The organism is Streptomyces sp. UF-297 (assembly GCF_058245575.1).
On sequence record NZ_JBSIBZ010000021.1, the window covers coordinates 55,826 to 113,496 of the forward strand.

At 73.4% G+C, this 57,671-nt stretch carries 36 protein-coding genes and 1 pseudogene (2 of these 37 running past the window's edge); 25 read left to right on the plus strand and 12 right to left on the minus strand.

Annotated features, from left to right (window positions below; translation table 11 throughout):
- From trpB to AC4IJH_RS15115, 5 genes are all read left to right on the plus strand, one after another.
- Positions 1 to 646: the 3' portion of a tryptophan synthase subunit beta gene (gene trpB, locus AC4IJH_RS15095; protein ID WP_490852182.1), read on the plus strand. It extends 593 nt beyond the left edge of the window; 646 of the gene's 1,239 nt are visible here — the last part of the coding sequence; the start codon falls outside the window, past its left edge; the stop codon is at positions 644 to 646.
- Entirely contained in the window at positions 646 to 1,464 is an 819-nt protein-coding gene (trpA, locus tag AC4IJH_RS15100) for a tryptophan synthase subunit alpha (protein WP_490852183.1), read from the plus strand. The genes trpB and trpA overlap by 1 nt, the downstream gene beginning before the upstream one ends.
- A gap of 131 nt (positions 1,465 to 1,595) precedes the next feature.
- Positions 1,596 to 2,396, plus strand: a complete 801-nt coding sequence (locus tag AC4IJH_RS15105) for a DsbA family protein (protein WP_490852184.1) — start codon at positions 1,596 to 1,598, stop codon at positions 2,394 to 2,396.
- A 108-nt stretch (positions 2,397 to 2,504) separates the two neighbouring features.
- Positions 2,505 to 3,473, plus strand: coding sequence for a prolipoprotein diacylglyceryl transferase (lgt, locus tag AC4IJH_RS15110; protein ID WP_490852185.1), 969 nt, complete (start codon positions 2,505 to 2,507; stop codon positions 3,471 to 3,473).
- Positions 3,474 to 3,707: 234 nt separating this feature from the next.
- Positions 3,708 to 4,361: a class I SAM-dependent methyltransferase gene (locus AC4IJH_RS15115; protein ID WP_490852186.1), complete on the plus strand. Its 654-nt coding sequence runs from the start codon at positions 3,708 to 3,710 to the stop codon at positions 4,359 to 4,361.
- A 71-nt stretch (positions 4,362 to 4,432) separates the two neighbouring features.
- On the opposite strand, the gene AC4IJH_RS15120 is transcribed toward AC4IJH_RS15115, so the two are convergent.
- From AC4IJH_RS15120 to AC4IJH_RS15150, 7 genes are all read right to left on the minus strand, one after another.
- Positions 4,433 to 5,416, minus strand: coding sequence for an HpcH/HpaI aldolase/citrate lyase family protein (locus AC4IJH_RS15120; protein ID WP_490852187.1), 984 nt, complete (start codon positions 5,414 to 5,416; stop codon positions 4,433 to 4,435).
- On the minus strand, positions 5,413 to 6,687 hold the full coding sequence (locus tag AC4IJH_RS15125) for a CaiB/BaiF CoA transferase family protein (protein ID WP_490852188.1): 1,275 nt from the start codon (positions 6,685 to 6,687) through the stop codon (positions 5,413 to 5,415). The genes AC4IJH_RS15120 and AC4IJH_RS15125 overlap by 4 nt, the downstream gene beginning before the upstream one ends.
- Before the next feature lie 51 nt (positions 6,688 to 6,738).
- Positions 6,739 to 8,208 (minus strand): ADP-ribosylglycohydrolase family protein, encoded by a 1,470-nt coding sequence (locus AC4IJH_RS15130; RefSeq protein WP_490852189.1) that lies wholly within the window; start codon positions 8,206 to 8,208, stop codon positions 6,739 to 6,741.
- Positions 8,205 to 9,464 (minus strand): ADP-ribosylglycohydrolase family protein, encoded by a 1,260-nt coding sequence (locus AC4IJH_RS15135; protein ID WP_490852190.1) that lies wholly within the window; start codon positions 9,462 to 9,464, stop codon positions 8,205 to 8,207. The genes AC4IJH_RS15130 and AC4IJH_RS15135 overlap by 4 nt, the downstream gene beginning before the upstream one ends.
- Entirely contained in the window at positions 9,461 to 10,951 is a 1,491-nt protein-coding gene (locus AC4IJH_RS15140; RefSeq protein ID WP_490852191.1) for an ADP-ribosylglycohydrolase family protein, read from the minus strand. Before AC4IJH_RS15140 ends, AC4IJH_RS15135 begins: the two co-directional genes overlap by 4 nt.
- Positions 10,948 to 12,033 carry an ADP-ribosylglycohydrolase family protein gene (locus AC4IJH_RS15145; RefSeq protein ID WP_490852192.1) on the minus strand — a complete coding sequence of 362 codons (1,086 nt, stop codon included), beginning with the start codon at positions 12,031 to 12,033 and terminating at the stop codon, positions 10,948 to 10,950. The genes AC4IJH_RS15140 and AC4IJH_RS15145 overlap by 4 nt, the downstream gene beginning before the upstream one ends.
- Before the next feature lie 173 nt (positions 12,034 to 12,206).
- Positions 12,207 to 13,307, minus strand: a complete 1,101-nt coding sequence (locus AC4IJH_RS15150) for a LacI family DNA-binding transcriptional regulator (protein WP_490852193.1) — start codon at positions 13,305 to 13,307, stop codon at positions 12,207 to 12,209.
- 329 nt (positions 13,308 to 13,636) lie between these two features.
- On the opposite strand from AC4IJH_RS15150, the gene AC4IJH_RS15155 reads away from it, so the two are divergent.
- The 4 genes from AC4IJH_RS15155 (at position 13,637) to AC4IJH_RS15170 (ending at position 22,136) form a co-directional block, all read left to right on the plus strand.
- The gene (locus AC4IJH_RS15155; RefSeq protein ID WP_490852226.1) at positions 13,637 to 14,368 is read left to right on the plus strand and encodes a VIT1/CCC1 transporter family protein; all 732 of its coding nucleotides are present in this window, start codon (positions 13,637 to 13,639) and stop codon (positions 14,366 to 14,368) included.
- A gap of 345 nt (positions 14,369 to 14,713) precedes the next feature.
- Positions 14,714 to 19,339 (plus strand): glutamate synthase large subunit, encoded by a 4,626-nt coding sequence (gene gltB, locus AC4IJH_RS15160; RefSeq protein WP_490852194.1) that lies wholly within the window; start codon positions 14,714 to 14,716, stop codon positions 19,337 to 19,339.
- On the plus strand, positions 19,332 to 20,792 hold the full coding sequence (locus tag AC4IJH_RS15165; RefSeq protein WP_490852195.1) for a glutamate synthase subunit beta: 1,461 nt from the start codon (positions 19,332 to 19,334) through the stop codon (positions 20,790 to 20,792). Before gltB ends, AC4IJH_RS15165 begins: the two co-directional genes overlap by 8 nt.
- A 549-nt stretch (positions 20,793 to 21,341) precedes the next feature.
- Positions 21,342 to 22,136 (plus strand): ArsR/SmtB family transcription factor, encoded by a 795-nt coding sequence (locus AC4IJH_RS15170; RefSeq protein WP_490852196.1) that lies wholly within the window; start codon positions 21,342 to 21,344, stop codon positions 22,134 to 22,136.
- 168 nt (positions 22,137 to 22,304) lie between these two features.
- Here AC4IJH_RS15170 and AC4IJH_RS15175 read toward each other — a convergent pair.
- Positions 22,305 to 22,867 (minus strand): annotated as a pseudogene (locus tag AC4IJH_RS15175) (MarR family winged helix-turn-helix transcriptional regulator).
- Positions 22,868 to 22,948: 81 nt separating this feature from the next.
- Between AC4IJH_RS15175 and AC4IJH_RS15180 the strand changes: the two are divergent.
- Positions 22,949 to 23,668 carry an SDR family NAD(P)-dependent oxidoreductase gene (locus AC4IJH_RS15180; protein ID WP_490852197.1) on the plus strand — a complete coding sequence of 240 codons (720 nt, stop codon included), beginning with the start codon at positions 22,949 to 22,951 and terminating at the stop codon, positions 23,666 to 23,668.
- A gap of 54 nt (positions 23,669 to 23,722) precedes the next feature.
- On the opposite strand, the gene AC4IJH_RS15185 is transcribed toward AC4IJH_RS15180, so the two are convergent.
- A complete protein-coding gene (locus tag AC4IJH_RS15185) occupies positions 23,723 to 24,259 on the minus strand; it encodes a hypothetical protein (RefSeq protein WP_490852198.1) in 537 nt (178 codons plus the stop codon).
- Between the two features lie 158 nt (positions 24,260 to 24,417).
- Here AC4IJH_RS15185 and AC4IJH_RS15190 point away from each other — a divergent pair, with 158 nt between their 5' ends.
- The 9 genes from AC4IJH_RS15190 to AC4IJH_RS15230 all read left to right on the plus strand — a co-directional run bounded on the left by AC4IJH_RS15190 (position 24,418) and on the right by AC4IJH_RS15230 (position 36,317).
- Positions 24,418 to 24,660, plus strand: a complete 243-nt coding sequence (locus AC4IJH_RS15190) for a hypothetical protein (protein WP_490852199.1) — start codon at positions 24,418 to 24,420, stop codon at positions 24,658 to 24,660.
- A gap of 26 nt (positions 24,661 to 24,686) precedes the next feature.
- Complete coding sequence (locus AC4IJH_RS15195; protein ID WP_490852200.1) at positions 24,687 to 25,787, plus strand: hypothetical protein; 1,101 nt, start codon at positions 24,687 to 24,689, stop codon at positions 25,785 to 25,787.
- Between the two features lie 131 nt (positions 25,788 to 25,918).
- Positions 25,919 to 26,650: an MBL fold metallo-hydrolase gene (locus AC4IJH_RS15200; RefSeq protein ID WP_490852201.1), complete on the plus strand. Its 732-nt coding sequence runs from the start codon at positions 25,919 to 25,921 to the stop codon at positions 26,648 to 26,650.
- 147 nt (positions 26,651 to 26,797) lie between these two features.
- On the plus strand, positions 26,798 to 27,550 hold the full coding sequence (locus tag AC4IJH_RS15205) for a pyridoxamine 5'-phosphate oxidase family protein (protein WP_490852202.1): 753 nt from the start codon (positions 26,798 to 26,800) through the stop codon (positions 27,548 to 27,550).
- The gene (locus AC4IJH_RS15210) at positions 27,547 to 28,047 is read left to right on the plus strand and encodes a GNAT family N-acetyltransferase (protein WP_490852203.1); all 501 of its coding nucleotides are present in this window, start codon (positions 27,547 to 27,549) and stop codon (positions 28,045 to 28,047) included. Before AC4IJH_RS15205 ends, AC4IJH_RS15210 begins: the two co-directional genes overlap by 4 nt.
- A gap of 252 nt (positions 28,048 to 28,299) precedes the next feature.
- Entirely contained in the window at positions 28,300 to 28,995 is a 696-nt protein-coding gene (locus AC4IJH_RS15215; RefSeq protein WP_490852204.1) for an alpha/beta fold hydrolase, read from the plus strand.
- A gap of 292 nt (positions 28,996 to 29,287) precedes the next feature.
- Positions 29,288 to 29,935, plus strand: coding sequence for a sigma-70 family RNA polymerase sigma factor (locus AC4IJH_RS15220; protein ID WP_490852205.1), 648 nt, complete (start codon positions 29,288 to 29,290; stop codon positions 29,933 to 29,935).
- On the plus strand, positions 29,932 to 31,677 hold the full coding sequence (locus AC4IJH_RS15225) for a hypothetical protein (protein ID WP_490852206.1): 1,746 nt from the start codon (positions 29,932 to 29,934) through the stop codon (positions 31,675 to 31,677). The genes AC4IJH_RS15220 and AC4IJH_RS15225 overlap by 4 nt, the downstream gene beginning before the upstream one ends.
- On the plus strand, positions 31,674 to 36,317 hold the full coding sequence (locus AC4IJH_RS15230; RefSeq protein WP_490852207.1) for an FtsK/SpoIIIE domain-containing protein: 4,644 nt from the start codon (positions 31,674 to 31,676) through the stop codon (positions 36,315 to 36,317). The genes AC4IJH_RS15225 and AC4IJH_RS15230 overlap by 4 nt, the downstream gene beginning before the upstream one ends.
- An 87-nt stretch (positions 36,318 to 36,404) precedes the next feature.
- Here the strand turns inward: AC4IJH_RS15230 and AC4IJH_RS15235 are convergent, their stop codons facing one another.
- Positions 36,405 to 36,710 (minus strand): hypothetical protein, encoded by a 306-nt coding sequence (locus tag AC4IJH_RS15235; RefSeq protein WP_490852208.1) that lies wholly within the window; start codon positions 36,708 to 36,710, stop codon positions 36,405 to 36,407.
- A gap of 51 nt (positions 36,711 to 36,761) precedes the next feature.
- Positions 36,762 to 37,769 (minus strand): hypothetical protein, encoded by a 1,008-nt coding sequence (locus AC4IJH_RS15240; protein ID WP_490852209.1) that lies wholly within the window; start codon positions 37,767 to 37,769, stop codon positions 36,762 to 36,764.
- A 239-nt stretch (positions 37,770 to 38,008) separates the two neighbouring features.
- Between AC4IJH_RS15240 and AC4IJH_RS15245 the strand changes: the two genes are divergently transcribed.
- The 3 genes from AC4IJH_RS15245 to AC4IJH_RS15255 are packed head-to-tail and all read left to right on the plus strand — an operon-like array spanning position 38,009 to position 54,094.
- Positions 38,009 to 50,155 (plus strand): TcdA/TcdB catalytic glycosyltransferase domain-containing protein, encoded by a 12,147-nt coding sequence (locus AC4IJH_RS15245; RefSeq protein WP_490852210.1) that lies wholly within the window; start codon positions 38,009 to 38,011, stop codon positions 50,153 to 50,155.
- On the plus strand, positions 50,155 to 52,884 hold the full coding sequence (locus AC4IJH_RS15250) for a right-handed parallel beta-helix repeat-containing protein (RefSeq protein ID WP_490852211.1): 2,730 nt from the start codon (positions 50,155 to 50,157) through the stop codon (positions 52,882 to 52,884). The genes AC4IJH_RS15245 and AC4IJH_RS15250 overlap by 1 nt, the downstream gene beginning before the upstream one ends.
- 46 nt (positions 52,885 to 52,930) lie before the next feature.
- Positions 52,931 to 54,094: a hypothetical protein gene (locus AC4IJH_RS15255; RefSeq protein WP_490852212.1), complete on the plus strand. Its 1,164-nt coding sequence runs from the start codon at positions 52,931 to 52,933 to the stop codon at positions 54,092 to 54,094.
- 69 nt (positions 54,095 to 54,163) lie between these two features.
- On the opposite strand, the gene AC4IJH_RS15260 is transcribed toward AC4IJH_RS15255, so the two are convergent.
- Complete coding sequence (locus AC4IJH_RS15260) at positions 54,164 to 55,057, minus strand: hypothetical protein (protein ID WP_490852213.1); 894 nt, start codon at positions 55,055 to 55,057, stop codon at positions 54,164 to 54,166.
- Between the two features lie 264 nt (positions 55,058 to 55,321).
- Here AC4IJH_RS15260 and AC4IJH_RS15265 point away from each other — a divergent pair, with 264 nt between their 5' ends.
- The 3 genes from AC4IJH_RS15265 to AC4IJH_RS15275 all read left to right on the plus strand — a co-directional run.
- Entirely contained in the window at positions 55,322 to 56,122 is an 801-nt protein-coding gene (locus AC4IJH_RS15265) for a S1 family peptidase (RefSeq protein ID WP_490852214.1), read from the plus strand.
- Positions 56,123 to 56,592: 470 nt separating this feature from the next.
- On the plus strand, positions 56,593 to 57,258 hold the full coding sequence (locus AC4IJH_RS15270; RefSeq protein WP_490852215.1) for a class F sortase: 666 nt from the start codon (positions 56,593 to 56,595) through the stop codon (positions 57,256 to 57,258).
- A gap of 110 nt (positions 57,259 to 57,368) precedes the next feature.
- Positions 57,369 to 57,671 carry the start of a response regulator gene (locus AC4IJH_RS15275; protein ID WP_490852216.1) on the plus strand. 378 nt of this gene lie beyond the right edge of the window, so 303 of the gene's 681 nt are visible here — the first part of the coding sequence; it begins with the start codon at positions 57,369 to 57,371; the stop codon falls past the right edge of the window.

Consider the following 57,671-nt stretch of genomic DNA (forward strand, 5'->3'; position numbering starts at 1 on the left):
CTACCTCTTCGGTACGGTCGCGGGCCCGCACCCCTTCCCCGCTCTGGTGCGCGACTTCCACCGCGTGATCGGCGTGGAGGCGCGCCGCCAGATCCTGGAGCGCGCGGGGCGGCTGCCGGACGCCGCCGTGGCGTGCGTGGGCGGCGGGTCCAACGCGATCGGCCTCTTCCACGCCTTCCTGCCCGATGAGGGCGTACGGCTGGTCGGCTGTGAGCCGGGCGGGCACGGCGTGGACAGCGGCGAGCACGCGGCCACCCTCACCCAGGGCACCCCGGGCATCCTGCACGGCTCGCGCAGCTACGTCCTGCAGGACGAGGACGGCCAGATCACCGAGCCGTACTCGATCTCGGCGGGGCTGGACTACCCGGGCATCGGCCCGGAGCACTCCTACCTCAAGGACGTGGGCCGGGCCGAGTACCGGGCGGTCACCGACGACGAGGCGATGCAGGCGCTGCGCCTGCTCTCGCGCACCGAGGGCATCATCCCGGCGATCGAGAGCGCGCACGCGCTGGCCGGTGCGCTGCAGATCGGCCGCGAGCTGGGCGAGGACGGCCTGGTGCTGGTCAACCTCTCCGGGCGCGGCGACAAGGACATGGACACCGCGGCCCGTTACTTCGGGCTGTACGACGGCGAGGGGGCCAAGTGATGGCGGGGAACGTGGAGTTGCTCGGCTCCGTACTGGCGGCGGCCAAGGCCGAGAACCGTGCCGCGCTGGTCGGCTATCTGCCCGCGGGCTTCCCGACGGTGGACGAGGGGGTACGGGCCGTCACCGCCATGGTCGAGGGCGGCTGCGACATCGTCGAGGTCGGGCTGCCGCACAGCGACCCGGTCCTGGACGGCCCGGTCATCCAGACCGCCGACGACATCGCGCTGCGCGGCGGTGTCAGGATCGTCGATGTGATCCGTACGGTGCGCGAGGTGTACGAGGCCACGGGCGCGCCGGTGCTGTGCATGACGTACTGGAACCCCGTGGACCGCTACGGCGTGGAGCGCTTCGCGGCCGATCTGGCAGCGGCGGGCGGCGCCGGCTGCATCCTGCCGGACCTGCCGGTGGAGGAGTCCGAGGTGTGGCGCAAGGCCGCCGAGCAGCAGGGCCTGGCCACGGTCTTCGTGGTCGCGCCCAGCAGCCGGGACGCGCGCCTGGCGAAGATCACGGCGGCGGGTTCGGGCTTCGTGTACGCGGCGTCGCTGATGGGCGTCACCGGAACGCGGGAGTCGGTCGGGCGCGAGGCGCAGGACCTGGTGGAGCGCACCCGCGCCACCACCGACCTGCCGGTGTGCGTGGGCCTGGGCGTCTCCCACGCCGAACAGGCCGCCGAGGTCGCGCAGTTCGCCGACGGGGTCATCGTCGGCTCGGCCTTCGTCAAGCGGCTGCTGGCGGCCGAGGGCGACCTGGAGGCGGGGCTCGCGGGCGTACGGGAGCTGGCGGGCGAGCTGGCGGCGGGAGTGCGCAGGCGGGACTGAACCGCTGAGCTGCGCGGTGCCGCCGCTGTCCGAGGCGGGCAGCGGCGGCACCGCGGGCGGCCCGTCCGCCGTTAGGGCGAACTCCCGCGGCACAGGGTGATCGGGCGCCCGCCGGCTCGTTGTGCAGGGTTGTGAGCCAGAAGAACAGGGACGCGAAGAGCAGCGCTCGCGAGCGGCTGCAGGCACAGCGGGAAAAAGAGAAGGCGCGCGCCAAGCGGGGCAGACAGCTCAAGGTCGCCGCCGCGGTGGTGGCGGTGCTGGCGGTCGCCGGGGGCATCGCCGTATGGGCGGCCTCCTCGGGCAAGGACGACAGTGCGCCGGTGGCGGTGCCCAAGGGGGCGACCGGCGGTGAGCGGCCGACCGTGCCGGTGGGTGCGGCGGACGCCCCCGCCACGCTCACGGTGTGGGAGGACTTCCGCTGCCCGGCCTGCGCGCAGTTCGAGAACGGCTACCGCAAGGTCGTCCACGAGCTGGAGGGCGCGGGCCGGCTCAAGAGCGAGTACCACCTCGCGACGATCATCGACGGAAACATGGGCGGCAAGGGCTCGCTGAACGCGGGCAACGCGGCGCTGTGCGCGCAGCAGGCGGGCAAGTTCCGCGACTACCACGACGTGCTCTTCCAGAACCAGCCAGAGGAGCCAAACGACAAGTTCGCCGACAAGAAGTACCTCATCCAGCTGGCCGGGAAGGTGAACGGCCTGGTGGACGACGCCTTCACCGCGTGCGTGAACGACGGCACGTACAACGGCTTCGTGCAGAAGTCCAACAAGGCCTTCGCCGGCTCGGGATACCGCGGGACGCCGACGATCCTGCTGAACGGCAAGAACATCTTCGAGGACCCCAAGACCCAGGTGACGCCGGAGAAGTTCAAGCAGCTGGTCGAGGAGGCCACCAAGGGGAAGAAGGCGGGGAGCGCGGCGTCACCGTCCTGAGCCCGTGGTGATCCACTACCGCGGGAGCCGGAATGTGATGGTCGTTACGCAGCCGTTGCCGGGTGGGTTGTCCCAGCGCCTGCCCGGCGCGGTAGCGTCGTCCCTGCCATGGACCTCGCATTCATTCCCAGCCCCTCGACCGGTGTCGTGCATCTCGGCCCGATCCCGCTGCGCGGCTACGCATTCTGCATCATCATCGGCGTCTTCATTGCCGTCTGGCTCGGCAACCGGCGCTGGATCCAGCGCGGTGGCCGCTCCGGGACCGTCGCCGACATCGCCGTGTGGGCGGTGCCCTTCGGCCTCGTCGGCGGTCGCCTCTACCACGTCATCACGACGTACGAGCCGTACTTCGGCAAGGGCGGCGACCCGATCAAGGCCCTCTACATCTGGGAGGGCGGCCTCGGTATCTGGGGCGCGATCGCGCTCGGCGCGCTGGGTGCCTGGATCGGCTGCCGGCGGCGCGGCATCCCGCTGCCGGCCTATGCGGACGCGGTGGCGCCCGGCATCGCGCTGGCGCAGGCCGCGGGCCGCTGGGGCAACTGGTTCAACCAGGAGCTGTACGGCCGTCCCACCGATGTGCCGTGGGCGCTGAAGATCACCTCCGATCCGGCGATCGGCCGCATCGGCGGCACGTACCACCCGACCTTTCTGTACGAGTCGCTGTGGTGCATCGGCGTCGCGGTGCTGGTGATCTGGGCGGACAGGCGCTTCAAGCTCGGGCACGGCCGGGCCTTCGCGCTGTACGTCGCGTCCTACTGCGCGGGCCGCGGCTGGATCGAGTACATGCGGGTGGACGAGGCGCACCACATCCTGGGCCTGCGGCTGAACGTCTGGACCTCGATCCTGGTCTTCGTGCTGGCCGTGGTCTACATGGTGGTCTCCGCGCGGGTCTCGCCGGGGCGCGAGGAGACGATCGAGCCGAAGGCGGCCGCCGCCGACGCCGAGAAGGGCGACGGGGACGACGCTCCCGAGGACGCCGACGGCGGCGACGGCAAGGGGGCGGCGAAGGCGAAGGCCGCAGGGGCCGCGAAATCGGCCAAGGGCAGCGGCGGTTCGGCCGCTGCCAAGAAGCCCTGACGCACGGCGGCAGGCGGTAAGAGCGAACGGCGAGGGCGGTGCGGACCTGTGGGGTCCGTGCCGCCCTCGCCGCTTTGTGCGGTGATCGTCTGCGGCGGGGCGGGTCCCTGCGGCACCGTATATCTTGACGTCGAGATATATGCGGGAGGGTGATCTCATGGCCATCGACTTCCACAGCGCGGCCAACCGGCTCACGTACACCGGGCGCGCGCGGGCCGGGACTGGGCGCGGGCGATGCGGTCGGTGGCGCCCGCGCAGGGCCGGCGGGTGGCGGACGTGGGCTGCGGGGGAGGGGCGTACTGCGCGGCCTGGCTGGAGCTGGGCGCGGCGTCGGTGGTCGGCGTCGACTTCTCCGCCGCCATGCTCTCCGGCGCACGGGAGCGGCTCGGCCGGCGGCCCGGGCTCACCTTCCTGCAGGGCGAGGCACTGGCCACCGGCCTGCCGGACGGCAGCGCCGACATCGTCTTCCAGCGGGCGCTGATCCATCACCTGGACGATCTGCGGGCGTGCTTCGCCGAGGCGCGCAGGGTGCTGGCGCCCGGCGGCCGGATCGTCGTGCAGGACCGCGCCTTCGAGGACGTCGCGCACCCGGGGTCCGCCTCGCATCTGCGCGGCTACTTCTTCGAGGCGTTCCCCTGGCTGCTGGAGGTCGAGCGGGGGCGGCGGCCGTCCGCGGCGGCGGTGGACGAGGCGCTGCGCGGGGCCGGGTCCGCCGCCGTGCGCAGCCTGCCGCTGCCGGAGGTACGCAGGGAGTACGGGTCGGCGGCGGAGGTCAGGGACGATCTGCTGGCCCGTACCGGGCGGTCCATCCTGCACGAGCTGAGCGACGGCCAACTCCTGGAACTGGCCGACCACATCGACGGCCGGCTCCAGGGCGCCGCCGCTTAGCTGCGCGAGGTGGACCACTGGACGGTGTGGACCGCGGAGCGCTGAGCGCGCCCGCCGGGAGGGGGCGGGCTCTACGGCGCGGCGGGCGAGGCCGCCGGTGGGGCGGGGCGTTCGCGGCGGCGGGCCAGCGACAGGACGCGGCGGGCCCCGACGACGACGGCGGCGTCCGCGAAGCGGCCGTCGGGCAGGGCCAGGGCGCCCTGGCCGGCCGCCGCCTTCACGATCTCCTCGGCCGCCTCGGCCTCCGCCGCGGTGGGCAGATAGGCGCGTTCGATCACCGGGAGCTGGCGGGGGTGGATCGCGGCCCGGCCCACGAAGCCCAGCGCGCGGCCGTGCGCGCAGGACCGGGCCAGCGCCTCGGTGTCCCCCACGTCGGGGAAGACCGACTGGGGCGGCGGGGCCAGCCCGGCGGCGCGAGCGGCGACCACGGCGCGGCCGCGCGGCCAGGCGAGCCCCCGCTCCTCGTGTATGCCCAGCTCGGCGCTGAGATCGGCCTCGCCCAGCGCGATACCGCGCACGGCGGGGTGGGCGGTGGCGATGGCGTAGGCGTTCTCGACGCCGAGGGCCGACTCCAGCAGGGGGTACAGGGGCAAGGCGGCCGGGACGGAGGTGGTCCGGCTGGGCAGGGGGCGGCACCGGGCACAGAGGCCGGCGGCCCGTACGACGTCGGCGGGGGCGTTGACCTTGGGCAGGCGCAGGCCCGCGAGGCCGGGCAGGGGGGCGAGGGCGCGGATCTCGGCCGCGGCGCGCGGGCCGCGCAGGTCGTTGACGCGGACATGGACGGGGGCCGGGCCGGGGGCGGGGTCGGTGAGGAGTTCGGCGGTGGCGTGCAGGGCGTAGTCCTTGCGGTCGGGGGCGACCGCGTCCTCCAGGTCGATCAGGACGACATCGGCGCCGGAGGCCAGGGCCTTGGCGACCACGTCGGGGCGGTCGCCGGGGGCGTACAGCCAGGTCAGGGGGAGTGAGTCGAGGGCATCGGCGACGGCGGCAGGGTGCGCCGGTGCGGAGGGTGCGGAGGGTGCGGGCGGGGTGGGCGGGGTGTTGGCGTGGGTCACAGCGCACCTGCCTCGCGCAGGGCGGCGATCTCCTGCTCGCTCAGGCCGAGGGCGGCCAGGACCTCGTCGGTGTCGGCGCCGTGCGGGCGGCCCGCCCAGCGGATGGCGCCGGGGGTCTCGGAGAGCCGGAAGAGGACGTTCTGCATGCGTACCGTGCCCAGTTCGTCGTCCTGGATCTCGGTGATCGAGCCCAGGGCTCTGTACTGCTCGTCCTCCATCACCGCGCGGATGTCGTGGACCGGCGCGACGGCGGCCTCGGCCTTCTCGAAGGCGGCCAGCACCTCGGCGCGGTCGTGCCGGGCGATCCAGGAGCCGACCGCCTCGTCCAGCGCGTCGGCGTGCCGGGCGCGGCCCGCGCCGCTGGCGAACCACGGCTCGGCGACGAGGTCGGGGCGGCCCACCAGGCGCAGCACGCGCTCGGCGACGGACTGCGCGGAGGCGGAGACGGCCAGCCAACTGCCGTCGGCGGTGCGGTAGGTGTTGCGGGGGGCGTTGTTGGCGGAGCGGTTGCCGGTACGCGGCTGGACGTAGCCGAGCTGATCGTACCAGATGGGCTGGGGGCCCAGGACCGTCAGCATCGGCTCGATGATCGCCATGTCGACGACCTGGCCGCGGCCGGTGGCCTCGCGCCCGCGCAGCGCGGCCATGACGGCGAAGGCACAGGTCAGCGCGGTGATGGAGTCGGCGAGGCCGAAGGGCGGGAGGGTGGGCGGCCCGTCCGGCTCGCCGGTGACGGCCGCGAAGCCGCTCATGGCCTCGGCGAGGGTGCCGAATCCGGGGCGCCGGGCGTAGGGGCCGAACTGCCCGAAGGCGGTGACCCGGGCCAGGACCAGGCGGGGGTTGGCGGCGCTGAGGTCCTCCCAGCCCAGGCCCCACTTCTCCAGGGTGCCGGGGCGGAAGTTCTCGATGACCACGTCGCAGTCGGCGGCGAGGCGGAGCAGGACGTCCCGGCCGCCGGGGGTGGACAGGTCGGCGGTGATGGTCTTCTTGTTGCGGCCGAGCAGCTTCCACCACAGGCCGATGCCGTCCTTGGCGGGGCCGTGGCCGCGCGCGGGGTCGGGTTTACGGGGGTGTTCGACCTTGATGACCTGCGCGCCGAAGTCGCCGAGCAGGGTCGCGGCCAGCGGCCCCGCGAAGAGCGTGGCCAGGTCCAGGACGCGCAGCCCGGACAGCGGGCCGGGGGGACGGGCGGCGGGGCCGGGGCCGGGTGCGCCGGGGGAGCGAAGGGGGTCGGCGGGGGTGCTGGCGGGGGCGGGCGCGCGGTCGGTCATGGGTGGGTGCCTCCTGTGGTCCGGGGCGGTGGTCGCCGGGGTCTGGATGCGTCAGTCCGCGGTCCCCTCCGGCTCACGCGCAGGGGGCCGTGGCGCGGGGGTGCCGGTCCGGGCGGCCAGGGCGGCGGTCCGCGCGGCCAGGGCGTCGAAGCCGATGCCGTCCAGGCCGCCGACGGTCGTGGCCAGGCGGTTGTGCAGCGGGGCCGTCCAGCGGGTGGGCAGCGCGGCGGGCGATCCGGCCAGCAGCCCGGCCAGTGAACCGGCGGTGGCGCCGTTGGAGTCGGTGTCCCAACCCCCGGACACCACACGGCAGATGGAGCCGGTGAAGTCGCCCTGGGCGTGGGTGAGGGCGGCGGCCAGCAGGGCGGCGTTGGGCAGGACGTGCACCCAGTGGTGGTGGCCGTACTCCTGGTGCAGCCGGTCGACGACGGGCTCGAACGAGGCGCGGGCGCCGGAGGGTTCGGCCCGCGCGGCCGCGATGCCGAAGCGTACGGCCCCGGCGAGGCGGGAGCGCTCGGGGACGACGCTGAGGCCGGTGTGCAGACAGGTGTGGACATCCGAACTGCCGCCCGCCGCCTCGGCGATGGCCGCCGCCGCGAACATCGCGCCGTACACGCCGTTGGCGGTGTGCGAGAGCACGGCGTCCCGCCAGGCCGAAGCGGCGGCGCCCGCCGGGTCGCCGGGGTGGGTCCAGCCGTGCACATCGGCGCGGATCAGGGCGCCGATCCACTCGCGGAAGGGGTTGCGGTGGCGCGCGGTGAGCGGGGGTTCGAGACCGGCGAGCAGGTTGCGGTACGCGATGCGCTCGGCGGTGAACATCCGGCCCGCCGGCAGCTCCTCCAGCCACAGCCGGGCGAGGTCGGCGGTGGTGAAGCCGTGGCCGTGGCGCTGGAGGAGGAGCAGGGTCAGCAGAGGGTGGTCCAGGTCGTCGTCCTCCGGCATCCCGTCGATGTTCTCGGCGAGACAGGACAGGCGGCTGCGGCGGTTCCAGGGGTAGCGGGCGGCGAGCTCGGCGGGCAGGCCGACCCCGGTGAACCAGTGGTCCAGGGGCCAGTTGCCGGTGGCGCGGGCGATGGCGCGCAGCCCCTCCAGGGGGAGCTTCTCCACGGGCTTGCCGAGCAGACAGCCGGCCGCCCGGCCCAGCCAGGCGGCCTCCAGCCGGGGGAGCAGCGGCACGGTCCGGGCGGCGGGCCGGGAGGCCGGCCAGGCGGGGCAGGCCGCGCGGATCGCGTCCAGGTCCGTGGGCTCCAGGTCGTCCAAGGGGCAGGGCAGCAGGGCGAGTTCGTCCAGCAGCCGCACGGCCAGTGCGCGCAGGGCGGGGGTCGCGGGGCGCGAGGAGGTGCCCGACCGCTCGGGGGCGGGGGCGCCGCCCGCGGCCAGCCAGCGGCGCCGCAGCGGGGCGGCGTCCCGACCGTCCTCGGCGGCCTGCCGCAGCTCGTGTCCGATGAGGTCCTCGGGCTGCACCCAGGTCAGCCGGAGCGGCGGGTCGTTCACGGGCGCGGGGTGCGGGTGGCCGTTCATCGGTGCTCCACGAGGGCGCCGAAGGCGGCCGCATGGGCGCGGTGGCGCTCCTGGTCGAGCGCGAAGATCTCCCGGGTGACCTCGGTGAGCGCCGCGGCCGGGGCGTGCAGATCGAGTCTGCTGGCGCGGGAGACCTCCTGGCTCCACTCGGCGGGCACGGCCGCGGCGCCGTGCAGCGCGCCGGCGATCGCGCCGCTCATCGTGGCGATGGAGTCGCAGTCGCGGCCGTAGTTGACCGAGCCCAGGACCGTACGGCGCAAGTCCCCGCCGGCCACGGTCAACATGCCCAGGGCGATGGGGAGTTCCTCGATGGAGTGCAGGCGGGAGGGGCGGCGGGCGCCGAGCGAGGGCTTGCGGTACTCGGGGCCGACCGTGTCGAAGGGGGCGACGGCCGCCCGCAGCACCTCGATGGCGGCCTCGGTGTCATCGAGTTTCGCCGCGGCCTCGCAGACCGCTTCGACGGCGGCGCGGGTGCCGTCCTTGGCGAGGCCGAGCACCTCGTCGACGACGGTGGCGGGGGTCGCGCCCGGGGTGCACGCGGCGGCGACGGCGGCCGCGAACACGCCCGCGGCCTCGCGCCCGTAGGAGGACTGGTGGGCGCCCGCGATGTCCAGCGCCTCGGCGTAAGCGCGCCGTGGATTACCGGCGTTGACCAGGCCGGCCGGCGCCATGTACATCGCCGCGCCGCAGTTGACGATATTGCCGACGCCCGCCTCGCGCGGGTCCACATGGCCGTAGTGGAGCCGGGCCACGATCCACTTCTCGGCGAGGAAGACGCGCTGGAGGGGCAGCGCGTGGGCCTCCAGCTCCGGGATCCAGCGCGGGTTCTCGATCAGGTCGGGGACCAGGTGCTCGGCGATGGCGTAGGCGTCCAGATGGTCGCGGACCCGCTCGTAGACGCGCACCAGCGCATGGGTCATCAAGGTGTCGTCGGTGACGTGTCCGTCGCCCTTGTGGTACGGGGCGATGGGGCGGGCGGTGCGCCAGTCGGCGTGGAAGGGGCCGACGATGCCCGTCACCCGGCCGCCGTGCCGGGCGAGGATCTGCTCGGGGGAGCAGCCCTCGACCGGCCCGCCGAGGGCGTCGCCGACGGCCGCGCCCAGCAGAGCGCCGGTCGTACGGTCCGCGAGGGTGGGCGTGGTGGGGGACGCGGTGGTGGGCGGCCGGTCCGGGGGCTGGTCGGCGGCGGGGTGTGCGGGAGTGAGTGCGCTCGTGTCTCTGGCCGTGCCGGTGTGCGTGCTCGCGTCTGTGGTCATGCCGGGGTCGGTCCTTTCCGGGGCGGCTCGCCGGGGGCGGCGGTCTGCGGGGCGGTGCCTGCGGGGCGGGTGTCGGGGGCGGGGTCGTGGTCAGTGGTGGGGTGGTGGGCTGTGGCGGGGTCGTGGCCCGTGGCGGGGTGGTCGTCCGTGGCGGGCGGGTGGTCCAACGGGCTTTCCGGTGAGGTGAGTTCCGTACGGGAGAGCAGGCCGGCGAGTTCGACGAGGTCGGTGCCGGCCAGCCGGGGGAGGGCGCAGCCGGAGAGGGTGCGGCAGGCGTCGCGCCAGGTGTCGGGCAGGCCCGCGGCGCCGCCCAGCGCTCCGGTCAGCGCGCCCGCCAGCGCGGGGGCCGAGTCGGCGACGCGGGAGAGGCAGGCGGCGGCGGGCACCGCCTCGGCGACCCGGCCGCCGCCCGCCAGAGCCAGCGCGAGGGCGACGGGCACGGTCTCGGCCGCGGCGATGCCGTAGCTGTAGACGTGGTCCACGATCTCGTGCTCCAGCACCGGCACGAGCACGAAGGCGCCGCCCGCGCGCCCGTGGCCGCCGCCGGTCTCGCGGGCGAGGCGGACGGCGTGCAGGGCGTTGCGCCGGATCTCGGTCCCCTCGGGGAGCTGCTCCAGCGCGGCGTCCACGCAGGCGTCCACCGGCGCCCCGCTCAGCGCGGCGGCCACCGCGGCGGCCATCGCGCGGGCGCCGTGCACACCGTCGCCGTCCTGGGTGTAGCGGGCGTCGTACTCCGCCAACTGCGCGGCGGCAGAGGGGTTTCCGGGGTGGACCACGGCCAGCGCACAGGCCCGTACGCAGGCCGCGTCGTCGAAGAAGTGCGGGTTGTCGTGGCCGGTGGCGGGCGGGCGCAGACCGGCTGCGAGGTTGCCGAGCCCGGCGCGTACCGAGATCCGGGCGCGCAGTGGCAGCACCGCCGACTCGACCTCGGGCGCCCGCTCGGCGGCCGCGGCGACCTCGCAGGCCAGGGCGTTCCAGGCCAGGTCGATGGCGGTCCGCATCCGGCGGTCCCGGCTCAGGTCGCTCAGCAGCGCGCCCGCGGCGGTCAGGACGGACTCGGCGGTGAACGCCGCCCATTCGGCGTCGTCGGACGGGCCCAGGCGCAGCGGCTCGGGGGGCTGGTTGAGGGCGATGGGCACGGGGAGGGTGGTGGTGGCGTTCTGTTCGGCGAAGGTGTCCAGTTCGCGGGTCAGGCGCCGGGTCCACTCGGGCATCCGCGCCGCCCGGTGGCGGGCGGCCGGCCACCCGGCGGCGTCGCCCGCCGCCAGCCCGAGCAGCAGGCCTTCGATCCGGCGGGGGCCGTCGGGGGTGACGGGTGGAAGGTGTGCGGCGACCGGGGAGAGGCCGCTGGGCAGGAGGTCAAGTGCGGTGTGGCGATGGCGGGTTGGTGACGGCGCCGATACGGCCACCGGTGTGGCGGGCTGGTGGGTGAGGGGCGGTGCGGCGGAGGCGCGGGCCGGGCGGGCCCCGGCGGGGGTGGTGGTCATGAGGCGGCCCGGCCGGTGGCGCAGGCGGCGAGCAGGTCCGCGACTTTCAGGACGTGGTAGCCCGCCATGGAGGGGAGGCAGCTGCCGCGCGCCGGGCCGATGGCGGCGGACCAGTCGGCGGGGATGGCGCCGGTGCCGCCGAGCGCGCCCGCCAGCGCGCCGGCCAGGGCCGCCGTGGTGTCGGCGTCGCGGCCCATGTTGACGGCGGTCAGCACCGAGGAGCTGAAGTCGCCCCGGGCGGCGGCGAACGCGCCGAAGGCCAGGCCGACGGCCTCGGGGGCCAGGTCCGTCCAGGGATAGCCGCCGATGACGACGGCGGAGCGGACGGCACGCTCGGTGCCCAGCTGGGTGATGCCGGGATCCAGCCGGGAGCGCTGGGCGGCGGCCACCGCCCGGCGCAGCGAACGGGCGGTCCAGGAGTCCTCGGGGACGACGGAGAGGGCGGCGGCGATCACCGCGTCGGTGGACCCGGCGACCATGGCCGCCGCGACCCCGGCGGCCACCGCGCGGCCGCCGTAGATGCCCTCGCCGTCGTGGCTGACCGTGCCGTCGATGGAGACGAGGCGGGCGGCCTCGGCCGGGCGCCCGGCGGCGAACACCCCGAAGGGCGCGGCGCGCATCGCCAGGCCGTCGCTCCAGGCGTGCCGGTGCTGGGCGGAGATGGGGGCGGCCAGCCCCCGGCGGAGGTTCTCCAGGGTGCCGCGCTCGCTGAAACCCGCGCCGCGGAACGGGCCTTCGTCGAGGTCGGCGATCCACTGGTGCCAGGCGGCCTCGACATGCGCGACGGTCAGTGCGGAGCCGTGCTCGGCCAGCAGCAGCCCGGAGAAGATGGCGTACTCGGTGTCGTCGGTGCCCGCCGGGTCGTCCCGTACGAAGCCCTCGATACGGCCCCAACGCTGGCGGATCTGCGAGGGTTTCATGTTCTCCGCGGGGGCGCCGAGGGCGTCGCCGACGGCCAGTCCGAGCATCGCCCCGCGGGCGCGGTCGCGCAGGGTGGAGCTCTCCCGCGCGGCCGGGTGCGGTGCGGCGGGCCGGGGGGCGGGGGCCGCCGGGTCGGGGTGCGGTGCGTGCGGTGCGCTCATGGGTGCGTGCCGTTCTGTCGTGCGGGGCGCCGGTGCCGACGCAGGACGTCGCTGCCTTCTCCTGCGGGCCGGTGCTCTGTATCTGTCCCCCGCCCCGCTGCGGGCGGGCGCGGCCACGAGGGTGTCGTGGGGCGGTCCGGACGCAGGGCCCGAGGGCGGGCGGACGGGGGCGTTCATGGGGTGCCTTGGGGCGGGGCGGAGGAGGCGCGGACGACCAGGCGGGGGGCGACGGTCTCGCGGCGGGCGGGGGCAGGGGCGGTGGCGGCCGGTTCGCGCAGGCGGGCCAGCAGCATCCGCACCGCCCTGCGCCCGCGCTCGGCCGAGCCCAGGTCGACGCTGGTCAGCGGCGGCCAGCAGGCCCGCGCCAGGACGGTGTCGTCCATGCCGACCACGGCGACCTCGCCGGGAACGGACCGCCCCCGGGAGTGCAGGGCCTGGCAACTGCCCAGCGCCAGAAGGTCGTTGGCGCACAGCACGGCGTCGATGTCCGGGTGGGCGTCCAGCAGCCGGCCCAGCGCAGCGGCCCCCGCCTCGATGGTGAACTCCGTGGTCTCCACCAGGGCCGGGTCCAGGCCGGGGCCCGTGCCGCGCTCCCCGGCAAGGCCGCCGCCCGTACCGGGGCCGCGGCCCGGCGATCCCAGCGCGCTGCGATAGCCGCGGTAGCGGTTGCGGCCCGGGACGGTGTCGGCGGGGCCGTTGATGAACGCTATCCGCCGCCGCCCGGTCGCCAGGAGATGGCGTACGGCCAGCTCGGCACCGGTGACGGAGTCGGCGCGCACGCTGTCCACGGGATCGCCGCCCGCGATGTCCTCGGGCAGCGAGCCGATGACCACGACCGGCCGGGCGGCATCCGCCAGCGCCCGCAGATGCTCGGGGGTGACCCGGATCGGGCACAGGATCAGACCGTCGCTCGTGCGGTCGGCCAGGCTGCGCAGCACGGCGAGTTCGTCGCCGAGGACGGCGTCGGTGGAGTGCAGCAGGAGGCGGTAGCCCTCGGCTCTGGCGGCGGACTGTATCTCGCGGACCATCGCCACATAGACGGGGTTGCCGATGTCCTGCATGGCGAAGGTCAGTTGCATCGAGCGGCCGTCCTTGAGGGAGCGGGCCACCGCGTTGGCGACATAGCCCAGCTCGGCCGCCGCCCGCTCCACGCGCGTGACGGTGTCGGGGCGCGCCCCGCGGCCGTTGAGCACCCGCGAGACCGAGGCGATGGACACCCCGGCCCGCTCGGCGATGGTCTCCACGGTGACCGCCGACCCTGCGTCCGTCCTCATCGTCATCCCCTCCGCACCACCCACGGTGATCACCAAACGTCATCACCCGATTACTGAAAACGTTTACAGGATCGGGCAGTTGAGTCCTGAGCGCACTGCGGTTTTCCGCAAAGTTGGGTGAGGCTTTCCTCAGTGCGACCGCCCCGCGACGCCGTGTGACGGAGATCTCGTACCCGAGGCTTCGTCAAAACCGCAGGTCACGGCGGTAAGTACGGCCTTCCTTGCTAGCGCGGAGCGGTAAATGGCGCATAGCTTCGAGGCGTTGAAGGGGGAAGTGCCGCAATCGGCCCACACCTCGTGAGAAGGGAGCGGGTCCCACTATGTCCGTCATGGAAGTCATGGACGTTTCGGCGCCGACGCATGTCGCCCACCGCGACAACCACACCCACCGCGACGTCAACGGCGGCTGGCTGCGCCCCGCCGTCTTCGGCGCGATGGACGGCCTGGTCTCCAACCTCGCCCTGATGACCGGTGTCGCCGGCGGCGCGGTCTCCCCGCAGACCATCGTCATCACCGGCCTCGCGGGCCTGGCCGCCGGCGCCTTCTCGATGGCCGCGGGCGAGTACACCTCGGTCGCCTCGCAGCGCGAGCTGGTCCTGGCCGAGCTGGACATCGAGCGGCGCGAGCTGCGCAAGCACCCCCAGGACGAGATCGAGGAGCTGGCCGCGCTGTATGTGTCGCGCGGTGTGGAGCTGGCGCTCGCCCGCCAGGTGGCCGAGCAGCTCTCGAAGGACCCTGAGCAGGCGCTCGAGATCCATGCGCGCGAGGAGCTGGGCATCGACCCCTCCGACCTCCCCTCGCCCGTGGTCGCCGCCGTCTCCTCCTTCGGCTCCTTCGCGCTGGGCGCGCTGCTGCCCGTACTGCCCTATCTGCTGGGCGCCTCCGCGCTGTGGCCCGCGCTGCTGTGCGCGCTGGTCGGGCTGTTCCTGTGCGGGGCTGTCGTGGCCCGCGTGACGGCCCGCTCCTGGTGGTACAGCGGCCTGCGCCAGCTGCTCCTGGGCGGCGCGGCGGCCGGTGTGACGTACGTCCTGGGCACGCTGATCGGAACCGCCGTAGGGTGACCCCCCTATGCAGAGCTATGCGCAGCCACGCATAATCTCCGCCTGGGGCCGCGGATCGCCGCGTTACCCCTCGGTTTCGTTTCGCTGACCACCGGGCATAAGGCCCAGGCGCACGGGGCAATGTCGCCTGCCGGGCGCCGCACGTTCACCGCACGCGTCGGATACCGATCTGTCCGCCCGTGCCCTTGATCCGGCATCGATCCGCCGCCACCGCGGCGTCCGCATAGTGGAAGGCCCTATCCCGCTTTTCGAGATCCGGGTCATGCTGTAACCTGCACGAAATTTCGCGGAGGGCCAACGTCGTCCCTCGGCACAGCACATGCCACGACGACGTTGGGAGAGCCGATGCGTTCCGCGTCCACGCACTCCGCGACCACCGGCAGCGCCAGCGCCGCCTGGTCGCCCATGGACGGGCGCCCCGCCCAGCAGGGGATGTACGACCCGCGAAACGAGCACGACGCCTGCGGCGTCGGCTTCGTGGCGACCCTCACCGGCGAGGCGAGCCACGCGCTGGTCGAGCAGGCCCTCACCGTCCTGCGGAACCTCGAGCACCGCGGCGCCACCGGCTCCGAACCCGACTCCGGCGACGGCGCCGGCATCCTCCTGCAGGTGCCGGACGCGTTCCTGCGCGAGAGCGTCACCTTCGCGCTCCCCGAGGCCGGCGCGTACGCCGTCGGCATCGCCTTCCTCCCGTACGAGGCCGAGGAAGCCGCGGCCGCCGTCTCACACATCGAGACGATCGCGTCCGAAGAAGGACTGGACGTCCTGGGCTGGCGCGTGGTCCCCGTTGCCCCGCAGCTGCTGGGCAACGGCGCCCGCGCCACCATGCCCGCCTTCTCCCAGATCTTCGTCGCGGACGGCGAGAACACCGGCCTGGCCCTGGACCGCAAGGCCTTCGCGCTGCGCAAGCGCGCCGAGCGCGAGGCCGGCGTCTACTTCCCCTCGCTGTCCGCGCGCACCATCGTCTACAAGGGCATGCTGACCACGGGACAGCTGGAGCCCTTCTTCCCCGACCTGTCCGACCGCCGGTTCGCCACCGCGATCGCGCTGGTCCACTCCCGCTTCTCCACCAACACCTTCCCGAGCTGGCCGCTGGCCCACCCGTACCGCTTCGTCGCCCACAACGGTGAGATCAACACCGTCAAGGGCAACCGCAACTGGATGCGGGCGCGCGAATCCCAGCTGGCCAGCGCGCTGTTCGGCGCTGCCGGCCCTGGGCGCAGCGGCGACGGGGACCTGCAGCGCCTCTTCCCGGTCTGCACCCCCGACGCCTCCGACTCCGCCTCCTTCGACGAGGTCCTGGAGCTGCTGCACCTGGGCGGCCGTTCGCTGCCGCACTCCGTGCTGATGATGGTCCCCGAGGCCTGGGAGAACCACGCCTCCATGGACCCGGCCCGGCGCGCCTTCTACCAGTACCACTCCACGATGATGGAGCCCTGGGACGGCCCCGCCTGCGTCACCTTCACCGACGGCACCCAGGTCGGCGCGGTCCTGGACCGCAACGGCCTGCGCCCCGGCCGCTACTGGGTCACCGACGACGGCCTGGTCGTGCTCTCCTCCGAGGTCGGCGTGCTGGACATCGACCCCGCCAAGGTCGTCCGCAAGGGCCGCCTCCAGCCCGGCCGGATGTTCCTGGTGGACACCGCCGAGCACCGCATCATCGAGGACGACGAGATCAAGGCGTCCCTCGCCGCCGAGCAGCCCTACCAGGAGTGGCTGGAGGCCGGGCTCATCGAGCTGGCCGACCTCCCCGAGCGCGAGCACATCGTGCACACCCACGCCTCGGTCACCCGCCGCCAGCAGACCTTCGGCTACACCGAGGAGGAGCTGCGGGTCATCCTCGCGCCGATGGCCAAGGCCGGTGCCGAGCCGATCGGTTCGATGGGCACGGACTCGCCCATCGCCGCCCTCTCCGAGCGCCCCCGCCTGCTCTTCGACTACTTCACGCAGCTGTTCGCGCAGGTCACCAACCCGCCGCTGGACGCCATCCGCGAGGAGCTGGTCACCTCCCTGCACTCCTCGCTGGGACCCCAGGGCAACCTGCTCGACCCCACCGCGGCCTCCTGCCGCAGCGTGAACCTGCCCTTCCCGGTCATCGACAACGACGAGCTGGCCAAGCTCATCCACATCAACGCCGACGGCGACATGCCCGGCATGAAGGCCGTCACCCTCTCGGGCCTGTACCGCGTCTCCGGCGGCGGCGAGGCCCTGGCGGCCCGTATCGCCGAGATCTGCACCGAGGCCGAATCCGCCATCGAAGACGGCGCCCGCCTGATAGTGCTGTCCGACCGGCACTCCGACGCCGAGCACGCGCCGATCCCCTCGCTGCTGCTCACCTCCGCCGTCCACCACCACCTCATCCGTACGAAGCAGCGCACCCAGGTCGGGCTGCTCGTCGAGGCGGGCGATGTGCGCGAGGTGCACCACGTCGCGCTGCTCATCGGGTACGGCGCAGCCGCGGTCAACCCCTACCTGGCGATGGAGTCGGTGGAGGACCTCGTACGGGCAGGGACGTTCCTGCCGGGCGTCGAGGCCGAGACCGCCATCAAGAACCTCATCAAGGCACTCGGCAAGGGCGTGCTGAAGGTGATGTCCAAGATGGGCATCTCCACCGTCGCCTCCTACCGCGGCGCGCAGGTCTTCGAAGCGGTCGGCCTGGACGAGCAGTTCGTGGACACCTACTTCCACGGCACCACCACCAAGATCGGCGGCGCCGGTCTCGACGTGGTCGCCAAGGAGGTCGCCCAGCGGCACGCCAAGGCCTACCCCGCCTCCGGCATCGCCGCCACCCACCGCGCGCTGGAGATCGGCGGCGAGTACCAGTGGCGCCGCGAGGGCGAGCCGCACCTCTTCGACCCGGACACCGTCTTCCGCCTCCAGCACTCCACCCGCTCGCGCCGCTACGACATCTTCAAGCAGTACACGGAGCGGGTGAACGAGCAGTCCGAGCGCCTGATGACGCTGCGCGGCCTGTTCTCCTTCAAAAGCGAGCGGCCCTCGGTCCCGCTGGAGGAGGTCGAGCCGGCGAGCGAGATCGTCAAGCGCTTCTCCACCGGCGCGATGTCGTACGGCTCGATCTCCCGCGAGGCGCACGAGACCCTCGCCATCGCCATGAACCAGCTGGGCGGCAAGTCCAACACCGGCGAGGGCGGCGAGGACCCGGAGCGCCTGTACGACCCGGCGCGCCGCTCCTCCATCAAGCAGGTCGCCTCCGGCCGCTTCGGCGTGACCAGCGAATACCTGGTCAACTCCGATGACATCCAGATCAAGATGGCCCAGGGCGCCAAGCCCGGCGAGGGCGGCCAGCTGCCAGGCCACAAGGTCTACCCCTGGGTCGCGAAGACCCGGCACTCCACCCCCGGCGTGGGCCTGATCTCCCCGCCGCCGCACCACGACATCTACTCCATCGAGGATCTCGCCCAGCTGATCCACGACCTGAAGAACGCCAACCCGGCCGCCCGCATCCACGTGAAGCTGGTCTCCGAGGTCGGCGTGGGCACGGTCGCCGCGGGTGTCTCCAAGGCGCACGCGGACGTCGTCCTCATCTCGGGCCACGACGGCGGCACCGGCGCCTCCCCGCTGACCTCCCTCAAGCACGCGGGCGGCCCCTGGGAGCTGGGTCTGGCCGAGACGCAGCAGACCCTGCTGCTCAACGGCCTGCGCGACCGCATCGTGGTGCAGACCGACGGCCAGCTCAAGACCGGCCGCGACGTCGTCATCGCCGCGCTGCTGGGCGCCGAGGAGTACGGCTTCGCCACCGCGCCGCTGGTGGTCTCCGGCTGCGTCATGATGCGGGTGTGCCACCTGGACACCTGCCCGGTCGGCATCGCCACCCAGAACCCCACGCTGCGCGAGCGCTTCAGCGGCAAGGCCGAATACGTCGTCAACTTCTTCGAGTTCATCGCCGAGGAGGTCCGCGAGCTGCTGGCCGAGCTGGGCTTCCGTACGCTTGAAGAGGCCGTGGGCCACGCCGAACTGCTCAACACCGAGCGGGCCGTGGGCCACTGGAAGGCGCAGGGGCTGGACCTCGCCCCGCTGCTGCACGTCCCCGAGCTGGCCGAGGGCGCCGTACGCCACCAGGTCACCGTGCAGGACCACGGCCTGGCCAAGGCCCTGGACAACGAGCTGATCAAGCTTGCCGCCGACGCGCTGGCGGCCGACACCGCCGAGGCCGCGCAGCCCGTACGCGCCCAGGTCGCCATCCGGAACATCAACCGGACCGTGGGCACCATGCTCGGCCACGAGGTGACCAAGAAGTTCGGCGGCGCGGGGCTGCCCGACGACACCGTCGACATCACCTTCACCGGCTCGGCGGGCCAGTCCTTCGGCGCGTTCCTGCCGCGCGGCGTCACGCTGCGCCTGGAGGGCGACGCCAACGACTACGTGGGCAAGGGGCTTTCGGGCGGCCGGGTGATCGTGCGCCCGGACCGCGGCGCCGACCACCTGGCGGAGTACTCCACCATCGCGGGCAACACCCTGGCCTACGGGGCCACCGGCGGCGAGATGTTCCTGCGCGGCCGGGTCGGCGAGCGCTTCTGCGTGCGCAACTCCGGTGCGACGGTGGTCTCCGAGGGCGTGGGCGACCACGGCTGCGAGTACATGACCGGTGGCCACGCGGTCGTCCTGGGCGAGACGGGCCGCAACTTCGCGGCCGGTATGTCCGGCGGCGTCGCGTACGTCATCGACCTCGACCGGGACAACGTCAACCGCGAACTGGCCGATGCCGTCAGCGCGCTGGACGAGAACGACAAGGGGTGGCTGCACGATGTCGTGCGCCGCCACCAGGAGGAGACCGGCTCCACCGTGGCCGCCAAGCTCCTGGCCGACTGGGATGTGGCAGTGACCCGCTTCAGCAAGGTCCTGCCCGCCACGTACAAGGCAGTGCTCGCCGCCAAGGACGCCGCCGAGCGGGCCGGACTGACCGAGTCCGAGACTCACGAGAAGATGATGGAGGCGGCGATCAATGGCTGACCCCAAGGGCTTCCTGACCACCGGGCGCGAGGTCGCCAAGACCCGCCCCGTCGGCGAACGCGTCAAGGACTGGAACGAGGTCTACGTCCCCGGTTCGCTGCTGCCGATCATCTCCAAGCAGGCCGGGCGCTGCATGGACTGCGGCATCCCCTTCTGCCACAACGGCTGTCCGCTGGGGAATCTCATCCCCGAGTGGAACGACTACGCCTACCGGGAGGACTGGCAGGCGGCCAGCGAGCGGCTGCACGCGACCAACAACTTCCCGGAGTTCACCGGGCGGCTGTGCCCGGCGCCCTGTGAGGCCGCGTGCGTGCTGGGCATCAACCAGCCGCCGGTGACCATCAAGAACGTCGAGGTCACCATCATCGACAAGGCCTGGGACAACGGCACGGTCACCCCGCAGCCGCCGGAGCGCCTGTCCGGCAAGACCGTCGCCGTCATCGGCTCGGGCCCGGCGGGTCTGGCCGCCGCCCAGCAGCTGACCCGGGCCGGGCACACGGTCGCCGTGTACGAACGGGCCGACCGCATCGGCGGGCTGCTGCGCTACGGCATCCCCGAGTTCAAGATGGAGAAGCGGCACATCAACCGCCGTATCGAGCAGATGCGGGCGGAGGGCACCAAGTTCCGCACCGGCATCGAGATCGGCCGCGACCTGAGCGCGACGGATCTGCGCAAGCGCTACGACGCGGTGGTCGTCGCCGCCGGCGCCACCACGGCCCGCGATCTGCCCGTCCCCGGGCGGGAGCTGAGCGGGGTGTACCAGGCGATGGAGTACCTGCCGCTGGCCAACAAGGTCCAGGAGGGCGACTTCGTGGCGCCGCCCGTCACGGCCGAGGGCAAGCACGTCGTGGTCATCGGCGGCGGCGACACCGGCGCGGACTGCGTGGGCACCGCCCACCGTCAGGGCGCGGCCTCCGTCACCCAGCTGGAGATCATGCCGCGGCCCGGCGAGGAGCGGGCGCCCGGACAGCCCTGGCCGACCTTCCCGATGCTCTACAAGGTCACCTCCGCGCACGAGGAGGGCGGCGAGCGGGTCTACTCGGTCTCCACCACCCACTTCGAGGGCGATGAGGACGGCAACGTCCAGTGGCTGCACCTGATCGAGGTGGAGTTCGTGGACGGCAAGCTCACCCAGAAGCCCGGCACCGAGCGGAGGATCCCCGCGCAGCTGGTCACCCTGGCCATGGGCTTCACCGGCACCGACCAGGACAACGGGCTGGTCCAGCAGTTCGGCCTGGAGCTGGACGCGCGCGGCAACATCGCCCGCGACGCGGACTTCGCCACCAATGTGGACGGCGTGTACGTCGCCGGTGACGCGGGCCGCGGCCAGTCGTTGATCGTGTGGGCGATCGCCGAGGGCCGCTCCGCGGCGCGCGGAGTGGACCGCTACCTCACCGGTGTCAGCGCGCTGCCGTCCCCGATCAAGCCGACGGACCGCGCTCTGACGGTCTGATCCCCCGCCCCCGGCCCGCCCGGGGGCACCAGGATGTCCCGTACAACGGCGTACGGCACAAAAGGCGGCGCCTGCCCAGTCCCCGACCGGACCGAGGGCGGGCGCCGCCGCTGTCGCGCCAACGGCTGTGTCCGCACCCGCTGTTGTGCCCGGTGCCACCGTTACCAGGTCGTCATTTCGCCGGATACCGGCGCGGTACGCCGCAGCAGGAGCGTGCGAAGAATGTGGCAGGGGCGGAGGGGCGCTCTGGTGGTGACCGCGGCGCCTGTCCACTCCCCCCGGTCGGAGGGCAGGCGCCGCGGTGGCCTTCCCGGCGCCGGCTCGATGCGGTCCCTTGCGCGGTACGAGCCGTTCTGCTGCGGGGAAAGCGGCGCATCGGCCTCCCGCGCGCCCCCCGGCCGCGGCGTGCTGCGGATCGCGCCCGGCCGGTCGGCGAACCCCGCGCACCGGGCCCCAACTCCCGTTATGCGCCGAGGGGTTCACTGGGGAAAGGATAGGAGCGGGTTGGTTCGGCGCTCACCGAAGTCGGTGCGTGACTACCCTCTGCGGATGAACCGACAGGACAGTGATCACGAATCGTCCGGCGCCGGTCGCGCGGGCAGTACGGAGCTGCCCGACCTGGCCGCCCTCGCGGGGCTGCTGGCGGACCGTACGCGCGCGGCGATGTGCATGGCCCTGCTCGACGGCGGGGCCTGGACGGCGGGCGACCTGGCGGCGTACGCCTCGGTCGCGCCCTCCACCGCCACCGAGCACCTCAACCTCCTGGTCGCCGGCGGGCTGCTGGCCGAGGAGCGGCAGGGGCGGCGGCGCTACGTACGCCTCGCGGGCCCGGACACCGCCGAGACCCTGGAGAACCTGGCCGCCCTCGCCCCCTACCGCCCGGTCCCCGTCCGCTCGCTGGCCGAGGCCAACCACCGCCGCGCGCTGCACCGCGCCCGCGTCTGCTACGACCACATCGCGGGCCGCCTCGGCGTCGCCATCGCCGACGCCATGGCCGAACGGGCCCTGCTGGCCCGTGAGTTAGCGCAAGGCGATGCCCCGTGCGAGGTGGCGCTCACCCGGGACGGCGCGTCCTGGCTCGCCGCCCTGGGTGTCGTGTACGCCGTACCGCCGGTGGCGCACCGCGCGCATGTGCGGCTGTGCCCGGACTGGACGGCGCGCCGCCACCATCTCGCCGGCGCCGTCGGGGCGGCGCTGTACCGCCACGCGCTGGAGCGGGACTGGGTGCGCCGCTGCGGCGGCACCCGGCTGCTGGCGGTGACGGAGGCCGGGCGGGCGGCGTTCGGGAGTCAATTGGGACTGGGGGAGGGGGAGTTGGGTGCGCAGGAGGCGCCGCGTGCGTGACTGTGCCGTGAGCCTCTCGACGCGCCCGTACGGTGTGCGCCGTCCGCCTGCCCGCCGTGCCGGAGCGTGCTCAGGGGCGGGTACCCGCCGCCCCGCCCTGCCCGGGACCCGCTGTCGGACCAGTCGCCGGAGGAGTCGTGGGAGGCCTCATCGCTCATCATGCCCATGCTAACCGCCCCCGTGTGCACCCCTGCGGCGGGCGGTCCCTCGGCCCGGCTCTCCCGCGTGGGTGATCCGGTCGTCGCCGAGCCGGGCCTGCCGCTCGGCGTCCAGTGAGCAGATCAACTCCGCCTCGCGGTGCGGCACTTGGCCGACGGTCGCCTCGGCCAGGTCGTGACCCGCCGCGGTCAGCTCCACCAGGACCGTGTGCGGGCGCCCTTCTCCGGGGCGGCGGGTGACCAGGCCCTCGCGCTCGGCGCGGGCCATGCGCTGGGAGGCGGCGCCGGCGGTCACCAGGGAGCGGCGGCTCAGCTCGCGGGTGCTGAGGGTGTACGGGGCGCCGCTGCGGCGCAGCACGCTGAGCAGGTCCAGGGTGGCGGCGTCCACGCCCGCCCCGGCGAGCACCGGCGGCGGTCGTCGCCGAGCGGCTTGGCCGGCCGCCGGATCGGGGTGAGGATCCCGATCGAGGAGACCGGGGTGCCGGGGCGCTCGCGCTCCCAGGCCGCGGCGATGTCCCGGACCGGGTAGCCGGAGGCGTCGTCCGTGAAGTTCTCGTTCCCGCCTCTTGCCAGGGGCCCTCCCTCGAGTGTTACGTTAATGTCTAAATATAGCTCTGGATTTAGATCTCAACGAAAGTGGTGGGTGCTCAGCGCATGTCACGCAACATCCTGGTCACCGGCGGCGGTACGGGCATCGGCCGGGCGGTCGCCCGGCACTTCGTGCGGCAGGGCGACGCCGTCGTCGTCACGGGGCGCCGCCGCGAGCCGCTGGAGCGGGCCGCGAAGGAACTCGGCGCCACGGCGGTGGTCTGCGACCACACCGACCCCGACGCGCTCACCCGGCTCCTGGCCGAACTGCCCGGCGCCGTCGACGTACTGGTCAACAACGCCGGGGGAAACACGGACTTCGACGCCGACGGGGACACGGGGCTGGCCGCCTATGCCCGCGACTTCCGGGCCAACCTCGATGCGAACCTGCTCACCGCGGCGCTCACCGCCAAGGCCCTGGAGGACCGGCTCGCGCCGGGCGGCGCGGTCGTCCACATCGGGTCGGTAGCGGCCGACCAGGGCGCCGGATCCTACGGCGCCGCCAAGGCCGGACTGGCGGCCTGGAACGTCGACCTGGCGGGCGCCCTGGGCCCCCGCGACATCACCGCCAACGTCGTCTCGCCCGGCTACATCGCCGACACCGAGTTCTTCCGGGATCACCTCGCCGACGAGCGGCGCGATGAGCTGGTGGCCTCCACCGCGGTGCGGCGCGCCGGGGTGCCGGAGGACATCGCGGGTGCGGTGGCCTTCCTCGCGTCCCCGGCGGCGCGGCACGTGACGGGGCAGGTCCTGAACGTCAATGGTGGTGCGTACACGACGCGTTGAGGCCGACGGAGTCGGACGTGGGGGTGCGGCGATGCGCGGGGCGCGGCCGCGCCCTCACTTCGCCAGCAGCGGCTTCGCGCTGACCGCGTCCACCACCCGGCGCCCGCCGAGCTCCGTTTCCAGGGGCACCTTCACCTTGTCCAGCAGGAGCTGATCGGTGCACGCGCCGTTGGGGTCGCGCTCCACGGACCAGCCCGCGACGACCACGGTCCGGCCGCTCTCGTACACCCGGGCGCCATAGCGCGCGTCGCACGCCCCGTGCCCGACCGTCACCGTCAACTCCCGTGCGCTAGAAGGGTCCTTGGGGCGGTCGGCGCCCTGCAGGGGCAGCATCTCGCCGCGTACCCCGGAGACCGGGGCGACCTCGGGCCAGGCCCGTACGATCTCCCGCGCCCGCCGGTCGAAGGAGGTGCTGGGCGGCGGGGCCCCGCCCACCACGGTCTGCTCGCTCTCCTCCTGGCCGCAGCCGGCCAGGGTCAGGCCCGCGGTGAGCGCGAGGGGGAGCAGCAGGGCGAGGTGCCGGGCGCGTCGCGTACGGATGCCATCGACTCCCTTCTGGTGACGCCGAGTTGATGCATCAGGTCCACGCATCGGATGCCTCCCAATGTCGCGGGGGTCACGGATGTGACGGCCGGCAGGGGCGTACGGTTCCGCCGCGCGGCATCGGGCCGCGCCCGCGCTATTGACTAAAAGTCAAACCGGAACCACGCTGCTGCACAGCCGCCGTCACCGCGCCCCTGGGAGGACTCGTGGGTACAGGCAATGCAGGCAACTCCGGCAGCGAGGCGTTCGCGCGACTGGGCGAGCAGCTGGGCGGGCCCCCGCCCGCCGGCTTCGCCGCGGTCGGCCCCGACGACCTCGCCTTCCTGGCCGACGCCCTGATCGCCGAGCACGAGAGCCGGGCCGCCGGGCTGACCGACGCCGCCGAAGAAGCGCTGAAGCTGGTGCCCGCCCTCGCCCGCGGGCCCGTCCGCCGCATCCTCTTTCGCTGACCGAAGCCGACTGAACGGTGATCGCCATGGACACCCTTCGCAACCGCGCCGAGAGCCACAAGATCGCCCGTCTGCTCGGTGTCGCGCCGGAGCGGCTGGAGTTCCTGCATGCCCTGCCCGCCGACGACGTACGGGAGCTGCGGGTACATACCGTCGCCGCGCTCTTCGACGGCGCGCCCGAGATGCTGGACCGCATCGCCGCCGCCACCAAGCTCGTACCGGCCGGGGTCGCCGCCGCCATCTCGCAGAAGGCGCTGGGCCCCAAGCTCGCCGCCTCCGTCGCCGGGCGGCTGGACCCCGCGCGCGCCGCCGACATCATCGAGAAGCTCCCCGTCTCCTTCACCGCCGAGTCCTGCGGGCACCTGGACCCGCGCAGGATCGCGGGCATCGTCGACCGGCTGGACGAGGGCCTGGTGGTCCGTATCGCCGTCGCCCTGGCCGAGCGCGGCGACCACCTGACCATGGGCCGCTTCGTCGGCCATCTGCGCGACCACGCCCTGGAACGCATCCTGGGTTTGATCGAGGACTCCGTCGTGCTGCGCGTCGGCTTCTTCATCGACCAGCCCGAGCGCCTGGACCCCATCTTGGAGCTGATGGACGCCGAGCGGCTGGCGGGGGTCATCGGGGCGGCGGGCGACGGGCTGTGGCCCGAAGCGCTGGCCGTCGCCGCGCTCGTCGGGCCCGGGCGGCGCGCCGAGATCGCCGCCCTCGCCGCCCGCCAGGAGCCCGCGCGCCTGGACGCGCTCGTACGGGTCGCGCACGAGCAGGACCTGTGGGAGGCGCTGCTGCCGCTGGTGGCCCTGCTGGGCGAGGAGGACCGCCGCGCGGTCGCCGCACTGCCCTCGCTGCGGGACGCGCAGGTGCTGGGCGAGGTCGTACGGGCCGTCGTCGCGACCCGCCTGTGGGCCGAATTCCTGCCGCTGGTGCGGGAGTTGCCCGAGCCGTCGCGCAAGGTGGTGGCCGACGCTGCGGGGGCGCTGCCGGACGAGGACCTGGACGTCCTGGTGCTGGAGGTGGAGAAGCGGGACCTGTGGGAGGAGGTGCTGCCGCTCGTGGAGATCATGGAGGACGGGGCGAAGGAGCGGATCTTCGCTCTGCCCGCGTTCCAGGCGCAGGGCTCGGAGTGACGGGAGGGCGGGGGCGGCACGCGGAATGCCGGTTTCCGCGCCCGCTCCCCGCCCCGCGTCCGCTCTCCGCTCAATTCGCCCCCGGCGCAATGCCATTGGGCCCGGCCACGGCGGCCGGTTAGCGTCGCCGCATGACGAACTCGCAGCTCACCCGCGTCGGCTCCGACATCTGGTTCCTCCCTCTCAAGGTGAGCCATGTGCACATCGTGCGCCTGCCCGCCGGCGGATACGGCCTGGTCGACACCAGCCTCCCCGGCTCCGCGCCCGCCATCCTCGACGCGCTGGCGAGCCTCGGCGCCCGCCCCCAGGACCTGCGGCAGATAGTCATCACCCACAGCCACATCGACCACCGGGGGTCCGCCGCCGACCTGGTGGCGGCCACCGGCGCCCGGGTTCTGGCGGGTGCCGCCGACGCACCGGTCATCCGCGGCGACGTCCCCGAGGCCCCGCCGGTCATCGCGGGGGACCGGGACCTCTACGAGCAGGTCATCGGCATCGTCACGGCGCCGGACGAGCCGCCGCTGAGGCCTGTGGGCGTGGACACCGAACTCCACGACGGCGACATCCTGGAGGACTGGCCCGGCGCAGCCCGCGCGGTGCACGCGCCGGGACACACTCCGGGCGCCACGGCGCTGCACCTTCCCGGCAGCGGCGTGCTGTTCCCCGGCGACACCATCGCCGTCCTCGAAGGCCGCGCCCTCCTGCACCCCTTCAACATCGACCGGGCCGGGGCCATCGCGTCCTTCCGCCGCCTCGCCTCCCTCGACGACGTGGACACGCTGTGCCAGCCGCACGGCGAGCCGGTGGTCAAGGGCCTGGCGGAGCTGCTGCGGGCGGCCACCCCCGAGGACGACTGGGCCTGAGAAAGGCGATCTTGTAGGCTCCGGCGATACGCGGCGGACGGGTGTTCGGGGTCCGGTGCGCGGGGCCCCTCGCAGGAGGCCGGGCGTACGGGCCGCGGGGCGTACGGGAACGGGGAGAGGGCGGACGCGATGACGGACGAGGTGCCCATGAGCGCTTCACCGGCCGAAGGCCGGCTGGCCGTCACCGAGCGGACCCGCCACCGCCGCCTGCGGGAACAGGGCAGCACCGCGCGCGCCGACCTGGACGCCGTGCTGTGCGCGGGCTTCGTCTGCCACCTCGGCGTACTGGTCGACGGCGCCCCGATGGTCGTGCCCACCGTGTACGGCGTCCGGGGCGACACCCTCTACGTCCACGGCTCGGTCGCCTCGCGCAGCCTGGTGCACTCCCCGGGCGGCACGGTCTGTGTGACCGTCACCCATGTCGACGGCCTGGTCCTGGCCCGCTCGCTGTTCGAGCACGGCGTCAACTACCGCAGTGCCATGGTGTACGGGGTCCCCCGCCTGATCACCGAGGGCGACGAACTCCTGGAGGGGCTGCGGGTGTTGAGCGAGCACAGCGCACCCGGCCAGTGGGACTACGCGCGCCGCCCCAACCGCAAGGAACTCGCCGCCACCTGCCTGCTCGCCCTCGGTCTCGACGAGGCCTCGGTCAAGACGGCATCAGGTCCGCCGCAGGACGGGGACGGCCCGGACGGCGAACTCGGCCTGTGGGCGGGCGTACTGCCGCTGCACATGGTCTGGGGCGCCCCTCGGCCGGACCCGTCCCTCCCTGGCGGCATCCTGCCGCCCGCCCACATCGCCCGCCGCGCCGGACAGCCCGCCAACATCCCCGACACCCCCAACACCCCTGATACCCCCGATACCCCTGACACCCCCGACACCCCCGTGACGCACCCATGACCGCACCCGCCGCGCAGCTCACCCTCCCCCTCACCGTCCGCGACATGACCCACGCCGACCTGCCCGCCTGCGCGTGGTCGGGCACCGATCTCCATCTGGGCAATGTGGCACGGCAGTTGGACCGCGCGGCCCGCGGCCAGGTGGACTACCTCGCCCTCTGCCCGCCCTCCGGGATGCCGGTCGCCCTGGGTGGCGTCGACTACTTCGCCACCCAGGGCGTGGGCACCCTGTGGCAGCTCGCCGTCCACCCCGCCCTGCGGTCCTGCGGCATCGGCACCGTCCTGATCCGCGCCGCCGAGGACCGCGTCCTCGCCCGCGGCCTGGACCGCGCCGAACTCACCGTCGAACTCTCCAACCCACGGGCCCGCGCCCTGTACGAACGCCTCGGCTACCGCTCCTTCGGCCAGGCCCCCACCGCCTGGGACGAACAGGCCCCGGACGGCTCGGTCCGCCGCTACGACACGGTGGTCACCCTGATGTACCGGCAACTGGGCTGAGGGCTGTCCGGCCCTTGCCGAGCGCTCCCGGGGAGCGCGGCGGCACCGCCGCACCCGGCGGCCTGCGGGGGCGGCGGGCCACTGCGGGCCGGGCGGGCTCCGGGGCGGTGGCGGGCGGTCGGCTATCGTCGGGGATTTCGGCTATCAGTTCTGCTGTTTCCGGGTGCGTGCGCAGGGGCCGTGCGATGTTGTGTCGCGGGGCGTCGCGGCCCGGGGCGGTGTGGACGCGGGTTCGTGGCAGAAAGGCGCCCAATGCAGCTTCATACCCATGAGTGGGGGACCGGCGACCGGATCGCGGTGCTGATCCACGGGATCATGTCGGACCACCGCACCTGGCGGCGGGTCGGCCCGGCGCTCGCCGAGCGGGGATACCGCGTCATCGCCGTGGACCTGCGCGGCCACGGGGCCAGCGGGCGCGGGCCGTACGGTGCGGAGATCTTCGCCGACGACCTCGTCGACACCCTTCCGCAGGGGGCGGAGCTGGCGATGGGGCACTCGCTGGGCGGCATGGCGCTGTCGCTCGCGGTGGAGCGGCTGCGGCCGCGGCGGGCCGTCTACTCCGACCCGGCCTGGCGGCTGGGGGCCGTGGACCGGCCCGTGGACCCCGCGGTGTTCGCCGAGTTCAAGCGCGCCTCGGCCGGGATGATCAGGAGCTTCAACCCGCGCTGGGAGGAGGCCGACGTCGAGCTGGAGGCGGCCACGCTCCAGGTGTGGGACGCCGATACGGCCCTGGCGCTCTCCGGCGAGACGGCCCGGGACCGGGTGCCGGAGCGGCCGGTCGTACCGTCCCTGGTGCAAGTGGCGGGCGAGGGATTCCTGTTCACCGAGGAGAGCAAGAAGCTGCTGGCGGAGCGCGGCTTCGAGGTCCGTACGGTCGAGGGGGCCAAGCACACCATCCACCGCGACGACTTCGACGGATTCATGAAGTCGCTGGAGGGCTGGATCTAGAGGTGGCCGGTGGATCCGGCCGGTAATCCGGAGGGTTTGGGTCCGCAGGTTTCTCCGGCGGGCGGACGACGGCCGTCCGCCGGAGAGGGGGGATGGGGGTAATTCGGGGCGTATATACCGAGTTGGCCAAGGGGTGGAATGCCGGGATGTGTTGCGGAATCGCCAGGATTTATCACGGTGTTTTGCCCGTCTTCAGGGCTGCTGTTTAGTCTGTGGCCAGTGGTACGACCAACCACTGTCCGGTCGGCTCCTGGGTTACCGGAGCACTGAATCCCCCTGAGGCAGCGCTGCGATGACCGAACCGGCTATATCGGCCAAACCGGCTATATCTGCTATATCGGCTGCAACTGCCGCATCGGACCGGCGTTTCCCCGCCGTCCCGACGGGCTCCCGCCCGCCCGCCGAGGAGCGCATCACCGCCCTTGTCCTGACGCACCGTCAGTCCCTGTTGCGCTATGTGACCCGCATGCTCCCCGGCGACCCCCAGCGCGCCGAGGACGTCGTCCAGGAGACGCTGCTGCGCGCCTGGCTGGAGAGCGGCGCGGGCGGTACGGACGGCCCCGTGCGCCTGGGGGAGCAAGGGGGCGGCACGGGCCGCGAGCCCGGGCTGCCGTGGCTGTTCAGGGTCGCCCACAACGTCGTCATCGACTGGAGCCGGCGCGACCGCTCCCGGCCGATGGTTCCCACCGGGCTGCCGCCGGAGACCGCGGGCCCCACCGACGAGCACGCGCTCGTCGTGGAGCGGGCCCATGTCGTCGAGCTGCTCGCCCAACTGTCCCGCCCCCATCGAGAGGTTCTGGTGTACACATACCTGCTCGGCTGTTCCGGACCCGATACCGCGCATGCGCTGGGCATACCGGCCGGCACGGTGAAGTCCCGGCTGCATCACGCGATGCGCCAGCTGCGGAACGCCGCCGACCGCGCGCGGGAGTGCGCGTGAACCACGGCTCCCTCGGCACCGCCCCCGGGACCACCGGCCCCCTCCCGACGCTCGCACTGGGCATGCCGGACCGCACCTCCTGGCTGATCCTGAGCGGATTCCTCGTCGCCCTCGTGGCGCTGATCTGGCTGCTGGCGCGGGTGGTGCGCAAACAGGGCGGCTTCCGCAAGGCCTGCCGCCGCCTGGCGTGGGAACTGCGCATGACCGCCCGGGCGTTCACCGCACCGCTGCGCGCCTACCGGCGGCACCGGCGCAGCGCCCGGACGCTGGCGGCCTTCTTCGCCGACCCGTCCGCGTACGACATGGCACGGGCGGCGCTGGACGCGGCGGACGCCGAATCGGGCGCGGGCTGCTACGCGCCCGCCGTCCGCCTGGACCCCGCCAGGGACCGCGCCCGGGTCGTGGTGGCGGGCCGCGACCCGGTCGGGTCCGGCGGCCCCGCCCGGCCCTGGGCCGACGCGGCCGCGGAGCCGGGGGAGTGGACCTGGTCCGCGCCGGCCGCCGCGCTCGCGAGCACCGCATCGAGCGGGCGGGCACGGCTGCTGCTCGTGCTCGGCGTGGACCGGGCCGAGCCGGGAACGGTGCTGGTGGACTGGCTCCGCGGCCCCGCGGCCCTGACCGTGGAGGGCGACGCGCGGGTCTCGCGCAGCGTGCTCCAGTCACTGGCCGCACAGCTGGACCGGATGCCGGACGGGCCTGCGGTACGGGTGGCCTCGGGCGTGCACCCGCGCTTCCCCGGGGCGGCGCTGGAGGACCTGCTGGCCGAGCTGACGGACGCCACGGCCGATGCCGCTGCGGACGCCACGGCCCACGCCGGTTCCGTACCGGCCTCCCCGGACCTGCGCAAACGGTCAACCGACGCTGGGGGAAGCGCCGACGCCGATGCGGCCGCGGCCGACGCGGCACCGGTCGTGGTCTGCTGGGCACCGACCCCGCAGCAGGCCGCCCGCCTGGCCGAACTGTGCGCTGCGGGCCGAATCCGCGCCCTGGTCGGCGGCCGCTTCCCGGGCAACTGCTGGACCCTGCACGCCGAGCCGGACGGCCGCCTCCTGGGCCCCGGCCCCCGCGTGGACGTCGAGTCCCCCGCTCTGAGCCGCGCGGTGGCCCGCACCGTACGCCGAGCCGGCCCGGCCCCGCGCCGCCTCGCCCCCGTACCCCCTGGGACGCCACCGCCCGGTTCGGCCCACCCCGGCGCCCCGGCCCCGGAAGCGAGTACGGACACGGAGGCGTCACCCGCCGCGACCACCGCTTCCGCGCGATCCGCCGCGGCCCGTGACACCGTCAACGCCACCGGCCCCACCCGACAGCACCGGACACCGCACGACGCGTCCGCAGCCGCAGACTTCACCGAGCCCGGCGGCGCCGCGTCCGACGGCGCCGGACCGGGCCCCGGCGGGGGTGACGATGCCGAGCGCGGCAGCGCGTCCCCCGTCGCGTCCAGCCGCACCACCACGGGCCTCGCCGGGACCGACGGCTGCGAAGCCGACGGTGTGCACCGCGCTGCGCCGGACCGCTCTGCGCCGGGCCCCGACGAGTTCGCCGAGGGGCGCGGAGCCGGTGCCGGTACCGGCAGCCGTGCCACCCCCGCCGCCGCCACTCGGGCCGAGGCCGAGCCCGACCTGTCCGAGCCCATTGCCGGGCCCGGGCGGACGGGGCCCGTGGGGGTTTCGGCGGCCGGTGGTGCTTCATTCGAGCCGGGTGCGACCGGCGACTCCAAGGAACGGACCCCTCGTAACCCGTGAGACTCTTCGTCAGTATTGCTTCGGCGCAGGCGCCCGGACGGCGCCGCGATGTGGTGGTGCACACCGCCGCCGGTACGACCGTGAGCGCGCTCGCCGCCCGGCTGCACGAGGGGGAGGGGGTGCCCGCCCTCTTCCTCGGTGCGCGCGAGCTGCCGCACGACCTGCCGCTGTCCGCCGCCGGAATCCGGGACGGGGTCACCCTCGGCCTCGGCGGTCCGGTGCCGGACGGGCCCGACGGCGGCTACGGCCCCGAGCGGGACGAACTGCCGCCGCCGTCCCGGTCGGCGGACGGCGAGCCGCTGCCGCGCGGCCCCCGGGCCGAGCTGCAGCTCGTCGGCGGTCCGGGCGCGGGCAAGGTGTGGCCGCTGGAGCCCGGCACGCACACCGTCGGCCCGGCGCAGGGGAGTTCGGTACGGCTGGAGGGGCGGGGCGTGCCCGCGGAAGGGGTGCGCCTCACCGTCCGTGCGGATGGCGGCGTCCTGCTGGAGCAGGGGAAGGGTGCTGATGGCGTGGCGCTGTCGGTGCCGCAGCCGCCGCCCGAGCGGCCGCGCGCGGACGCGCCCCCGCTGCCGCCCGCGCCGCCGCCCGAGCTGCCCGATCCCTGCGCCGACACCCGCACCCCCGTCCCGGACGGCTGGGTGCAGTGGCCGCTGGGCGGTGAACTGCGGCTCGGCGAGCTGTTGTTGCGGATCGCCGAGCCCACCGAGGCGGACGCCGCCGTCACGGCCTCCGAGGACGGCGCGTACCTGGACTTCAACCGGCCGCCGCGGATCGTTCCGCCGCTGGTGCCCGAGCGGTTCACGCTGCCCTCGCCGCCCACGCCGCCGACCCGGCGCACCATCCCGCTGCTGGTGGTCGTCGCGCCGATGTTCATGGGCCTGGCGATGGTGTTCTTCCTCCACTCCTACTTCTACTTGATGTTCGCGTTCTTCAGCCCGGTGCTCGCCATCGCGAACAGCATCAGTGCGCGGCGCAGCGGCTACCGCGAGTTCCTGGGAGCGGTCGCCAACTACCGCACCCGGCGCGCCTCTTTGGAGAGGGACGTCGAAGGGATGGTGGAGCGGGAGCGGGCGCTGCGGGTGGCCGCCGGGCCCGACCCGGCCGCGGCCGGACTGTGGGCCGTGGGCCCCGGTGCCCGGCTGTGGGAGCGCCGCCGCGGCCACCCCGACCACCTGCTGCTGCGGGTGGGCACCGTGGGCCAGTCCTCGCTGCTGACCATCGACGACAGCGCCCGCGAGGAGAACCACCGCACCGCCAACTGGCAGATACCGGACATGCCGATCGGTGTGGACCTGTGCGGCGACGGCGTGGTCGGCATCGCGGGGGAGCGGGACGCCACGCGGGCGCTGGCCCGGTGGGCGATCGCGCAGGCAGCGATTCTGCACAGCCCGCGGGACGTGCGCATCACCGTGCTCACCGACGCGGCGGGCGCGCCCGCCTGGGAGTGGGTGCGCTGGCTGCCGCACGCCCGCCCCGGCGAGGGCGGGGTGGCCGCGCCGCCCGCGGGCGGCCCGAGCGTGACCCTGGGCAACGACCCGGAGACGGTGGCCAACCGCGTCTCCGAACTGGTCTCCGCGATCCGCTCCCGGTCCCGCTCGCGGGAGTCCGCGATGGGCGGCGCGCTGCTGGCCGAGCCGGATCTGGTCGTGGTGCTGGACGGCGCGCGCCGGCTGCGTGACGTCCCCGGCGTGGTGCAGGTCCTCAAGGAGGGCCCGGCCGTACGGGTCTTCCTGATCTGCCTGGACCAGGAGGAGCGGATGCTCCCCGAGGAGTGCGTGACCGTCTGCGCGGTCGGCGCCCGCGAGGTGACGCTGCGCCGCACCGGCGCCGCCGACCTCACCGGCATCCGCCCCGACCTGGTCGACACCGGCTGGTGCGAGCGCGTCGCCCGCGCCCTGGCCCCCGTACGGGACGTCACCCCCGACGGCGCCGACGGGCTGCCCGGCAAGGTCGACCTGCTCTCGCTGCTGGATCTGGAGCCGCCGCGGGCGGCGGAGCTGGCCGCGCGCTGGACCAAGCGCCCGGCCTCCACCGGCGTGCTGCTGGGCGTCGGCTACACCGGGCCGGTCACCTTCGACCTGGTCAAGGACGGGCCGCACGGGCTGATCGCGGGCACGACGGGAGCCGGTAAGTCCGAGCTCCTCCAGACGCTGGTGGCCTCGCTGGCGGCCGTCAACCGCCCGGACGAGATGACGTTCGTGCTCGTCGACTACAAGGGCGGCAGCGCCTTCCAGGGCTGCGAGCAACTGCCGCACGTCCTGGGCATGGTCACCGACCTGGACAGCCATCTCGTCGAGCGGGCGCTGACCTCGCTGAGCGCCGAACTGACCCGCCGCGAGCGGGTCCTGGCGGACGCGGGCGCCAAGGACCACACCGAGTACCGGGCGATGCGCCGCCGCGATCCCGCGCTGGCGCCGCTGCCCCGACTGCTGCTGATCATCGACGAGTTCGCGACCCTGGCCCGCGATGTGCCCGACTTCGTACCGGGCCTGGTCGGTATCGCCCAGCGCGGCCGGTCGCTGGGCCTGCACCTGCTGCTGGCCACCCAGCGCCCGGCCGGTGTGGTCACCGCCGACATCCGCGCCAACACCAACCTGCGCATCTCGCTGCGCGTCACCGACGCCATGGACAGCCAGGACGTCCTGGAGGTCAACGACGCGGTGACCATCTCCAGCGAGACGCCGGGCCGCGCACTGGCCCGTATCGGGCACCGTTCGGTGCTGCCCTTCCAGACGGCCTTCGTGGGAGCCGTACGCAAGGACGCGCAGCCGGACAAGAGGGCGACAGGCCGGGGCACCGGCGTCCCGGACCTGCAAACGCCCATCTGGACCAGCGAGTTGGACTGGTCCCTGCTGGGCCGTACCGCCGCCGAACCGGACGCGGAGCAGGCGGTGGACGCGCACGACCCCCTGGAGCAGCTGGAGGACCAGGACGCGCCCACCGATCTGACGGCGCTGGTCGAGGCGGTCCAGGAGGCCGCGGCCGAACTGGACATCCCGCAACAGCCCAGCCCCTGGCTGCCTGCGCTGCCGCACGCGGTGGGGCTGGCCGAACTCCCCGAGTACGCCGACCCGGCGGACGGCCGTCTCGCGCCCGTCGCCTGGGGCCTGACGGACCTGCCGGGCGCCCAGCGCCAGGAGCCCCTGGAGCTGGACCTGTCCCGCTTCGGGCACCTGTTCATCCTCGGCACCCCGCGCTCGGGCCGCTCCCAGGCGCTGCGCACCATCGGCGGCGCGCTGGCCCACCGCCACTCCAGCGCCGATGTGCACCTGTACGGCATCGACGCGGGCGGCGGCGCGCTGGCGGCCGTGTCCGCGCTGCCGCACTGCGGCGCGGTCGTGCCGAGGTCCGACCTGGAGCGGCTGAACCGTCTGCTGGCCCGGCTCCTCGCCATGATGGCCGAGCGCCAGGAGCTGCTGACCGCACACGGCGCGGCCAACCTCGCCGAGCTGCGGGCCCTGCTGCCCCGCGCCGAACGCCCCGCGCACATCGTGGTGTTCATCGACGGCTGGGACTCCCTGGCCGCGCTGCTGGGCGACCACGACGGCGGCCGCCCCGTGAACGAGCTGACCGCGCTGATCCGCGAGGGCGCGCCCCTGGGCATCCATGTCATCGCCACCTCCGAGCGCGCCCTGATGACCGGCAAGGTCGCCTCGCTCAACGACGAGCGGCTGCTGCTGCGGCTGACCGACCGCAACGAGTACAGCCTGGCGGGCATCTCGCCCAAGCAGGTCCCCTCCCACGTGCCGCAGGGCCGCGGCTGGCGCGGCGGCAGCGCCGCCGAGGTGCAGATCGCGCTGCTCGGCGAGAAGCCGGCCGGTCCGGTCACCGGCCGCGACCAGGCCGAGGCGCTGCGGCTGATCGGCGAGCGCGCCGACCACCGCGACCGGGACGTGCCCGCGGCCCGGCGCCCGGCCCGGGTGCTGAGCCTGCCCCGGCAGGTCTCCTTCACCGACGCCTACGAGAAGGTCGCGGCCGAGCAGCGGCGCCCGCTGTGGGGCCTGCTGGGCGTGGGCGGCGACGAACTGGCCGCGGTGGGCGTGGACTTCGCGGCCGACGCGCCGTCCTTCCTCGTCAGCGGCCCGCCCGGCAGCGGCCGCTCCACCGCGCTGGCCACCCTGGCCGTCTCGCTGCTGGCGGGCGGCACCCGCATCGTGGTGCTCACCCCGCGCGAGTCGCCGCTGCGGGCCCTGACCCGGCACCCGCGGGCCACCGTCCTGCAGGAGCCCGACCCGTCGGCCGACGACGTCCGCGCGGCGCTGGAGGCCGAGCCGGGCCCTGTCGTGGTGCTGCTGGACGACGCGGATCTGCTGGCCCAGATGCCCGCCGCCGACCCGGTGCTGCGCGAGATCGCCACCACCGGGCGGGACCGCGGCATCGGACTGGTCGCCGCTGCCACCCCGGAGACGCTGACCTCGATGAGCATGGGCTGGCTGGGCCAGGTGAGGCGGGTGCGCAAGGGCGTCCTGCTGTCCCCGCAGTCGCCCACCGAGGGCGATCTGCTGGGCGTACGGGTGCCGTACGACCTGCTGCGCGGGCGCCCCACCCCCGGCCGCGGGCTGAGTGTCGACCCGGTCACCGGCGCGCTGGTGTCGGTGCTGGTGCCGGAGACCGTACTGCGCGAGGAGGGCACCGGCTGAGGCCGCCGAGCCGGCAGCTGCAACTGTGCCCCGCGGACCAGGACGTCGCAGTCCGGCCGCGGGGCACGGTCGTCGGTGCGGGGCGCGTCAGCCCTTCTTCGTGCTGGCCGCGATCTGCTCGTCCATCTTCTGGATGTTCTCCTTGATGGTGTTGAGCTGGGTGGCGAAGACGGTGATGCTCTCGATGGCCTTCGTCAGCGACAGCGTGAGCTGGTTGTAGGACTCCTTCAGCGCCGGGCTGCTCTGCTGCATGAACATGCCGTTGTCCAGCAGGCCCTCGACGGTGGTCTTGGTGTTCGTCAGCATCGGGTTGATGTTGTCGACGGCCTTGTTCATCTCAGTGGAGACGCGCTCGATCTCGGTGTAATCGAGGCTGATGTTGCCGGAGGGCATAGGTGCTCCTTGTGTTGTGGTGATGGGGGAGGAAAGGCGGATCGAGGGGGATCAGCCGGGCTTCTTCGGGGTCCAGCCCGTGTCCCCGCGTGCGTTGTTGCTGGTCCACTCCTCGGTACGGCCGTCGACCACCACGGTCTTGGTGCCGCTTCCGTCCTTCTTGACCTCGATGGTGGTGCTGGTCTGGTGACCCTTGCTGTCCGTCGAGGTGGTCGTGGTGCCGGTCACCGTCTGCTCCTTGCCCTTCTCGTCGGGGCCGACGGTGGTGTACTTGGTCGTGGTGTCCCGCTGACCGGTAGCCGGGTTGGTGACGGAGGAGGTGGTGCCCGTGGTGGTGGTCACCTTGCCGTCGGGCTCCGTGGTGGTGGAGGTGAAGTCGTCCTTGGTGGTACGGCCCTGGGGCGTCTCGCTCACCTGCGAGTTGCCCTTGGTCTTGGTGACGTTGCCGTGCGCGTCGGTGGAGGTCCCGTCGTAGGTGCCGTCGGGGTGGTACTCGGTGGTGTCCGTCGCGGTCAGCCCGGTGTTGGTCTTGATCGTCGTGGTGACCTTGGTCGGCCTGCCGTCCGGGCCGTACTCGTACGTCGTGGTCGTGGAGTTTCCCTTGCCGTCGGTGGTGGTCCACTGGCTGGGGCGCTCACCGGGCTTCTCCGGCTCCTTGGGCAGGTCGGAGGGCTTCCAGTCCGGGTTGTCCTTCTTGTACTGCTCCACCGTGTTGTGCCAGGCGTTCCACTCTTCCACGCTGGAGTTGTAGCGGTCCGAGGCGATCGAGGCGCCCTGCTTGGCGGCGTCCTTGGCGAGGTTGAAGTCCCAGTTCGCCCACTGCTTGGCCACGCCGTCATAGAGCTGGGAGAGCTTGTCCAGCTTGTCCTCGGAGCGCTTGAAGGCGCTGCTCCAGGTGAGGTAGTACTTGCGGATCGCGGCCTGGGCCGTGGTGGAGCCGACCTCGTCGACGGAGTACACCTGCCGGCTCTCGCGCGCCTGCTGGACCTGCCCTTTGAGCGTCTTGGCCTTCTGCGCGACATCGTTGAGCAGCTCGTAGTCGACGGCTATGTCGGGCACGGTCACTTCCCTCGCTGTGTCTGAGGCCTGTATACGCGGTCTTCACTGATCAAACGCAGCGCGGGGGCAAACGGTTCAACCCCCTCCGCACCGGGCCGGGCGCGGGAGAGTGATCTCCTTCACACAATGAACCGATCGCTCCGCCGGTACGTGAACGTAAGTGTGAAGTCCGTTGACCCTGCTGTGCCGGGGGCAACTGCGACAGCAGTGCAGTGGACCTGGGGTGGGAGGAAAAGGGCTTGGCTACGCGTCCCGGTGACTGGGGTGCCCTGGGCCTGGGTGGCGACCCGGTCCCCGGCGACCCCGCCGCCATCAACCTCATCGCCGACGCGATGCGCGACCTGGCTACCAACGCGGGCACCATCAACGCCGGGCTGAAACAGCTCCAGAGCTCCGCCGGTGACGGCCAGCGCTTCATCGGCAAGACCGCCGACCGGCTGCGCGAGATGGTCGACGAGCATCTGCACAACTTCGTCGGCCACGTCGAGGAGTCCTTCCACAAGGCCGAGGCGGCGCTGCGTACGTACGCCAATGCCGTCACCACCGCGCAGAGGGATGCCGACCAGGCGCTCTCCACGGCCTCGGGCCTGGCCGAGGACGACCCGCAGCGGCAGGTCCAGACCGAACGGGCCAACGAGGCCCGCAATACCCTCGCCGCCGCGGCGCGCACCCTGGACACCCAGCTCACCGAGGCCGGCAAGCTGATGGTGCAGCCGGTCAGCGACTGCGACCTGTTCTGGGAAGCCTTCCAGTGGCTGACCATCGTCATCTCGGTCATCGCCATCTTCACCGGCGGTGCGCTCGCCGTCGTGGCCTGGGGCATGAACGCCGCCCTCCTGGCGAAGACCATCGTGGACTTCAGCCAGGGCAAGGCCACCGGGCTGCAACTGGGCCTGGCCTTCCTCGGCGTACTCTTCCCCACCACCAAGGCCCTGCCCGTCGGCGCCATCCTCAAGGGCCTCGGCAACGTCATCAAGGGCGGGTTCCAGGGGCTCGTCGCCGGCGGCAAGGGCCTGCTCTCGCAGATCAGCCAGTTCTCCAGGCTGACCGGGATGCCCAAGGTCGTCATAGCGCCCGTCGTGATCGGCATGCGCCTCGCCCCGGCCTTCAACGTCGTCGCGGGCGCCCGTGGACTGGGAAACCTCGCCAAGAGCGGCTGGAACAGCCTGGTCACCAACGTCGCCAAGGACTGGGCCCGCTACACCGGCCAGGCGACCGGCACCTGGGGCAAGATCGGCGCGTACGCCGGCGTCAACCTCCAGCGGCTGGGCCGGCTGACCGTGGCCACCTTCCTCCCGCTGAACGCCACCGAACTGCGCGTCCTGGGCTGGGGCGGCGCGGCCCGGCTGGCCTTCGGCGAACGCGTACTGGGCATCGCGCAGCCGGAGCTGCACACGCTGCTGTCGAACGCGGCCCGCTGGGACGCGGCCATGAACAAGGGCATCCTGCCGGGCACGCTGATACCGCACACGCCCACCGGCCTGACGGGGCTCCACAACGCGCCCGGCGGCCTCATCACGGCCGGGAACGTGACGGTGCCCGGCAACCTGGGGGTGCCCGGCTCCCTCAGTCTGCCCGGCAACCTCGGTGTGCACGGCGCGGGCAACGTCGCGGGCGGGCTGCACCCCGGCAGTACGGGCCTGCTCACCCCGTCCCCGATGCCCGGCGTGCAGACCCTCCCCAGCGGGCTGGCCGTGCCCACCGCCCACGGCACCGGTGCCGCCCAGCTCGTCCACGAGATGGACTTCCAGCTCGGCCACGTCCGCATGGACAACAACCTGCTGCTGTCCGCTCCGACCGCCATCGACCTGCTGAGGGAAGCGCACGTCCCCTCGCCCGCCGCGCACCTGACGTCGGAGCCGTTGCAGGTCCACGCCCCGGACGTGACGTTCCAGACGGGGGCGGGAAGCGGCATCGGCGACGGCGTGGCCATGGCGCGCGGCGCGGTCGGCCACGCCGAGGCCCTGCAGGACATCACCTTCCCCGAACTGCACGCGCTGGCCTCCGGCGATGTGACGGTGACCGCCATCAGCGCGGACGGCATCAGCCTGCGCATCGGCGACGCCGCCCCGCGCGTCATCGACGGGCACGCCCTGGCGAGCACCGCGCCGGTCGGTGCGGCACCGAAGGTGGACCTTCCCGGCATGCCGCTGACGGGCGCTCAGCATGCCGCGTCCGCACCCAATGTGATGGGTCATCAGAACTCTCTGGTCACTCCGCACGGCGAGTCGGCCGCCCCGCACACCGTCACCGCGCCCCCGTCCCGCACCCAGTCCTTCACCAAGAACCTCACCGACCCGGGAGCCGTCACGCCCTCCGGCGCCCGCGATCCGCTCCGTACCGCTGCCGGTGACCTGGCCCCGGGGGGCGTCGGCAAGCCTCAACCCGCCCTGTCCGCACACGAGTTGGCGATGGACCTGCTGGGCGGCGCGGAGCGCAGGTCGCTCGCGGGGCGCAGCGCCAACGGCCACGCCGGTACGGGCGGCCCCGCGGGCGTCTCGGCCCGCCCCGAACTGGACACCGCGGGCGCGGGCGGCGGGAACAGCGCCCTGGACAGCGCCCTGGACCTGGTCGCGCACCCGGGCGGACCCGCCAAGGCCGACCCCGTCCCCCAACTACCGCTCACCGAGGCCGCGAAGGGCAAGGCCAAGGCGCCCGACCCGGCCCCCGCCCCCGCCCCCGCGCCGCCGCCCGTGCACCCGGTCGGCCGCCCCTTCAGCGCACCCCAGGACGGCAGCTTCGGCGGCTTCGCGGCCTCCGTCGTGATGAACCAGCGCAGCAGGCTCCGCCACGAGCTGATCGTCGGCGCGTCCACCGGGCCCGAAGCCGGTGCGAAGATCAACGCCTGGGTGCGGTATGAGAGTTCCCTGTCCGGTCTGGCCAAGGCCGAACGGCGGGTGGACGGCCTGCTGCCCCCGCCGGGCGCGGCCGACCCGGCCACGCCCACCCCCGCCATGGCCAAGGCCCTGGACGACCTCGGCGTCCAGCGCGCGGAGGTCGCCAGGGCCGAGGCCGACCTGGACGCGCTGGGTATCGACCCGCACCTGACCCACAATCAGATCCGGGCGGCCGTCGGCGGGATCTTCACCGAGCGCGGCGGCATCCTGGGTGGCGCGCCCAGCGAGCGGACCGCCGCCCGGGTTCCCGGTGCCGGTGACGGTGACGCGGTCGTCACGGTGTACGCACCGCGCCGCGGGGACGCGGAGCTGGACGAGGCGAGTGCCGCCTCGGGCCTGTTCGTCCTGGAGCGCAGCGCCGACCAGAAGGTGATCGTCAAGCGGCTGGACGGGCCCGGCGGCACTCCGGTGCGCACCTGGACGTTCACGCCGGGCTTCGGCCGCCCCAGCCTCGGCGCGGAGACCGTCCGCCTCACCGGGGGCCCGTTCGACGGAGCGGTGCTCAACATCCGCGTCAAGCTGGATGTCTTCACCGCCGAACCGCTCGCCGGCCCGGGCGGCACCTGGCCGGCGAAGGCCGAGGACCGGATCGTCATCGCCTCCGCGGACGGCAGCCAGATCTACGACCGGGCCACCGGCCGCTTCATCAAGTCCTCCCCCGTCACCCGCGCGCCGGAGGGCGGCCGCCAGGGGGCCATGGTGGACCTGTCGAGGACCCATCTGCGCGCCGCCGCCGCCGACCGCAGTGTCGATCTGCTGATGAAGGACGTCATGGGCGGTTCCTTCACCTCCAAGCGCGGCTACGGCGGCTTCGTCAATCCCGGCGCGCTGGAGGACGGCACGCTGCTGGCCAAGGTGGAGAAGTTCAACAAGGTCGCCGAGGACCTGCTGTTCGAGGGATCCAACCAGCCGGTCACCGTATGGCGCGGGGTCTCCATGGACCCCCGGTCCGCGCAGGCGGACGAGTTCCTGGAGCGGCTGCCGAGCTCCACCTCCAACGACCTCGCCTTCCAGCACGAGTGGGCCAAGAACGGCGTCGCCGGCAACCGGGCGGTCTTCGAGATCGACCTGCCCGCCGACCACGGCAAGCTCGCCATGGCCTACCCGCCCGGCTACACCAAGGAGGCGGGCGACCCGCCCGCCGTCAACCCCGACCAGGCCGAAGTCACCATCTCCCCGACCAAGTTGATCCGTACGGGCCCCAACCGAGTCGAGGACGGCATCACGATCGTCCCGGTGCGGGCGGAGCAGATCCCGGCGGACCGGCTGGCGGACGTGATCAAGGAGCCGTGGGGCGGCCTGGACTCGAAGACGGCGTTCGAGGACTTCGGCCGGGCCTTCGAGCAGTCCTCGATCCGGCGCTGGGACGACTTCCACAACGCCGCGGTGCGGACGAGCACCAGCGACGACGGCCTGGTGCGGAACTTCCATGTGTCCAGGCCGAACTCCGCGGGCGAGCTCACCATCACCATCACGCACCGGCCGCAGGACAACGCGGTCGCGCTGACCTTCACCGACAGCGCCGGGACGACGCTCCTCCACAAGCAGTGGAGCGGCACCGGCTTCCGTCATCTGGCCGGTGACCTGCGCGGCAACGTCCTGCACAACAGCGACGAGCTCTCCCAGCTCCCCAAGCCCGCCTCCTGGAGCGAGTCCCTGTCCGAGGCCGGGGCGCGCGAGGCCGAGGCCAGGGCCGAGGTGTTCCGCGTCGACGGCGACAGTGCCGAGACGCTCGGCGCCCGCATGAAGGACTGGAACGACGTCGCCGGCGCGCAGCACACCTACGACAACGCCCTGCGCGACCTCGACACTTCCGGTCACCGCGCCGACGGTTCCTCGTCCGGCCCCTCCGTCGCCGACCAGGCCCATGCCGACTTCCACAGGGCCCAACGGTCCCTGGAGCAGGCCAAGTCCGCCTTCCGGTCGGCCCACGGGCTCGACCCCGACGTCATCGCCGACAAGCTCCACGACCTCCAGCTCAAGTCGCTCAAGGAACGGCCGCGCGTGCTCGGCGGCGCACCTGGGGCGCGCGGCCCCGGTGGCGCACACGGGTCGCGCGGCCCCGGCGGCGCGGAGGCCCTCGGCTCCTCGGGCTCGAACCAGTGGCTGACGGTGGGCGGCCCCGGAGCGGCGGGCGGCGCCCCCGTACAGGTGCCCAAGACGATGCACTTCGTCTGGCTCGGCGGCGAACTCAGCGAGGGGGCCCGGCGCAATCTGCGGGAGTGGGCCGAGAAGGCACAGCAGGGCGACTGGGAGATCAAGGTCTGGACCGACGAGGGCGCGGGCGCGGCGAACGGGGAGTTCGTCACCTCCCTGCCCGGACGGGTGACGCTCGCCCCGATCGACCGCGAGCTCTTCCACACCGCACCGTCGGAGGGCGCCCGGTCCGGGGGCCTGGCGGAGCGGATCAAGCGCGCCCTCAAGGTCCGGCCCGCGGGGACCGGGGGGTCCGAGGTGCCGTGGAAGCTCTACGAGTGGGCCCTGAACAAGAAGGGGTACGCGATGTCGTCCGACGTCGCGCGCTATCAGATCCTGAGCAAGCACGGCGGGGTCTACGCGGACGTCGATCTGGCCCCCGGCGCGGTGGCGCTGCCCGAGCAGCACTGGGCGATGCCCGGCGGGGCGTCCACGGCGCCCTTCTTCGGCCCCCTGCTGCGGGACTCGCAGAGCCTGGGACGGATCCTCGGCAAGGAAGGGGCGATCGCCTCCCCCGACCTGGTCAGGCAGGCCGTGAACACCCTGTACGACCAGGGCAGGCTGGGCAACCACTTCATCGTCGCGCCGCCCGGCAACCGCTTCATCGACCACCTGCTGACCAACCTCAAGGACCCGCAGGCGCCGGAGAACTACCTCAACTGGGCCATGGCGGACCTCCACAAGGACGCCGGGGCCCGGACCGGCCCCGGCTACATCGAGATCCAGGCCATCACCTTCACCAGGCAGCACGGACACCCCGTGGAGAGGGCCGTTTCGCCCTGGAAGATCGACGGCACCTCGCGCGAGTGGTGGAGCGACATCAAGTGGCTCACGGACGAGAGCGAGATACAGGAAGGCCGCCCGGCACCCGGTACGGGACCGGACCCGGACGCGGCCCCTTCCGCGCCCGCACCGACGCCGTCCCCCAAGGGCAAGGAGCGCGCCGACAGCCCCTGGCAGGCGGGGCCGGATACCTCCGCCGTACCGCACGCCCCCGCCGTACCCCATGCCCCCGCCGTGCCGCGTCCCCCGTCCGGCGTGACCGGGGCACTGGACGAACTCGGCGCCAACCCCGGCCTGCCCGGCGGCGCGCCGCGCCCGCCGGAGACCGTCGCCTCCGACGTCCCCCTCCCGCAGCCAGCCTCCGCCGAAGGGGAGTTGACGCCCGTCACGGCCGCAGGCGACGGGGCGGACGCGGCGCCCGGCGCCGTACACCTGCCGACCCCGCACGACACCGCCACGCCGATCGGCCCGCACGACTGGTCGCCGGCCCCGCAGCGGCCCGACGCGCTGTGGCACACCGGCACCGGTGACGAAGCGGGCCGCACGATGGTCAACCGCGCCTTCGAGAAGCTGCCGGACGCCGGTCACCACGCCATGACACCGGACGGCTACCTGGACTGGGTGCGGGCGAGCGTCGGCGCCGAGCACCAGATGTCCTTCGTGGTCAACACCATCGCCCCCTACCGCGACCTCGCCGGAGGCCTCCAGGACTTCCTGGACTCCATCACCCGCGGACTGGACGGCTTCGACGGCCGCGTCGGCGTCGTCATCGGCGTCAACGGCACGGCCGAGCGCCTCGACGACATCTACCGCGCGATGAACCACGCGATGGACACCGTCGAGTTCGACCGCCCGCTGGCGCTGGTGGCCACCACCTTCACCCGCAGGGCCGACGACAGCTTCCCCTACGGCACGGTCCGCAACCACACCATGACCAGCCCGGCATCCCGGGCCATGGTGCACTCCCTGGCCCACGGCGGTGCGCAGGGCCCCTCCCACCCGTACTTCGCCTTCATGGACTTCGACGTGTACGACCATCTCGTCCCCAGCGGGCGGCATGTGTTCAACCACTTCGACGACGAACTCGCCATCGCCCCGGGCATCGAGCCCCTGCGGCCCCTGAGCATGGTCGGCGGATACCGGCTCCCCACACCGACCGGCCGCCTGGTGGAGATCGACGACGTCATGGTCGACAGCTCGCTTCAGCGGCTGGTCAGCGAGACCCGGGCGCGCATGTCGGGCCCGCCCCACCCCACCTTCACCCCCGAGCAGTTCCGCTTCTTCCGGTCCGTCGTCGACGCCGACATGCGTATCCGCGCCACCCTGGCCAGGACGCACCCGCTGATGCCGTACGGGCCCGAGCCCAACCTCTTCGTGGACGCCAGGGCCACGATGGTGGACCGGGTCCCGCTCAGGGGCGACGCCTGGCGCCCGCTGCGGTTCGGCGCGTCCTCGGCCGAGTACAAGGGCCTGCGCGAGACGCTCAACCACTTCAACGCCTGGGAGCTGGACCGGACCCTGCCCGCTGTCCCCGGCAACACCGAGCCGCGCAGGATCGCGGCCGTCAACTTCACCCTGCCCGACCGCGGCGTCGCCTTCTTCACCGACTTCGTGCACGGCGCCACCCCCACCGACCTGTCGCGCCTGATGGCCAAGTTCTTCGAGAACGGCACGCCCAAGGGCGTGGGAGCCATGCCGCAGGAGCACCTCACCCTCAAGGGTGTGGTCGACCACGCCTTCGGACGCGACAACTTCGAGGTCAACCCGGCGCGGGTGCCCAGCAAGGACGGCCTGATGATCAAGGCTGCCCGGGATCACATCGAAGGCGGCTGGAACTCACCCCGGAGGGCATTGCTGGACGAGCCGTTCACCCCGGCCTCCGCCAGGCCGGGCGAGCGCCCCGCCGCCTTGGGAGAGTCCCCGCGGGACACCCTCGACCGGCTCGGACACAAGCTGACCGCGCAGGAGGAGATCAGGGCGACGGAAGGCATGGTCACGACCGTGACCAAGGGCCTGAAGGAGGCACGGGACAGGCTCGGGAAACTGGAGCGCACGCCCGGCGCCACCGCGAAGCAGTTCACCGAGCTGGAGGACAGACTCACCAAGCTGGAGGCCAGATTCGCCGAGACCGAGGGCCGGTTCGGGGCGCCGTCGAACGATCGCGGTGCCGCCGAGGGCACGTCCCTGACACCCCAGGACAGGGCCGCCTCGCTGCGGAACCGGATCGACGCGCTGCAGGCCGGGCTGGCGGAGCCGGAGGACCGGCTCAGGGCGCTGAAGGCCGAGCTCCAGGCGGCGGAGAACGAGCTCAGGCCGCTGGTGAACAAGCCCAACGCGCTGGGGGAGGCGCACAACACCCTCGGCCTCAACGTCTCCACCCGCATCCCGGGCTCGCGCTCGGAGCTGGTGGTGGGCATCGCGCCGCAGGACAAGCACGTCGTCTCCCACGCGGTGGCCGCGGCGTCGGAGGAGACCCACTTCTTCCGGCATCTCACCTATGTGCTCGGCGACCTGCTGCCCAACGGAGGCCTGCCGCGGGACTCCCTGTTGCGCGCCCTGCCGGAGCCGCCGCCCGCGGGTGCGACGGGCCGGGCCGTCCAGACCGGCCCGGTCCTGGACGCCCCCACCCTCTTCGCCCGTATGAGGCAGCAACTGACCAGGAGCGAGGACATCGACGGCATCGCCGGGCTGCTGCGCGACTTCCACGACCGGGGCATGGACGGCCGCGCCCTGAGCATCGGGCTGGCCACCGGCCGGCTCGAACCCGACCTGACGGCGCTGGGCAGGCTGCACGCCGAGCGGGAGAGCGGACAGCTCGACCCCGCCCTGTCGTCCGAGCAGCGCGCCCGCGCCCAGGTCCAGACCGAGGTGCTGGAACGCTACTCCCAGGCGCTCAACCGCCCCTTGGAGATCCACGGCACCGGGGGCAGCACCCACACCGTGGTGCCGAATGTCCGCAGGGCCCAGGGCCCTCTGGAGATCACCTGGAACGGGGACGAGGGACACTGGACGGTGCGCGTCCAGTCCGCCGGGCACGCGAACGGCAGCGGCCCGGCACCGGCCCCGCGCCCGGACGCCCCCGCCACCCCGCCGCCCGGCCCCCAGCACCCCGCGCCGCACTCTCCCGAGCCCAAGTCCCCTGCCACCGGCGCCGGTTCGCCCCCCACCGGCACCTCCGGCGCGCCGCACCTCACCGGGGCGCAGGAGCGCGCCCTGGCCAGGGACACCGTCGTCCGCGGCGGCGCCACCGGCCCCGAGGCCACCGCCAGGACCGAGGCATGGTCCCGCTACGAGGGCGCGCTGCAGCGCACGGCGAACGCCCGGCGCCGGCTCGACGAGCTCGTCCCCGGACCCGGCGAGGCCGGCCCCTCCACCCTCCACCCCGGCGCGATCGATGCGCTGGACGAACTCCGGCTGCGACGCGTGGAGCTGACCGAGGCCGAGGACGGCCTGCACCAGTTGGGCATCGACCCCGAGACCGTCCACCGCGACCTCGCGGACGCCTACCGGAGGACCGCCGTCGCACGCCACCGGCGCGGCGAGAACCCCGGCCTCCTCGGCGGCTCCCCAGCCACGGTGATCTCCCCCGCCGAAGACGCGCTGACCCGCTACCAGATGGCGCTGCACCACCTCGACGACGCCCAGCAGCGCGTGCGCCGCGTCGTCCCCGGCCCGGACCAGCCGGGGCCGTCCCAGCCCACACGGCGGATGCGCGAGGCGCTGGAGGAACAGGACCGGCGGCAGACCGAGCTGACCGAGGCCGAGGACCGTCTCCGAGAGCTGGGCTTCGACCCGAACGAGGTCCTGGAGAGGATCGAGCGGGCCGCGGCGCCGCCCCACCCGCACGGCGCGGCCCCGGGCTCCTCCGCCGGAGTGCCCCGTCTGCAGCGGGAGGTGTCCCTCATGAGCGGTCTGACCGACGCTCTGAGCGGGACCCACCTGCGCGGCCCCGAGCCACAGGTACTGCAGCCCACCGTCCACGGCCCCTACGGCGCAGCCCCGCAGACAGTGGGCAACCCGGCCGCCGGACACCAGGCGACGCCGGACAGCCGCCGGCTGGCGCACGAGCTGACCTGGCGTGAGGTCCCCGGTATCGGCCAGAACGTCACCCGGGGCCCCATTTACGTCAATGACGCCTTCCGGCAGCTGGCGCGGCACGGCAGCGACCCGATGGACGCGGATGAGTACTACGCCTGGATGCGGCAGAGCATCGAGGAGCGGCGGCCCATCTCGTACGTGATCAACGCCGTGGTGAAGTACACAGACATCACGGGAGCACAGGGGCGCCAGGCGCTGCGGGACTTCCTGGACGCCGCGCTGCACGCTCCGCGCGGACAGGGCTTCACCGGCGACGTCGGCATCGTCATCGGCGTCAACGGGCCCGCCGGCGAGATCCGCGCGGTCGGCGACGCCATACGCGAGGCCATGAGCAACGTCGCTTCCGACCGCCCGCTGGCCCTGGTCGGCATCGGCTGGGGTGGCACCAAATTCCCCTTCGGCACCGTGCGCAACGCCACCATGACCAGCCCGGCCAGCCGGTCGCTGGTGCGCTCGATGATGTCCGGCGACGCCCGGAACGCCCCGTCCCACCCGTACTTCGCGTTCATGGACGTCGACGCGTACGGCCACCTCGTGCCCAGCGGACGGCACGTCTTCCGCCACTTCGAGCTGAAGTGCCACTTCCCGGAGCCCAGGCTCCCCGGGTACCCCGAGGGCACCCGGCCGCTGCGCCCGCTGATGATGGTGGGCGGCTACCGGATGCCGGCCGAGGACTTGCACGCACAGTTGCTGCGTGACACCAACAGGCGCCTGGACGAGGGTGCCAAGGAGGTGTGGGACGAGGTGCAGGAGGCCAGGAGGAAGGGTCAGCCGCCGCCCCAGCACTGGAACAAGATCGTGGACGAGCAGGGCAAGGCGCTGCTCAACGTCGGCGAGGCGCAGCTGCCCGACTTCGCCGGCCGGATCCGCGCCGACATGCGCTCGCGCGTCGGCCAGGCGGGCCTGCACCCGATGGTGCCGTACGCCCCCGAACCCAATCTCTTTCTGGAAGCACCGGCGACCCTGATGGACACCTTGAAGGTCGACGGCGCGGACGTACGCCTGCGATTCGGCCCGAAGGGAGGGGAGTTCCAGATGCTCAGCCATGCGCTCAACCAGGTCAACGCGGGGGAGCTGAACAGGGCGCTGCCCGAGAGGCTCACCGAGCAGGAGATCGAAGGAGCGCTGGCGCAGATGCCGCGGGGACAGGCGGCGCAGGCCGTCGAGGACGCGGTCGCGCACCGTCTGGCGGAGCGGAGCATTCACGCGGCCAACGACACCCACCCGGAGCGGGGGGTGCCCTTCATCGCCGACTTCGCGGGCGCGGCGATCGAGACCGACCTCTCCCGCATCATGGCCGGGTGGCACACGCCGGGCAAGCAGATGCCGCAGGACCACGCCGGCCTCCAGGCCAAGAACCAGCTCTATGACGGCCGTTCCGGCACCAAGGACCTGGGCATGGTCGGCTACCGCACCAGGTTCTTCCAGCAGAACGCCGTCGCGGGGTACCAGGCGGAGCCGTTCAAGCCCATCGTGTCCGGTCCGGCGGACCAGCCGCGCACCGCGGCCGACGCGTTCGGCAACGCCATGGGCTCGGAGGGCAGCAGGCTCGGGCCGAACGTCTCCACGCCGGTGCCCGGCAGCGACAACCTCCACGCGGGTATCTCCCCCCAGGACCGCAGGCTGGCCACCCACGCCTTCACCCTCAACTCCGAGGCGGCGCGCCTGGTGCGGAATCTGCGCGCCGTCGCCGTCGGCAACCCGCCCGTCAACTCCCCGCTGGCGCACCAGATCCGGCTCACAGCCGCGCAGGGCCACTACTTCCGGGGCCCGATGCCGCCGGGAGCGCGGGCCACCCCGCCGGTTCCGCCGGACACCTCGCTCTTCACCGCCCTGGCACGGGCCCGGGGCGCCAACGGCCAGTCGCTGATGCCGGAGAATCTGCTCGTCGACCTGCTGGAGAGGCACTTCAAGTCGCACAAGGCCGCCGAGCGGGCCGTGGAGGAGGCGCACGCCAAGGGCACCGACGGGCGCGAGCTGTTCGTGGCGCTGGCCACCGGCCACCACCGGCCGCGCCTGCCGTTCCAGGCTCCCACCGGCAACCTCGCCCAGGACCCGGCCCAGCAGCTGGCCCTGACGTACTTCGCCGACACCATGGGCCGTCGGATCACCGTGATCCACCCCGACGGACACCGCGCCTTCGGCCTGCCCAAGAAAGCGCCCACGGGCCGCGACCTGACCGTCGAATGGCACATGCCGCCGCTCCCGGCCCCCGGCAAGCCCGCGGGGTCCTGGACCATCGCCGAGGACGCGCGCGACCTGGGGAACACGACCACCGGCGGGCCCACCCGGCGGCGACGTGGCGGCGCCGGTGCCGACGGCGCGAGCGCGGGTTCCCGGGCCCCCAAGCGTCGCCCGGCAGTCCGCCCCGCCCCGCCCGAAGACCCCGACACCCATATGGACACCACCTGATGACGACGGACACGAACCACCCCGGCCCGGCCGCCGTCCACCACGTCGCCCCGGACCGCCCCGGCGCGCACCCCACCCTGACCGCCGCCCTGGCCGCGGCCGCGTCCGGCGACGAGATCCGGGTGGCGGCCGGGACGTACCGGGAGTGCCTGCGGGCCGAACGGGAGCTGACCGTGCGGGCCGTGGGCGGCTCGGTCACCCTCGTCGCGCCCGAGGGCGGGGAGGCCGCCCTCAAGGTGCTGCCCGGTGCCCGGGTGACGCTGGAGGGACTGACGGTACGGGGCGCCGCGGCCGAGAGCCCCGCGGCGGTGCTCTCCGGCGGCAGCGCCCACTGGTCCGGCGGCGGCATCGACCGCGGCCGCCTCGAAGTGCTGCACGAGGCCGCACTGACGATGACCGGCGCCCGTCTGGCCGGCGCCGCCCTGGCCGGCGCGCTCGTCCGTACCACCGGCCGCGTACGGCTCACCGACTGCCTGGTGGAGGGCGTCGAGGGCACCGGCATCGTCGTCGGCGGCGCCTCCCGCCTGGAGCTGGAGGGCACCCGCATCAAGGCGGCGGCCGGTTCCGGGCTGCGCATCCGCGAGGACGCCCGCGTCGTGCTGCGGGACTGTCTGGTCGACGGGGCGGGCCGCAGCGGGCTGCTGGCCGAGGACCGGGCCGCCGCGCTGCTGGTGGACTCAAGGCTGCGGGGGTGCGGCACGGAGGCCGTGCGGGTGCTGGACAGTTCGCCCGTGCCCGGGGCCGACCCCGGTGCGTACGACACCCCGCCGGCCGAGGCGCACGGCGGACTGCTGCTGTACGGCTGCGAGTTGAGCGGTTCGGGCGCGGACGCCGTGCACGCCGCCGGCCAGGGGGATGTGCTGCTGGACGGCTGCCTGCTGCGGGACTGCGGCGGCTCGGGCGTGGCGGCGGGGGAGCGGGCGCGGGTGCGGCTGCATGGCTCCCGCGTCCTGCGCACCACGGCCGCCGCGCTCATGGCGTACGACAGTGCGCGGCTGGCCGCCCGCGAGGCGACCGTACGGGAGTCGGCCGCCAACGGGCTGCTGGCGACCGGCAGTTCGGTGGCGGAGCTCACCGACTGCGAGGTGACCGGATCGCGGTTCAGCGCGGTGCACAGCGGTGGCCGGGCTGAGATGCGGCTGACCCGCCTGCGCGTCGGCGGCACCGCCGAGCACGGGCTGCACGCCGTCGCCGACAGCCGCCTGGAGCTGTCGGAGATACGCATCGCCGACTGCGGCATGTCGGGCCTGGACCTCGCCGACGCCGCCCGTACGGAGGCCACCGGACTGGCCGTGCTGCGCTGCCGCAACGGCGTCGTCGCCACCACCTCGGGCGCGGTGCGCCTGACGGACTGCACGGTCACCGACGCCGAGCGCGCCGGGTTCACCTTCGGGCCGGGGCAGGACACCGGGCTCACCGGTGGGCGGGTGCTGCGCGCCGGAACCGCGGGGCTGGTCTTCGAGGACGGCGCCACCGCGCGCGCCGCAGAAGTGGAGATCGTCGAGGCGCGGGGCTCCGGCGTGGTCGTCGCGGCGGGCGCCGAGCCGCGGGTCCAGGACGTCCGTATCGTCCGCCCCGGCAAGAACGGGCTGATCGTGGACGCCAAGGGCGGCGGCCTCTTCGAGGACTGCGAGATCACCGGCCCCGGCTACCCCGCCGTACACCTGGGCGAGGCGGCGAGGCCCGTACTGCGCCGGGTGCGGGTGAGCGACGCCGAGGAGGACCTGAGCGCCGATCCGGACGCCGAGCCGACGGTGGAGGGCTGCACCTCCTGGCGGGTGCGCGAGGCACAGTGGCCCGCGCCCTTCGCCCCGGCCACCGCCACCGCAGGGGGCACGCCGTCCGCCGGCCCGGACCGCACCGCGCCACAGGCCCCGCCCACCGAGGCCGACCTGGACGAACTCCTCGGCGAACTGCACGAGTTGATCGGCCTGGACCGGGTCAAGCAGGACGTGGCCTCGCTGGTGAAGCTGATGCGCATGGTGCAGCAGCGCAAGGCCGCCGGGCTCGCCGCGCCGCCGCTCAGCCGTCACCTCGTCTTCGCGGGCAACCCGGGCACCGGCAAGACCACCGTGGCCCGCCTGTACGGGCGCATCCTGGCCGCCGTGGGCCTGCTGGAGCGCGGCCACCTGGTCGAGGCCGACCGCGCCGCCCTCGTCGGCGAGTACGTCGGCCACACCGGGCCCAAGACGCAGCGCGTCTTCAACGAGGCGATGGGCGGCGTGCTGTTCATCGACGAGGCCTACTCCCTGGCCCCGGCAGGCGCCTCAGGCGGCAACGACTTCGCGCAGGAGGCGATCGCCACCCTGGTGAAGCTGATGGAGGACCACCGGGACGCGGTCGTGGTGATCGTCGCGGGCTATCCGAACGAGATGGAGCACTTCATCGACTCCAACCCGGGCCTGGCCTCCCGCTTCAACCGCACCCTGCTCTTCGAGGACTACGGCACCGAGGAACTCGTCCGGATCGTCGAGCAGCACGCGGCGTCCCACCAGTACGAGCTGACCGACGCGGCCCGCGCCACGCTCGGCGGCTACTTCGACCTCGTACCGCGCGACGGGCGGTTCGGCAACGGGCGCTCGGCGCGGCAGACCTTCCAGGCGATGACGGAACGGCAGGCCTACCGGGTCTCGGAGATCGCGGCACCGACCAGCGCCGACCTGACGACGCTGTCCGAGCTCGACGTCCCGGAGCTGGACCTGCCCGCGTCCGTACCCGTCACCCCCTGAACACCACAACTCACCGACCCAGCAGGACCAACAGGAGGAACCCGCGTTGTCGAAGGGAAACAGCAGCACAGGACCGGACGGGTCCGGCGCTCCCGACCGTGAGCAGTCCGGCTTCGCGGAGACCTTCTCCCGCGGCGCCAAGGTGCCCCCGCGCGGCCTGGCCCCGGGCCGCCGGGTATGGAAGACGCTGGTGGGCACCCCCGTCGTCGCGGGCCTGGCCGTAGGGGCGGTCGCCCTGGTCACACTCGGCGCCTCCCAGGTCCGCTTCGGCGACGGCGACCAGCAGGCAGTGGCCGCGGCCCAGGGCAAGCAGCAGGCCAAGGCAGATGCCGCCGCGCCGCAGGGCCCCGGGCCCCGCAAGGGCGGCGGCGCGGGATCCGGCGGCCAGGGCTCCGCCGTCCCGCCCGGCGGCGGCAGCGGCGGGGCCCCGGGCGGCGGCGGTACGGCACCGGATGTCTCGGGCGGCGGTGGTGGTACGTCGGGCGGCGGGTCCGGCGCGGCCGATGGCGGGTCCGGCGGCGGATCCGGGAGCGGTGGCGGTGGCGGCACTGGCGGCACGACGTCCGGTGGCGGCACGGCGGGTGAGTCCGGTACGTCCTCGGACGTGACCGACGACCCCGGGGGCGCCGTGGCGCCCGACGACATCAGCAGCAAGCCCAGCGGCCAGACCCGGCAGCTGGCCGGCAGCAAGGTCCTCTACAGCGCGATCGCGGGCCCCGGCTGCCCCACGCCCTCCCGCGGCGGTTACAAGGAGCAGGGCTACTACCGCGACGGCTCCAAGGGCTGGTACGGGCTCGGCGGCGGCAGCACCACCGAGGGCGGCTGCAACGGCAAGTTCACCGCCGTACCGATGTCCGGGGACAAGAACAAGGACAACAAGAACCGGGTGATGTGGTGGTGGGAGCCGGGCGCGGCGGCCAAGACCTGCACCGTCCACGTGTACGTCCCCAAGGGGCCCAACGACCGTGACGTGGCCGGGCAGCCGACGAAGTACCACGTGCTGACCGACCCCTTCAACCGCGACTCCAAGTACGGCAGCTTCACCGTGGACCAGAGCGCGCACCGCGGCTCCTGGCAGTCCGGGGGCACCTTCGCGGTCAAGGGCGGCAAGATCGGCCTGAAGCTGCTGGACCGCGGCGACGACTGGTCCTCGGGCCGCAAGCTCGCCCACCACGCGGCGGCCCCCGTCAAGATCACCTGCAACGGCTGACGCGGGGCAGGGCCGCCGCGGGCGGGCCGGGGCGGGCGCGGAGGTTCCTGGCCCGCGCGCGGCAGGCCGTCAGGTGTCGCAGTCCAGCACCGTACGGCACAGCCCGCAGCGGGCCCGCACCTGGCCGCGCACCGGCACCCTGATGCGCTGATGGCACACCGGGCAGGGGAACGAGACCCGCTGCCCGGTGCCGCCCGCCGGTCCTTGGAAGGCGTAGCCGTCGCCGTGCGGCACGTCCCGCGCCAGCCTGCGGTCCTTGGCGTAGCGGCGGCGGCCCGCCCATCCGGCGGCGCTCAGCGGCGGCCGGCGCGCGTCCTGGCGGGCCCGCGCCAGCCCCGCCGTATAGGCCTCGTACGCCTCGGGGCTGGTGAACCACGTCGCGGGGTCCTCGCCGAAGACCAGCGCGCGCTTGGCCAGGACGTACCCGAACTCCTCCGGTGTGAGATAGCCCAGCTTCTGCGAGAAGCCGCCGTTGTCGCGGTAGGCGTCCAGCAGCAGCCAGCCCGCGCCGAGGTAGGTGGTGACGGTGTCGGTGAGGATCTCGTTGTCGCGGGTGCCGGGGAAGGCCAGGCCCAGACGGTGCAGATACACGTGCGTGACCTCGTGGGCCAGCGCGGCGCCGATGTCCTTGCGGTGGGTCTTGAAGCGGGAGTTGAGCTCGATGAAGTACTCCGGGCCCGCGGTCAGTTCGACATTGGCGGCGTGCTGCATGTCGCGGAAGGCGACGATCGTGCGGGCGTCGGGCAGCCGCAGGTGCTGCACCATGACGCGGGCCACCCGCTGCACGCCCAGATACAGCTCCTCCTCGTCGCCGAAGGCCACATCGGCGGGCGTCACGCTGAGGTCGAAGGAGCGCACCCCGTCACAGGACAGCCGTTTGTAGAGCGCCGTGACGGCCGAGCGCACGGTTTCGAGATGGGGAAATCCGTGTTCGATCCGACGGTCGGTGCCACCCACTGCCACACCGCCACTGTACGGGTGGGACGGTTCGTCCGGTATGGGGCGCAGTGAGTGTGGGTAGAACGGGAGTTGGCCGAAGGTACACCCTTGTCACCCTGATCGCTCAGTCCACATAATCGCAGGGCGCTTCATGGACTCACCCCACGGGGTCCGGACGCCTTACGGCGTGCTGCCGACTTCCAACGCTCATTTCCCGGCGGTGGCTTCCGGTTCCGGTATTGGCATGGGCCCGTCAGGCGTACGTAACCCCCCACGAGAGGAAGCGCGTTGAAGAGCTACCTGAAGCACCTCAAGAGAACCACCGCCGTCGGCGCGATCGCGCTCGCCGCCTTCAGCCTCCACTCCGGCGTGGCCGGTGCCAGCCCCACCCCCACGCCCACCGGCACCAAGGTCGTCGGCGGCACCAAGGCCGAGCAGGGCGAATTCCCCTTCATGGTCCGCCTGTCCATGGGCTGCGGCGGCGCCCTGTACGCCAAGGACATCGTCCTGACGGCCGCGCACTGCGTCGACGGCTCCGGCCCCAACACGTCCATCACCGCCACTGCTGGGGTTGTGGACCTGGAGGACTCCAAAGCAATAAAGGTCAACTCCACCGAGGTACTCCAGGCGCCCGGCTACAACGGCAAGGGCAAGGACTGGGCGCTCATCAAGCTCGCCAAGCCCATCGAGGGCCTGCCGACCCTGAAGATCGCCGAGGACGACAAGTACAACAGCGGCGACTTCGACATCGCCGGCTGGGGCGCCGACAAGGAAGGCGGCGACCAGCAGCGCTACCTCCTCAAGGCCAAGGTCCCCTTCATCGATGACGCCACCTGCCAGAAGGCCTACGGCGACTCGCTGACCCCCGGCGAGGAACTGTGCGCCGGCATCCTGAAGACCGGCGGCGTGGACACCTGCCAGGGCGACTCCGGCGGCCCCATGTTCCGCAAGGACGACGCCGGCGAGTGGATCCAGGTCGGCATCGTCAGCTGGGGCGAGGGCTGCGCCCGTCCCGGCAAGCCCGGCGTCTACACCGAGGTGAGCACCTTCGCCGCCGACATCAAGAAGGGCGCGAGCCAGCTCGCCTGACCCGGCTCCCGACCACCCGGACCCGGCACCCCGGCACCCCCGTCACGGGCCCCGGCGTGCCGGCCCTCCGGCCCTCCGGCCAACAGCCACCACCGGCCCCCGCCCCCCTCCCACGCGAAACCGCGCGCCTTCGACCGCACGCCGCCCCACCATGCGCCGGACGACTACGGAGCCTCTGACGGCACGCCGTCCGATCGAGCGCCGGGCGACAACCGGGCCTTCGGGTTGCATGGCGTTCCGCCGAGCGCCGGTCAGCAGCGGGCCTTGGGTGACGTGTCGTCCCGCCGAGCCCCGGACGACAACCGGGCCTTCGGCGGTACCCCACCCCACCCCGCCGCATGCCCGGCCCCACCAGGTCTTTGGTCGTATGCCGTCGGGACCCCGCTCGTCCTTTCGGCCGGGCCACCGCCCGGCAGGCCTGGCCGGACAGCCGATGACCGGGCCGCCCGCCGCTGCCTAGCGTGAAGTGTGTGACCACCACGACTTACCGCAGCGCCTATCGCCGAGTCGACGGCAGGCTGGAGCGCGCCCCGCAGCCGCGGCCGCCGCGCCGCAGTGCCGAGCGCCGGACGACCGTGCTGGCCGCTCTGCTGCTGGCGGCCTCGGCCGCCACCACCGCCTGGGTCACCCTGGGCGGCCCCGAGGACTCCGTACGCTCCGACGGGCACGCCCCGCCTGCCCCGCCCGCAGGCAACCGCGCACCCGTCAGCCTCGACATCCCCACCGCCGAGGTGCACACCCGGCTGATGGAGCTCGGCCTGAACCCCGACGGCACCCTCCAGACTCCCGCCGCAGGCCAGGGCGCCTACGCGGGCTGGTACGGCAAGAGCGCCAGGCCCGGCGACAAGGGCACCTCCGTCATCGTCGGTCACAACTCCACCCGCTACGGCCGCGCCGTCTTCCACGACCTGCGCCGGATGACCAAGGGCGACCGCATCGACATCACCCGCGCCGACGGGACCCGGGTGACCTTCCGCGTCACCCGCACCGAGAACGTCGCCAAGGCCACCTTCCCCGGCGAGCGCGTCTACGGGAACACCCCGGGCCCCTCCCTGCGCCTGATCACCTGTGCCGGCGCACTGGACGGCAACGGCCACCCCGTCGACAACCTCGTCGTCTACGCGGCCCCCGCGTAGCCGGCCCCGGGTCACCGGTTGCGGGGCGAGATCACCGCAGGTCAGATGGAACAGCGGGAGCCAGGCCGCTCCCGCGCGAGCACAGCGCAAGGACAGGGCGAGGGACACACATGCCGATCAGCGTCGTCGTCGCGGACGACCAGGAGATGGTCCGCACCGGATTCCGGATGATCCTGGAGAGCCAGCCCGACATCGACGTCCTGGACGACGTCGTCGACGGCGAGGCCGCCCTGGAAGCCGTGGACCGCCTGCACCCCGACGTCCTCCTCCTGGACATCCGCATGCCCAAGCTCGACGGCCTGGAGGTCACCCGCCGCCTCGCCGAGCGTTCCGCGGCCCACCCCGAGTACCACTCGAAGCCCCGCATCGTCATCGTCACCACCTTCGACCTGGACGAATACGTCCACGCCGCG

What these genes read in the sequence shown, in the direction of transcription:
- AC4IJH_RS15180 (WP_490852197.1), top strand. Translation starts at nt 22,949, where the DNA reads ATGTCACGCAACATCCTGGTCACCGGCGGCGGTACGGGCATCGGCCGG.
- AC4IJH_RS15185 (WP_490852198.1), bottom strand. Translation starts at nt 24,259, where the DNA reads ATGCGTGGACCTGATGCATCAACTCGGCGTCACCAGAAGGGAGTCGAT.
- AC4IJH_RS15250 (WP_490852211.1), top strand. Translation starts at nt 50,155, where the DNA reads ATGACGACGGACACGAACCACCCCGGCCCGGCCGCCGTCCACCACGTC.
- AC4IJH_RS15140 (WP_490852191.1), bottom strand. Translation starts at nt 10,951, where the DNA reads ATGACCACCACCCCCGCCGGGGCCCGCCCGGCCCGCGCCTCCGCCGCA.
- AC4IJH_RS15125 (WP_490852188.1), bottom strand. Translation starts at nt 6,687, where the DNA reads ATGACCGACCGCGCGCCCGCCCCCGCCAGCACCCCCGCCGACCCCCTT.
- AC4IJH_RS15200 (WP_490852201.1), top strand. Translation starts at nt 25,919, where the DNA reads ATGACGAACTCGCAGCTCACCCGCGTCGGCTCCGACATCTGGTTCCTC.
- AC4IJH_RS15235 (WP_490852208.1), bottom strand. Translation starts at nt 36,710, where the DNA reads ATGCCCTCCGGCAACATCAGCCTCGATTACACCGAGATCGAGCGCGTC.
- AC4IJH_RS15150 (WP_490852193.1), bottom strand. Translation starts at nt 13,307, where the DNA reads ATGAGGACGGACGCAGGGTCGGCGGTCACCGTGGAGACCATCGCCGAG.
- AC4IJH_RS15115 (WP_490852186.1), top strand. Translation starts at nt 3,708, where the DNA reads ATGCGGTCGGTGGCGCCCGCGCAGGGCCGGCGGGTGGCGGACGTGGGC.
- AC4IJH_RS15155 (WP_490852226.1), top strand. Translation starts at nt 13,637, where the DNA reads ATGGAAGTCATGGACGTTTCGGCGCCGACGCATGTCGCCCACCGCGAC.
- AC4IJH_RS15220 (WP_490852205.1), top strand. Translation starts at nt 29,288, where the DNA reads ATGACCGAACCGGCTATATCGGCCAAACCGGCTATATCTGCTATATCG.
- AC4IJH_RS15135 (WP_490852190.1), bottom strand. Translation starts at nt 9,464, where the DNA reads ATGACCACAGACGCGAGCACGCACACCGGCACGGCCAGAGACACGAGC.
- AC4IJH_RS15130 (WP_490852189.1), bottom strand. Translation starts at nt 8,208, where the DNA reads ATGAACGGCCACCCGCACCCCGCGCCCGTGAACGACCCGCCGCTCCGG.
- gltB (WP_490852194.1), top strand. Translation starts at nt 14,714, where the DNA reads ATGCGTTCCGCGTCCACGCACTCCGCGACCACCGGCAGCGCCAGCGCC.
- AC4IJH_RS15145 (WP_490852192.1), bottom strand. Translation starts at nt 12,033, where the DNA reads ATGAGCGCACCGCACGCACCGCACCCCGACCCGGCGGCCCCCGCCCCC.
- lgt (WP_490852185.1), top strand. Translation starts at nt 2,505, where the DNA reads ATGGACCTCGCATTCATTCCCAGCCCCTCGACCGGTGTCGTGCATCTC.
- AC4IJH_RS15215 (WP_490852204.1), top strand. Translation starts at nt 28,300, where the DNA reads ATGCAGCTTCATACCCATGAGTGGGGGACCGGCGACCGGATCGCGGTG.
- AC4IJH_RS15210 (WP_490852203.1), top strand. Translation starts at nt 27,547, where the DNA reads ATGACCGCACCCGCCGCGCAGCTCACCCTCCCCCTCACCGTCCGCGAC.
- AC4IJH_RS15165 (WP_490852195.1), top strand. Translation starts at nt 19,332, where the DNA reads ATGGCTGACCCCAAGGGCTTCCTGACCACCGGGCGCGAGGTCGCCAAG.
- trpA (WP_490852183.1), top strand. Translation starts at nt 646, where the DNA reads ATGGCGGGGAACGTGGAGTTGCTCGGCTCCGTACTGGCGGCGGCCAAG.
- AC4IJH_RS15195 (WP_490852200.1), top strand. Translation starts at nt 24,687, where the DNA reads ATGGACACCCTTCGCAACCGCGCCGAGAGCCACAAGATCGCCCGTCTG.
- AC4IJH_RS15205 (WP_490852202.1), top strand. Translation starts at nt 26,798, where the DNA reads ATGAGCGCTTCACCGGCCGAAGGCCGGCTGGCCGTCACCGAGCGGACC.
- AC4IJH_RS15170 (WP_490852196.1), top strand. Translation starts at nt 21,342, where the DNA reads ATGAACCGACAGGACAGTGATCACGAATCGTCCGGCGCCGGTCGCGCG.